A 50854-nucleotide genomic window follows, 5' to 3' on the forward strand; every position below is an offset into this window, starting at 1 on the left:
CCCGCGCGGGGGGCGCCCCCCCCCCCCGGCGGGGGGGGCGCCCCCCCCACGCCCGTGCTCAGGTGCTGCGAGAGCAGCCGGTGCCTACTGCGCGGCGTTCAGGATCTCGCGCGCCAGCTTCGCCGTCTCGGTCGGCGTCTTGCCGACCTTGACGCCGGCGGCCTCGAGGGCCTCCTTCTTGGCCTGCGCGGTGCCGGAGGAGCCGGAGACGATGGCGCCGGCGTGACCCATGGTCTTGCCCTCGGGGGCGGTGAAGCCCGCGACGTAGCCGACGACCGGCTTGGTGACGTTCTTCGCGATGAAGTCCGCCGCACGCTCCTCGGCGTCGCCGCCGATCTCACCGATCATGACGATCAGCTCGGTGTCCGGGTCGGCCTCGAAGGCCTCCAGGGCGTCGATGTGCGTGGTGCCGATGACCGGGTCGCCACCGATGCCGACGGCGGAGGTGAAGCCGATGTCGCGCAGCTCGTACATCATCTGGTAGGTCAGCGTGCCGGACTTCGACACGAGACCGATCTTGCCGGGCTTGGTGATGTCGCCCGGGATGATGCCGGCGTTGGACTGGCCGGGGGTGATCAGACCCGGGCAGTTCGGGCCGATGATGCGGGTCTTGTTGCCCTTGGCGGTCGCGTACGCCCAGAAGGCGGCGGAGTCGTGCACCGCGATGCCCTCGGTGATGACGACGGCCAGCGGGATCTCGGCGTCGATGGCCTCGACGACGGCGGCCTTGGCGAAGGCCGGCGGGACGAAGAGGACGGAGACGTTGGCGCCCGTCTTCTCCATCGCCTCGGCGACCGAGCCGAAGACCGGGACCTCGGTGCCGTCGAAGTCGACGGACGTGCCGGCCTTGCGCGGGTTCACGCCACCGACGATGTTCGTGCCGTCGGCCAGCATCAGCTTGGTGTGCTTCATGCCCGTGGCACCGGTCATGCCCTGGACGATGACCTTGCTGTCCTTGTTGAGGAAGATAGCCATGTGAGTCTGTGACCTCGTCCCTTTACTTCGCAGCCGCAGCGAGCTCGGCGGCCTTGTCGGCCGCGCCGTCCATGGTGTCCACGCGCTGCACCAGCGGGTGGTTGGCGTCCGAGAGGATCTTGCGACCCAGCTCGGCGTTGTTGCCGTCGAGGCGGACGACGAGCGGCTTGGTGACCTCTTCGCCCTTGTCCTTGAGCAGCTGCAGGGCCTGGACGATGCCGTTGGCGACCTCGTCGCAGGCGGTGATGCCGCCGAAGACGTTGACGAAGACGGACTTGACGTCCGGGTCGCCGAGGATGATCTCGAGACCGTTGGCCATGACGGCGGCGGAGGCGCCACCGCCGATGTCGAGGAAGTTGGCGGGCTTGACGCCGCCGTGGTTCTCACCGGCGTACGCGACGACGTCCAGGGTGCTCATGACGAGACCCGCGCCGTTGCCGATGATGCCGACCTCACCGTCGAGCTTGACGTAGTTGAGGTTCTTCTCCTTGGCGGCGGCCTCCAGCGGGTTCGCGGCCGCGTGGTCCACGAACTCCTCGTGGCCCGGCTGGCGGAACTCCGCGTTCTCGTCGAGGGAGACCTTGCCGTCGAGGGCGATGACCTCGCCGGAGGCGACCTTCGCGAGCGGGTTGACCTCGACGAGGAGGGCGTCCTCGGCGATGAAGGTCTTCCACAGGGTGACCAGGACCTCGGCGACCTTCTCGGCGACCTCGGCCGGGAACTGCGCCAGGGCGACGATCTCGCGGGCCTTCTCGATCGTCACGCCCTCGTTGGCGTTGACCGGGACCTTCGCGAGCTTCTCGGGGGTCTCCTCGGCGACCTGCTCGATGTCCATGCCGCCCGCGACCGAGGCCATGGCCAGGAAGGTGCGGTTGGTGCGGTCCAGCAGGTAGGAGACGTAGTACTCCTCGACGATCTCCGGAGCGGTCTCCGCGATCATCACCTTGTGGACCGTGTGGCCCTTGATGTCCATGCCCAGGATGTCCGTCGCGCGGGCGACGGCCTCGTCCGGGGTGGCGGCCAGCTTGACGCCGCCGGCCTTGCCGCGGCCACCGACCTTCACCTGCGCCTTGACGACCGACTTGCCGCCCAGCCGCTCGGTGGCCTCGCGAGCCGCCTCAGGCGTGTCGATGACTTCACCGGCCAGCACCGGTACACCGTGCTTGGCGAAGAGGTCCCTCGCCTGGTACTCGAACAGGTCCACGCGCGTCCGTCCCTTGTCTTCAAAGATTCGCAGTGATTCGCGGTTGTCTGCGTGGGCGTGCCGCGGAGGGCAACGTGACGGCTCTGTCACTAGGGAGGCGCACACGGTGACCGCGGCGCGGCATGTCCGTCCCGCAGGTTATCCCCGGGACACGTGGGTCCCTAAATCGCAGATCACACCTGAGCGGTGATACCTGTCACAGATCCGCTCAGGGCGGAACGGGAAATTCGTGCGATCCGCCGATGTACGGAGGCGGCCGGCCCGCACCCGCGGGAGGGGCTCGGGGCACGGCCCGGGGCACGGCTCAGGGCACGGCTCAGGGCACCGGCAGGGGCCGCTTCTCGAGCGCCGCCGCCATCACCTCCGGGAACAGGTCGGGCGTGCAGGCGAAGGCCGGGACGCCCAGTGCGGCGAGGGCCGCGGCGTGTTCCCGGTCGTACGCGGGGGCGCCCTCGTCGGACAGGGCGAGCAGGGCCACGAACTCGGTCCCCGCCGCCTTCATCGCGGCGACCCGCCGCAGCATCTCGTTGCGTATGCCGCCCTCGTAGAGATCACTGATCAGGACCACGACGGTCTCGGCAGGGCGGGTGATCCTCGACTGGCAGTAGGCCAGGGCGCGGTTGATGTCGGTGCCGCCGCCGAGCTGGGTTCCGAACAGGACGTCCACCGGATCGTCGAGCTGATCCGTCAGGTCGGCGACGGCGGTGTCGAAGACGACCAGGCGCGTCGCGATCGAACGCATCGAGGCCAGCACCGCCCCGAAGACGGAGGCGTAGACGACCGAGGCGGCCATCGAACCCGACTGGTCGATGCAGAGGACGACCTCCTTCCTGACCGACTGCGCCGCCCGGCCGTACCCGATCAGCCGTTCGGGGACGACCGTGCGGTGCTCGGGCAGGTAGTGCTTCAGGTTCGCCCGGATGGTCCGGTTCCAGTCGATGTCGGCGTGGCGGGGGCGGGCCGTGCGGGCGGAGCGGTCGAGGGCGCCGGTGAGGGTGGCGCGGGTGCGGGAGGCGAGCCGCTGCTCCAGCCGGTCGACGACCTTGCGGACCACGGCCCGGGCCGTCTCCCGGGTGGTCTCGGGCATGGCCTTGTTCAGGGAGAGCAGGGTGCCGACGAGGTGCACGTCCGGCTCGACCGCCTCCAGCATCTCCGGCTCCAGCAGCAGCGAGTCCAGGCCGAGCCGCTCGATGGCGTCGCGCTGCATGACCTGGACCACCGGGGCGGGGAAGTACGTACGGATGTCCCCGAGCCAGCGTGCGACGCGGGGCGCGGACCCGCCCAGCCCGCCGGCCCTCCGGCTCCCGCCGGAAACGCCGCCCGGGGTGCCCCCGCCGCCGTACAGCGCCCCGAGCGCGGCGTCCATGGCCGCGTCCCGGCCGCCGAGCGCGCAGCCGGTCCCGTCCGACTCCCCGCCGAGCACCATCCGCCAGCGGCGCAGCCGCTCCCCGCCGTTCCCCATGACGTCCCCCGTCCCGCTCATCCGTCCGACCCCTGTCCTGTCCGTCCTCGTCACCGCCGACGCCCCCTCGACGCCGGCCTTCGCAGCCACCGCCCCGTCCCGCTGCGCGGAGCCACTCCCCCACCCCGCCCCTTCCCGAAACCGTGGCCTGCGGCCCCGGCCCCCGCCCGCCTCAATCGCAGGCGCGGCTCAAAGATCGGGGGCTCCGCCCCGGACCCCGCGCCTCAAACGCCGGCGAGGCTGAAGGGTGCCGGCGGCGCTGGATTGTGCCGGTGGGGCTGGATGGTGCTGGCGGCGCTGTGTGCCGGCGGGGTGCCGGCGGCGCTGTACGCCGGCGGGCTGGAATTGCCGCGCAGCGGCACAATCCACGCACAGCGGCGCTATCCAGCCCGCGCGGCGTTTGAGCGCACCGGGCGCGGAGCGCCCGGGTCTTTCAGCCCCGCCAGGTCCGTCTCAGCCCCGCCGGGTCCATCCCAGCCCCGCCAGATCCGTCCCAGCCCCGCCGGGGCCATCCCCAACCCCGCCGGCGTTTGAGGCGGGCGGGGTCCGGGGCCGCAGGCCACGGTTTCGGGAAGGGGCGGGGTGGGGGAACGGCTCCGCGCAGCGGCACAACCCGCGACCCGGCCCGGCCCGCGTCACGGCGCCGCGCCCGCGGCCCCCGCACCGGCGAGGAGCAGGCGGACCAGGGGGACGACCGCGGCCGCGCGGGCCGGGTCCAGGTCGGGGGCGAAGCCCTCGGGGGCGGTGCCCGCGGCGGGCGCGGCGCCCGGGCCGCGGCGGACCAGCTCGCCCAAGGTCCGCTTCACACCCGCCTCGTACGCCCCGAACGTCCGCCGCAGCAGCGGCAGCACGTCGATGAACGACTGCTCCGGCACGGAGACGAGCCAGGCGTCGATCAGCCCGAGCAGCCGGTCGTCGTGGACCAGCAGCGTGCCGCCGCCCGCGCCGCCGCCGGCGAAGCCGTCGATCCAGCCGGCCGCGTCCGCCGGGGCGGCGGCCGGGGACAGGGCGAGGCCCATCAGCCGCGCCGTCTCCCCGGCCGGCAGCCGCCCCTCGTCGAGGAGGAGGCGCGCGGCCCGGCCGCGTATCAGCCCGGGGACCGTCTCGCGGCCGGCCAGGCCCCGCAGCACCGCCGACCAGCGCTCGCGCAGCCCCTCGGCCTCCAGCAGCCCGACCGCCCCGTGCACGGCGTCCACGTGGCCGCGCAGCTCCGCCGCGGCGTCGGCGTCCAGCCCGGCGGCGCAGGCCGGCGGCAGCGCCACGCAGATCCGCTCGGCGAGCCCGGACGCCACCGCGCCCAGGGCCGACGCGTCGGTGCCCCGCACGTCCCCGTACCGCAGGGCGCAGGCCAGCGCGGGCAGGGCCTTGGCGAGCCGCGCCACGTCGGTGTCGAGGGCGGCGAGGTCCGCGAGGGCCCGCAGCACGGCGGGCAGCGCCTCGGCCAGCCCCGCGAGCAGGCACCGCTCGGCCAGCGCGGTGACCTCGCCGAGCTCCCGCGCGCCGGCCGCATCCGCCTCGGCCCTGGCGGTGGCGGCCGCCAGGACGGTGGTGCCCCAGATCCCGGCCTCGGCGACCCTCACCGACAGTTCCGGCTCCCAGCGCAGCCGCCAGGTCTCGCGGAAGGTCCCGGTGCCGGCCCGCGAGGCCGCGGGCACGCCCCAGTCGATGCCGAGGAGCCGCAGCCGGTGCAGCAGCAGCGACTTGGCGGCGTCGGTGTCCTTGCGCAGGTCGAGCTCGACCTCGCGCTCCTGGGCCTCGGCCTTGAGCCGCAGCGAGCGCTGCTGCCGGGTCAGGTCCCGCTGCAGCGGCACGGCGGGCGCCCCGTCGGGGACCGCGCCGAGCACATCGCCGACGACCAGGCGGTCCTCGACGAGCGCGAGCGGTACGTCGGAGCCGTCGCACATCACCGCCCGGACCGCCTCCAGCGTCTCGGCCAGGCCGGGCAGCGGCCGCCCGCGCACCGCGGCCAGGGTGTCGGCCAGCCGGACCGCCTCGATGACGTGCGACGGGGAGACCTGCCGGTCCTCCTCCCGCAGCAGTCCGGCGACCTTGGTCAGCCAGCGCTCCACCGGCCGGTCGGGGGCCGCGAAGAGATGGGCGTACCAGCCGGGCGAGGCGATGCCCGCCCCGTACCCTCCGGCGCGGGCGAGCCGCCGGTGGGTCCAGGGCACCCAGGTGGTCTCCGCCTTGACCCTGGGCAGCCCGGTCAGCAGCTTCCGGTCGGCGGCGGCGGTGGTCCGCGCGCGCAGCGCCGGCACGTGCCAGGCCCCGCACACCACCGCGTAGTCGTCGCCGAACTCCCGGCGGGCGGCCCGCATCTTCTGCCGCATGTACGCCTCGCGCACCAGGTCGCGGGAGCCCGCGCCCGCGCCCTTGTCCCCGTACGTCTCGCGCAGTGCGGCCATGGCCTCGCCGAGCGCCTCGAAGGCCGCCTCCGGGTCCCGGACGGTCCCGGAGCCGCGGTGCTCGACGACGTCCTCCCACCAGTGCTCCGGGTCGTCGTACCCGGCCGTCCGCGCCAGGGCGGCGAGCGGATCGGGCCGTACGCCACCGGGCTCCTCCCCGCCGTCCTGCCGGGCGAGGGTGTGGGCGGCCGGCAGATCGATGAACCGCACCGGGACCGGGGTGTCCTGCTCCTGGGCCCAGCGCAGGGCGACCCACTCCGGCGAGAACTCGGCCAGCGGCCAGAACGCGGCCCGGCCCGGGTCGTCCGCGGCATGCGCGAGCAGGGCCACGGGGGGCCGCATCCCAGGGTCCGCGGCGAGCGGCAGCAGCGCGTCCCCCTCGGGCGGGCCCTCGATCAGCACGGCCGCAGGCCGGGCCGCCTCCAGGGCGGCGCGCACCGCGCGGGCGGAGCCGGGCCCGTGGTGGCGCACGCCCAGCAGCAGCGGCCCCGGCCGGGCCGCCGCCCGGCTCATGCCGTCACCTCCCGGCAGGCGCGGTAGAAGTCCTTCCAGCCGTCCCGCTCGCGCACCACGGTCTCCAGGTACTCCTGCCAGACGACCCGGTCCGCGGCCGGGTCCCGCACGACGGCGCCGAGGATGCCCGCGGCGACGTCGGACGGGCGCAGCACTCCGTCCCCGAAGTGGGCGGCGAGCGCGAGGCCGTGGGTGACGACGGAGATGGCCTCGGCCGTGGACAGGGTGCCGCTGGGCGACTTGACCTTGGTGCGGCCGTCGGCGGTGACCCCGTCGCGCAGCTCGCGGAAGACGGTGACGACGCGGCGGATCTCCTCCAGCCCCTCGGGCGGCTCGGGCAGCTCCAGGGCGCGGCCGAGCTGGTCGACGCGGCGGGCCACGATGTCGACCTCGGCATCGGCGGTGGCGGGCAGCGGCAGCACGACGGTGTTGAAGCGGCGGCGCAGCGCGCTGGAGAGCTCGTTGACCCCGCGGTCGCGGTCGTTGGCGGTGGCGATGAGGTTGAAGCCGCGCACGGCCTGCACCTCCTGGCCGAGCTCCGGTATCGGGAGCGTCTTCTCGGACAGGATGGTGATGAGGGTGTCCTGGACGTCGGCGGGGATGCGGGTGAGCTCCTCGACGCGCGCGGTCGAGCCCTCGGCCATGGCCCGCATGACGGGGCTGGGCACGAGGGCCTCGCGGCTGGGGCCGTGGGCGAGGAGGCGGGCGTAGTCCCAGCCGTAGCGGATGGCCTCCTCGGGGGTGCCGGCGGTGCCCTGGACGAGGAGGGTGGAGTCGCCGCTGACGGCGGCGGCCAGGTGCTCGGAGACCCAGGTCTTGGCAGTGCCGGGGACGCCGAGCAGGAGCAGCGCGCGGTCGGTGGCGAGGGTGGTGACGGCCACCTCGACGATGCGCCGCGGGCCGACGTACTTGGGCGTGATGACGGTCCCGTCCTCGAGGGCGCCGCCCAGGAGGTACGTCGCGACCGCCCACGGGGAGAGCCTCCAGCGGGCCGGACGAGGCCGGTCGTCGGCCGCTTCCAGGGCTTTCAGTTCGTGCGCGAAGGCGTCCTCGGCGTGCGGTCGCAGCGCCTGCGCGCCGGTGCCGTTCCCCTGCGTGGTCATGGTCCCCCTCCAAGGCTCGACAGCCGTTCCCGACTGCTGCACCCACCGTGCACCACACCACTGACAACGACCCCTGCCCATACCGTTGTTGCAGGTCAGGGCGATTGTCAGTGGGGGTCTCTACGGTGGTTGGCATGACTGAGCAGCAGGTCCGCTGGACGGCGGAACAGGTAATGGCCCTGGCTCCTGACGCGGCGTCACGCAAGGCGGGAGCCGCGCTGGGCGGGGCAGGCCCGTGGTCCCAGACCGGAGGTTCCGCTTCCGGTGCGGTGTGGGGATGCTGCAAGGGCAGCGGCGCCACCCCGTACCGGACGGTGGTGGACCTGTCGGGCCCGGCGTACAAGTGCTCCTGCCCGAGCCGGAAGTTCCCGTGCAAGCACGCGCTCGGGCTCCTGCTGCTCTGGTCCGCCGAGGGGTTCGGCGAGGCGGCCGAGGCACCCGACTGGGCCGGCGAGTGGCTGGCGGGACGGGCGGCGAAGGCAGCGCCCGCGGCCGTCGGGGCGGGCGCGGCGGCCGGCCCGGCGGATCCGGAGGCGGCGCGGCGCCGGGCCGAGCGCAGGGCGGCCCGGATCGGCGCCGGCGTCGCCGAGCTGGAGCAGCGGCTCGCCGACCTGGTGCGGGCAGGGCTCGCCGGCCAGGAGCAGGCGGGGTACGCGTCGTGGGAGGAGACCGCGGCGCGGATGGTCGACGCCCAGGCGCCGGGTCTGGCCGCCCGCGTCCGGGAGTTGGGGACGATACCCGGTTGCGGCCCCGGCTGGCCCGCCCGGATGCTGGAGGAGGGCGCGCTGCTGCACCTGCTGAACCGGGGCTGGCTCGGGGTGGCAGGGCTGCCGCAGCCGCTCGCCGCGACGGTGCGGAGCAGGGTGGGACTGCCCGGCACCGGTGCGGAGGGGGAGGGCGTACGGGACCGCTGGCTGGTCCTGGCCCAGTACGACTCGGTGTCGCCGGACGGCCGGCTGACCACCCGCCGGATATGGCTGCGCGGGCTGGACAGCGGGCGCCCGGCCCTGGTGCTGGACTTCGGGCCGCCCGGGCGGCCGCCGGGGCTGGCGCTGCCGGTCGGGCTGGTGCTGGAGGCGGAGGCCCGCTTCCGGCCCGGTTCGGCGGGGCTGCGGGCGGACCTCGGGGAGAGGTACGCGCCGGCCGCGCCGTGCGACCGGGTGCCGGCCGGGGTCGGGACCGGGGCCGCACTGGAGGCGTACGGGGCGGCGCTGCGGGAGGATCCGTGGCTCGACTCCTGGCCCGTGGTGCTCGGTCCGGTGATCCCGGTACCAGGGGAACTCGGCTGGCAACTGGCGGATGCGGAGGGTGGCTGTGCGCTGCCCGTGGCCTCCGGCGGGGGCCGGCCGCGGTCCGGGCTGTGGCAGCTGGCCGCGCTGTCGGGCGGGGGCCCGGTCACGGTCTTCGGCGAATGCGGCCATCGGGGCTTCACGCCGCTGACCGCGTGGCAGCCGGGCTGCCCGGAACCGGTCGCCTTGGGGTGACGTGAGAGGGGCCGGGGGGCCGGGGGGCCTCGCAGGGGAGGGAGCACCGGCGCGGGGGCGCCGGTGTGCAAGACGAGTGAGCCGGGGGGCTTTTGTGAGCGACAACCACGCCAGCTGAAGGGCCGGCGACAGGGGGAAACAGGGACGGCTGCGGTCCCGCGGAGGGGGCGGGACCGCAGCCCGGAACACCGAGAGGGAGGGGGCCCGATGGCCGTGACGGCTGAGGTCGGTGAGCAGGGATACGGGGCGAGGGGACACGGGGAGATGGAGCGGGGCGAAGAGACGGGCCGGGAAGACGCGCAGTGGGAGGAGTTGGTTGCCGTTGCGCTGCTCGGGACCGAGCGGCGGCGGGGCAGCCCTGAGGCGCTGCTCGACGCGGCGGCCGTGCAGACCGTACGGCGGCGGGCCGGGCTGCGGCCCGCCGCGGCGGCTGCACTGCCGCAGCCCGCACCCGCGGACCCGCGCCCGCAGCCGCCCGAGCCGGCCCGGCGGCGGCTCGCACAGCTGCTGGCCGGCCGGACCGGCGCTGGCAGCGGCAGCGGGCGGCGGGGCGCCGCCCCGGATCTGACGGAGCTGCTGCCCCAGTGGCTGGCGGCCGCCGGCCGGCACGGCTACCGGGCTCCGGACGCCCTGCTGCCGGCGCTGCTGGACGCGGCCCGGGCCCGTACCGACCTGCGCCCGCAGGCACTCGCCCTGGCCGGGTCGCGGGGACTGTGGCTGGCCGGCCTCAACCCGGACTGGCGGTTCGCCCTGCGCGGCGGGGCCGGCGGCGGGATCCTGCCCGACCCCGAGGACCGGGCCGGGGTGGAACGGCTGTGGCAGGAGGGCCTGTTCGCGGAGCGCGTCGCCCTGCTCGGTGCCGTACGGGGCCACGAGGCGGCCGCGGCGATACGGCTGCTGTCGTCCACCTGGGCCACCGAGCGGGCCGAGGACCGGCTGATGTTCCTGGACTCGCTGCGGGTGGGCCTGTCGGAGGAGGACGAGCCGTTCCTGGAGGCGGCGCTCGGCGACCGCAGCCGCAACGTCCGGGCGACGGCGGCGGAGCTGCTGTCGGCGCTGCCCGGATCGGCGCTCGCCGCGCGGATGGCCGCGCGGGCACTGGCCTGCGTGGGGCCGGAGGGGGTGGTCCCGCCGGCCGAGTGCGATGCCGGGATGCTGCGCGACGGGGTGGTGGAGCGGCCGCCCGCCGGGCGCGGGGAGCGGTCCTGGTGGCTGGGCCAGTTGGTGGAGGCGGCGCCGCTGTCCTGCTGGCGGGAGCGGTTCGGGGGGCTGGATGCGGCCGGGATCGTCGCGCTGCCGATCGCCGACGGCGAGAGCTGGGCGGAGGAACTGCACGCCGCGTGGTGCCGGGCCGCCGTGCGGCAGCGGGATCCGGAGTGGTCCAAGGCACTGCTCGGCTCGGCTTCGGCGCCGACCGCGACGGCCCCGGGCACGGCGTCGCTCGCGGAGCGGGCGAAGCTGCTGGGGGTCTTGGCGGAGGGGGAACGGGCCGAGTGGGTCGCCGAGTTCGTACGGGCGCACGGGCTCTCGGAGGCGTTCCAGCTGCTGGGTGTGTGCGTGGTGCCGTGGGCGGGGGCGCTGGGGCGGGCCGTCGTCGATGCGTTGGACGCGGCGCGGGAGGCGGGGAGCTACCCGTGGAGTTTCAGCGGGGTGATGGGGCTGGCCGAGCGGTGCCTGGATCCTGCGGAGGCCGGGCGGTTGGAGGGGCTTGCCGCGGGGGCCGGGGGGCCGGTGGATGCCGAGGCGGGGGCCGCGGGGTATTGGGATGAGGCGTTCCAGCGGCTCGCGGCCACGCTGCGGCTGCGGGCCGCGATGCTGGCCGAACTCGGCCCGGCCACCTGACCGCGCCGCGGGTCCGCCGCCGCCGCTGCCGCTGCGCGGGGCCGTTCCCCTACCCGCCCCTTCTCCCCCCAGCTACCGCTGGGAGGTGCCCCCAGAAACCGGGCTCCGCCCGGACCCGGACCCGGGCGCTCCGCGCCCGGTGCGCTCAAACGCCGCGCGGCTGGATTTTCCAGCCCCGCCGGCGTTTGAGGCGGGGGTCCGGGCGGAGCCCCGGTTTCTGGGGGCACCTCCCAGCGGTAGCTGGGGGAGAAGGGGCGGGGTGGGGAAAAGCTCCGCGCAGCGGCGGCAACGGGCAACCGGCAGCGCCGCGTCAGCCGGTCAGCGGGTGATGTTGGTGCGGACCCAGTCCACGATGGACGTCGTCGTCGCGCCCGGGGTGAAGATTTCGGCCACGCCCTTCTCCTTCAGGGGGGCGATGTCGTCGTCCGGGATGATGCCGCCGCCGAAGACCTTGATGTCCTCCGCGTCGCGCTCCTTCAAGAGCTCCAGGACCCGGACGAACAGCGTGTTGTGGGCGCCCGACAGGATGGACAGGCCGATCGCGTCGGCGTCCTCCTGGATGGCGGTGTCCACGATCTGCTCGGGGGTCTGGTGCAGGCCCGTGTAGATGACCTCCATGCCCGCGTCCCGCAGGGCGCGCGCGATCACCTTCGCGCCGCGGTCGTGGCCGTCGAGACCCGGCTTGGCCACCACCACACGGATCGGACCGGTCACACCCATCGCACTGCCTCCCGAGTGAACGAACGTTAAGTACAGCATCGCGCACACCGCCGTTTCGCGGTCAACCACGAGGGGGAAATCACACGTGGGTCGGCGCTGATTCACCGCCAGGGGAGCCGCACCGGGAGCGCCGCGCCACCGTACCGGCAGCCGCACGGCACGGCGGCGCGGCCCGGCGGCACCGCGGGGCCGCGCGGTCCACATGTCCGGGGGGAGGCTTCCATGGGGCTTGCCGTGCCCGTTTCCGGGGCTGCGGTACGGGCCGGGGTGCTCGAGGCGGTGCTGTTCGGGGTGCACCTGCTGCACTATCCGACCGGGGTCCGGCAGGAGAGGCCCCCGGCTGTGGGCGGGGGTGCGCGGCCGCCCGTGCTGCTGCTGCACGGGTTCACCGACAACCGGTCCGTCTTCGTCGTGCTGCGCCGCACCCTGGCCGCGGGCGGCCTGCGGCAGGTGGAGGCGTACAACTACTCGCCCTTCACCCGCGACGTGCGCAGCGCCGCCCGCCATCTGGCCCGCCGGGTCGAGGAACTCTGCGAGCGCACCGGGCGGGAGCAGGTCGACCTGGTCGGCCACAGCCTGGGCGGGCTGGTCGGGCGGTACTACGTCCAGCGCCTCGGCGGCGACGCCCGCATCCGCACCCTCGTCACCCTGGGCACTCCGCATTCCGGTACGCGCGTCGCCCCCTTCATGGACGCCCACCCCCTCGTCCGGCAGGTCCGCCCGGATTCCGAGGTGATGGCGGAGCTGCGCGCGCCCGCGCCCGGCTGCCGGACCCGGTGCGTGGCGTTCTGGAGCGAGTTCGACGAGCTGATGGACCCGACCGGCACCGCCCGCCTCGAACATCCGGACCTGCGGGCGGAGAACATCCTGGTCACGGGCATCGGACACCTCGCGCTGGCCGCCCATCCCGCCGTCACGGCGGCGGTCCGGCGGGCCCTCGACGGGCCCGGGCCGAGCGCCGTCGAACCGCCGTCGGACACCGCTTCCGTCGCCTGAACTCCAACCGGCCGCCAGTCGAACGAATTTCGAACTCAAGGCCAAGGCTGGGCATCGTGCCGACCGAAAGACGGCCGAATGCCCGGTTCCGCTCAGGCTGAAGCCGTCCGAAGATTGTCGTCGCCTGTGACCGCCGGGTACAGTCACGCCACTGCTCTCCCCAGGGAACCCCCCTCACCCTGGCCACCCAGGCCCCCACTGCCGAGGCGAAAGAGAAGTTGGTGAACGACCGCCCCTCGTCGGGCCTGTACCCCGATTCCGGGTACGACGGCCTTTCCACCACCACTTTCGCTGGTGATTCCACCTACGTTTCCTATGAAACGCAGGGACAGGGGTACAACTACGCTGCGCATGGTTCGTACGAGGCCTACGGTGCCTACGAGCCTTATGGGACCGGCACTTACGACGCCACCGCCTGGAACACGGTTCCGCAGGAGAGCTACCCGCAGGACGGCTACCTCTCGACCGTTCCCGCCCAGGGCGTCCCCGAGGACACCGGCTCCTGGACCGTGCAGAGCACCGACTTCCAGGCCACGGCCACCGGCTTCGGCTACGACCAGGGCACCGGCCAGTGGGCGATGCCGGGGTACGGCACCACCGGCACCGAGACGGGCGCCTACGACGCCACCGCCTGGAACACCGTCCCGCAGGAGCAGTTCAGCCAGGAGCAGTTCACCCAGGAGCAGGTGCTCCAGGCGCAGGTGCCCCTGGAGCAGGTTCCGCAGGATCAGCAGCAGACCCAGGCCTTCTCGTTCGAGTACGAGAACGAGTACGACGCCGCCCCCTACGGCTCCGACGCCGACTCCTACACCGAGACGGCCGTCTTCCAGTCCCTCGGCGACGAGGACGTCGAGGACGTCGAGGCGGAGGACGACGCCCCCGTCGTGCACGACCTGCCCACGCAGGCCATGCCCGTCACGTCCTCGGCCGACGTCCCCGCCGCCCCGCGGGCCTCGCGCCGGGCCGGGAGCAAGGGTGCGCCGCCTGCTGCCGGAAGCCGCCGCAGGTCCCCGGCGAAGCGTTCCGCCCTGCTGACCGTGGCCGTTCCCTCGGCCTGCGTGATGGGCGTGGCCGGTGTCGCGGCCGCCTCCGTCGGCGGGCTCACGGGCGCCGACAAGCCGGCCGAGGGCACGACGACGATGGCCGCGCCCGACCCGGCCTCCGTCAAGCCCGTCGCGGCCAACAACAAGCTCGACACCCAGCTCCAGGCGCTCAGCGCCGACGCGGGCGACTTCGCGGACCGCGCGAGCCGCACCCAGGAGCGCATCGACCTGCGCCAGCGCCAGGACGAGGAGCGCAAGCGCAAGGCGGAGGAGGAGGCGGCCAAGGAGGCGGCCCGCCCCAAGTTCGCCGTGCCCGTGTCCCAGCACGGCCTCAGCGCCAGCTTCGGCCAGGCCGGCGGCATGTGGATGTCGGTGCACACCGGCATCGACTTCCCCGTCGGCTACGGAACCCCCGTCATGGCGGCCACCGACGGCACCGTGCGCACCCAGTGGAACAGCGCCTACGGCAACATGGCCATAGTGACCTCCCCCGACGGCACCGAGACCTGGTACTGCCACCTGAGCAGCACCAAGATCCGGTCCGGGAAGGTCAAGGCCGGCGACGTCATCGCGTACTCCGGCAACTCGGGCAACTCCACCGGCCCGCACCTGCACTTCGAGGTCCACCCCGGCGGCGGCTCCGCGGTCGACCCCGTGCCGTGGCTGCGCAGCCACGGCCTGGACCCGACCTGATCCCTGCGCTCCTCCCCCGCCTACGACGAAGCCCGGGCCGCCACGGCCCGGGCTTCGTCGTAGGTGCAGCTCCAGCCCTGCACCGGGCCGCCGGCTACGGCTACGGCTACGGCTACGGCTACGGCTACGGCTACGGCTACGGCTACGGCTACGGCTACAGCTTCTGCACCGGCGCGTAGCGCAGCAGCAGGCGCTTGGGCTTGTCGTCGCCGAAGTCGATGGTGGCCTGGGCGTCCGCGCCGGCGCCCCTGACCTCCATGACCGTGCCCAGACCGAACTGGTCGTGCGTGACCCGGTCCCCCACCGTCAGGGCGACGACCGGCTTGTCGGCGGCCCGGCGCGTCGCGAACCCGGACGGGCCCGAGCGCGTACGGGAGGAGGACAGGAAGGCCTCCGGCGAGGTGCCGAACGAGGCCTTGCCCGAGCCGTACCCCGAGCCGGATCCGGAGCGCATCGGGCCCGCCGGCTTCTGCGCCGCGCCCGTGCGCTTCCACTCCAGGTACTGCGCCGGGATCTCCTCCAGGAACCGCGACGGCGGGTTGTACGAGGGGGTGCCCCACGCACTGCGCATCGCGGAGCGGGTGAGGTACAGCCGCTCGCGCGCACGCGTGATGCCGACGTACGCGAGGCGCCGCTCCTCCTCCAGCTCCTTGGTCTGGCCCAGCGCCCGCATGTGCGGGAAGACCCCGTCCTCCATGCCGGTCAGGAAGACCACGGGGAACTCCAGGCCCTTGGCGGTGTGCAGGGTCATCAGCGTGATGACGCCGGTTCCCTCGGTGTCCTCGTCCGGGATCTGGTCGGAGTCGGCGACGAGTGCGACCTGCTCGAGGAACTCGGCGAGGGAGCCCCCCGCAGCGCCGGGCGCAGCTGCCGCGGCGTCCTCGCCCGCGCGCGCCTGCTCGAATTCGAGCGCGACCGCCGCGAGCTCCTGGAGGTTCTCGATCCGGGTCTCGTCCTGCGGGTCGGTGGAGGCCTGGAGCTCGGCGAGGTAGCCGGTGCGCTCCAGGACCGCTTCGAGGACCACGGCGGGCCCGGCGCCCGATTCGGCGATCGTGCGCAGCTCGTCCATCAGCACGTTGAACCGCTTCACCGCGTTGGTGGAGCGCGCGGCCATCCCGTACGCCTCGTCCACGCGCCGCAGCGCCTGCGGGAAGGTGATCTTCTCGCGCAGGGCGAGGGCGTCGATCATCGCCTCGGCGCGCTCGCCGATGCCGCGCTTGGGCACGTTCAGGATGCGGCGCAGCGGCACGTTGTCCTCGGGGTTCGCCAGGACGCGCAGGTACGCGAGGATGTCACGGACCTCCTTGCGCTCGTAGAAGCGGACCCCGCCGACGACCTTGTAGGGCAGGCCGACCCGGATGAAGACCTCCTCGAACACGCGGGACTGCGCGTTCGTCCGGTAGAAGATCGCGACGTCGCCGGCCTTGGCGTCGCCCGCGTCCGTGAGCCGGTCGATCTCGTCGGCGACGAACTGCGCCTCGTCGTGCTCGGTGTCGGCCACGTAGCCGGTGATGACGGCGCCGGAGCCGGCCTCGGTCCACAGGTTCTTGGCGCGGCGGTTCTCGTTGCGCTCGATGACGGCGTTGGCGGCGGAGAGGATGGTCTGCGTGGAGCGGTAGTTCTGCTCCAGCAGGATCGTCGTCGCGTCCGTGTAGTCCTCCTCGAACTGGAGGATGTTGCGGATCGTCGCTCCGCGGAAGGCGTAGATCGACTGGTCGGCGTCGCCGACCACGCACAGCTCGGCCGGCGGCAGGTCCGGGTAGCCGGCGCCCACGAGCTCGCGCACGAGCGTGTACTGGGCGTGGTTGGTGTCCTGGTACTCGTCGACGAGGACGTGCCGGAAGCGCCGCCGGTAGTGCTCGGCGACGTCCGGGAACGCCTGGAGCAGGTGGACGGTGGTCATGATGATGTCGTCGAAGTCGAGCGCGTTGGCCTCGCGCAGCCGCCCCTGGTACATCGCGTACGCCTGGGCGAGGGTCTTCTCGAAGCCGTCGGCGGCCTGCGCGGCGAAGGCGTCCTCGTCGATGAGCTCGTTCTTGAGGTTCGAGATCTTGGCGTTGAAGGACTTGGGCGGGAACTTCTTCGGGTCCAGGTCCAGGTCGCGGCAGACGAGGGCCATGAGGCGCTTGGAGTCGGCCGCGTCGTAGATCGAGAACGACGAGGTGAAGCCGAGGCGCTTGGACTCGCGGCGCAGGATGCGCACGCACGCGCTGTGGAAGGTGGACACCCACATCGCGTTCGCGCGGGGGCCGACCAGGCCCTCGACGCGCTCCTTCATCTCGGCGGCGGCCTTGTTGGTGAAGGTGATCGCCAGGATCTGGCCGGGGTGGACGCCGCGGGCGGCGAGGAGGTGGCCGATGCGGTGGGTCAGCACGCGGGTCTTGCCGGAGCCGGCGCCGGCCACGATCAGCAGCGGGGAGCCGGCGTGGACGACGGCGGCGCGCTGCTGCTCGTTCAGCCCGTCCAGCAGGGCCGCGGGGTCGATGACCGGCTTCGGGCTGCCGTCGCGGTAGTACGCGTCGCCGCTCATGGGCAGGTCGAAGTGGCCCTCGAAGAGGTCGTCCGCGCCCGACTCCGGGGCGTGCTCGTCCTCGTACTCCTCGGGCGGCGGCGGGACCTCGTCGGAGGGGGTGAGGTCTGCCAGGAAGCTGTCGTCAAAGAGGCTGCTCATCGCCTTCCGAGTCTAGGGGGCCGGACGGACACCCGGCCCCGGACCGGAAGAACTTGGGTCGCATCACACATCCCGCGCCCCGCAGGACGGGCCCGCCCGACCGGCCCCGCCCGCCACGGGCGTCAGGCGAGGACGAGCTCCAGCAGGCCCGGGAAGCGCCGCTCCAGGTCCTCGCGGCGCAGGGTGAGGTAGAGCTTGCGGCCCTGGGGGCGCTGGCAGATCACGCCGCTCTCGCGGAGCGTCTTCAGGTGGTGGGTGACGCTCGAGCGGGGCAGGTCGGGGACCACCTCGCCGCAGGAGGCCTCGGCGCCGGAGGCGAGCCTGCGGACGATCTCCAGCCGGACGGGGTGCCCGAGGGCCGCGAGCACCTCGGCCAGTTCGAGGCGGTCGGCGTCGGGGTGGGTCAGCTCAGCAGCGGCGGCCATGCCCTCACTGTACTGAGGCCGGGCCGCCCCCTTGCCTGACCATTCGAAGATCTCGTACAGTCAAAAATCGTACGAGATCTTCGAACGATCAGCCGCGCGCCGACAGCCCCGGCGCCGCCCCACGGGAGGACACCCCCATGCCCGAGACCCCCACGCCCGCGACCCCCACGCCCGAGACCCCCACGCCCGAGACCCCCCTCGACGACGCGGCCCTCGCCGCCTCCCTCGACGGCGGCTTCACCAGCCGCCACGCCCAGCTCGACGGCGTCCGCCTGCACTACGTCGAGGGAGGCAGCGGCGAGCCCCTGGTCCTGCTCGGCGGCTGGCCGCAGACCTGGTGGCAGTGGCGCAAGGTGCTGCCCGCCCTCGCCGCCCACTACCGCGTGATCGCCGTCGACCTGCGCGGCATGGGCGGCTCCGGCAAGCCCGCCGGCGGCTACGACAAGAAGACCCTGGCCGGCGACGTCCACCGGCTGCTCGGCCGGCTCGGCATCGAGTCCGCGCACGTCGTCGGCCACGACATCGGCGCGATGGTGGCATACGCCTTCGCCGCCAACCACCCGCGGGCCACCCGCAAGATCGCCCTCCTCGACGTCTCGCACCCGGAGCCGGGCTGGGCCGAGCTGCCGCTGATCCCCCGCGAGGGGATACGGCACCTGTGGTGGTTCGCCTTCAACCAGGTGGAGGGCCTGCCCGAGCAGCTGCTCGCCGGGCGCTCCCGGCTCCTGCTGGACTGGCTCTTCGGCGCGATGGCCCCCGACGGGGACGACATCGACGACCACGCCCGCCGGGTGTACGCCCGCGCCTACGACGAGCCGGACGCGATCCGGGCCGGCAACGCCTGGTACCGGGCCTTCGCCCAGGACATCGCGGACCTCGCCGGCTACGCCCCGGTGACGGCCCCGATCCTGGCCCTCGGCGGCGAGCGCAGCAACTACGAGCGCCTGGTGACGGCCGTGCCGCAGCTCGGCACGGACACCCGCGTCGTCCGCGTCGACGGCGCCGGCCACTACCTCCCCGAGGAGCGGCCGGAGGCGGTCGTGGAGGAGCTGACCCGCTTCCTGGGCTGAGCGGCGGCCCCCGTACGCTCGACGGCATGGACGCACTCATCAACGCCTTCGTCGCCCTGCACATCATCGGGATCGCCTCGCTCCTCGGCGGCTTCCTCACCCAGATGAAGGCGATGGGCGCAGGCACCGCCCGCTTCGTGCCGGCGATGCTGCACGGTGCGCTGACGATGCTCGTCACCGGCGTCCTGCTGGTCGGCTTCCGCGAGATGGACGGCGGCAGCCTGAACCACATCAAGATCGGCGTGAAACTCGCCGTCCTCTTCGTGGTCCTCGCCCTCGTCTACGTCAAGCGCGACGAGGAGCGGGTGGAGAAGGCGGCGTTCGGCGCGGTCGGCGGACTGACCGTGGTCAATATCTTCATCGCCACTCTCTGGCACTGATCCGGAACCAACACATCCGGTCACGTCGGGGCACTTCCGATCATTTCGTCATCCGGCCGTTACCCCGCGGTCTAGCGTCCTCCTCCGTACCCGCCCCGACGGAGGAAGGACGTGAGGCCCTCGTGGCCAGTCATCGAAAGCCCCGGCAGCGCCCGCTCCGCGGCGGCACCGTACGCACCGCCGCCACCACCCTCGCCCTGGCGGGCGCTGCCACCGCCACCGCGTTCGAAGGCACCTCCCAGGCCGACCCGCAGCAGACGCCCGCCCAGGTCAAGGCGGAGGTCGACCGGCTCTACGAGGAGGCCGAGGCCGCGACCGAGCGGTACAACGGGGCGAAGGAGAAGGCCGACGAGGCCCAGCGCGCGCTGAACGGGCTGCGCGACGAGAGCGCCCGCAGGACCGACCGCCTCAACACCGCCCGCAGGGTCCTCGGCTCCCTCGCGGCCGGCCAGTACCGCAGCGGCGGCCTCGGGCCCGCCACCGCCCTCGCGCTCGCCGACGACCCGCAGGACTACCTGGACCGGGCCTCCTTCCTGACCCGGACCGGCGACCGCAACGCCGCCGAGATCGCCTCCGTACGCCGCCAGCTCGAGGAGGTCGGCAAGCTGCGGGACGCGGCGGCCGGACGCCTCGCCGACCTGCGCGAGCGGGAGGGCGAGCTCGCCTCGTACAAGGCCGCCGTCGAGGGCAAGCTCGCGACCGCCAAGCAGCTGCTGGCCAAGCTCACCGCCGAGGAGCGCGCCGCGTACGAGGCGCAGTCGGGCGGCGGCGCCGCCCCGTCGGCCGCCACCGGTCCGCGTGGCGCTGCCCCCGCGGCCCCGGCCCCGGACGGCTCGCGCGCCTCGCGCGCCGTCGCCTTCGCGTACGGGGCGATCGGCAAACCGTACGTCTGGGGAGCGACCGGCCCGAACGCCTTCGACTGCTCCGGACTGACCCAGGCGGCCTGGCGCTCGGCCGGGATCTCCCTGCCCCGCACCACCTACACCCAGATCAACGCCGGGCAGCGCGTCTCCCGCGACCAGCTGGCCCCCGGCGACCTGGTGTTCTTCTACTCCGGGGTCACGCACGTCGGGCTGTACATCGGCAACGGCCAGATGGTCCACGCCCCGCACCCGGGCTCGACGGTCCGCGTGGCGCCGATCGACTCCATGCCGTGGGCGGGCGCGGCCCGGCCGGCGTAGCGCCGCCGTGCCGCGGGCCGCCCGCGAACACCGGCTACGGCGTCTTCACCACCGAGGTCAGCCAGCCGAAGGTCTGCGGCAGCTGCTTCGACCAGGATTCGAGGTTGTGGCCGCCGACGACCTTCTCCGCGTGCACCGTGGTCGGGTTCTTCGCGAGGGCCTTGAGGTCCATGCCGGACAGGTAGCCGTCCTGCTCGGCGCCCGACATCCACAGCGCGACCGCGGGCGGTGCGGGCTGGGTCTGCAGCACGCTCTTGAGGTTGTGGGTGCGGCGCAGCTCCGGGTCCTGGGCGACCAGCGAGGAGGGCTCCTGGCCCGGGTCGTTGTAGCCGGAGAGGGAGACGGCCGCGCTGTAGCGGTCGGGGTGGGCGATCGCCAGCTTGGCGGCGCAGTACGCGCCCGCCGAGTACCCGGCGACGCCCCAGGTGCGGGCCTCGTCGGAGACGCGGAAGTTGTCCGTGACCATCTTGCGGACGTCGACGCTGAACCAGCTGTCCGCGTTGACCTTGCCGGGGATGTTGGCGCAGCCGGTGTCGGCGTTGCCGAGCAGCATGGCGCGCGGCGAGACCAGGATGAACGGCGCCACCTTGCCGCTCTTCATCAGCGGCTCCAGCACCTCGTGGGCGTGCAGGCCCTGGAACCAGGACTTGCCCGTGCCGGGGATGCCCGGGATCAGCTCGACGACGGGGAACTTCTTGTCCTTGAAGGCCGGGTCGTCGTACTGCGGCGGAGTCCACACCATGACGTCGCCCTTGACCCCGGAGATCTTGCCGTCGAGCTCGGTCTTCCGCACCCGGCCGCCGACGCCCTCCACCGGGTGGAACTCCTGGAGCACCTTCGGCGCCGCCTCGACCTTCTTGCCGCCCTTGCCGTCGGGGCCGAGGTCGGGGGCGGCGGTGACGTACTTGCCGGTGCCCATCAGGTCGCCCCAGGAGGCGTAGAAGTTCATGTCCCGGTTCACCGCGATGAACACCAGGGCGACGGCCGTGACCTGGGCGAAGACCACCATCAGGCCGCGCAGCAGGACGCGCACGGCCCGGGGGCCGCGCAGCCTGGTCCACACGGCCAGCGGCAGCACCACGGCGATCACCGCGAGGGCGATCGCCGTCACGAACAGGGGGGTCCCGGTCAAGCTCATCACGCCCCCCTAGAGGGCGGCGCGGCCCGCCGGGGTTCCCCCGCGGCCCTGCGGCGTGGATCACAACCGGCCGGGCGGCCGGACGATCAGACCAGGCGGCGCGCCGTCGCCCAGCGGGTCAGCTCGTGCCGGTTCGACAGCTGGAGCTTGCGCAGGACCGCCGAGACGTGCGACTCGACCGTCTTCACGGAGATGAACAGCTGCTTGGCGATCTCCTTGTACGCGTAGCCGCGCGCGATCAGCCGCAGCACCTCGCGCTCGCGCTGGGTCAGCCGGTCCAGGTCCTCGTCGACCGGCGGCGCATCGGTCGAGGCGAACGCGTCGAGGACGAAGCCGGCCAGGCGCGGCGAGAACACCGCGTCGCCGTCCTGCACCCGGAAGACCGAGTCCACCAGGTCGGCGCCGGTGATGGTCTTGGTGACGTACCCGCGGGCGCCACCGCGGATGACCCCGATGACGTCCTCGGCGGCGTCCGACACCGACAGGGCGAGGAAGCGCACCGGGCGCTCGGCCGCCGCCATCAGCGGGGCGCAGCGCCGCAGCACCTCGACCCCGCCGCCGCCGGGCAGGTGCACGTCGAGCAGGACCACCTCGGGGCGGGTCGCGGTGATGACGGTGACGGCCTGGTCGACGTCGGCCGCCTCGCCGACGACCTCGACGCCGGTCCGGGCGGTCTCGCCGATCTCGGCCTGCACGCCCGCGCGGAACATCCGGTGGTCGTCGACGAGGACCACGCGGACCCGCCGCTCCGGCTGTGCCTGCCCCTGCCCCTGCGCGTCTGCGTTCTGCTCCGTCATGCCGCCCTCGCCGCCCTCTCCATCTCCAGCTCGACTTCCGTGCCGCCGTCGGGCGCGGACCGCAGCCGTGCGGTCCCGCCGTTGCGCTGCATCCGGCCGATGATCGATTCTCGTACGCCCATGCGGTCGTCCGGTACCGCGTCGATGTCGAAGCCCGGCCCCCGGTCCCGTACGGACACGAAGACCGTGGCCCCCTCCACCTCGGCGTACACCTGCACCGGGCCTCCCTCGCCACCGTACTTGGCGGCGTTGACCATCGCCTCGCGCGCGGCCTGCATCTGTGCGCCCAGCTTCTCGTCGAGGGGGCAGTCGCCGACCACGACGACCTCGATCGGGACCCCGTGGTGGTCCTCCACCTCGGCGGCGGCCTTCTTGACGGCCTCGGCGAGGGTGGCGGGCTCCTCGGCCTCGTCCTTGCCGGTGCCCTCGGGCTTGTACAGCCAGTTGCGCAGCTCGCGCTCCTGGGCGCGGGCCAGGCGCCGGACCTCGCCGACGTCCTCGGCGTTGCGCTGGATCAGGGTGAGGGTGTGCAGGACGGAGTCGTGGACGTGGGCGGCGACCTCGGCGCGCTCCTGGGCGCGGATGCGCATCAGGCGCTCCTCGGAGAGGTCCTGGGTCATCCGGATCAGCCAGGGTCCGGCGAGCAGGGCGATGCCGACGAGGACGGCGAGGGCCGCGGTGAGGACGTTGCCGAGCTGGGCGGCGGAGCCGCGCACGACCATGAAGACGGTCAGGCCGACGCCGACGAGCGCCACACCGGCCAGGGAGCGGGCCAGCTGGAACATGCGCCGGTTGCCGTCGGCGGTGGCGCCCCAGTGGGCGCGGCGGGCGTTGTCGGCCTGCCGCCACACGAGGACGACGCCGGCGCCGACGAGCAGGGTGGGCCACACGTACCGGCCGGAGGCGCCGCCCGCCTGGACCTTGGCGATGAAGATCCCGGCGCCGATGCACAGCGCGACGAGCGCGGTGATCTGGCCCTTGGCGGGTTTGCGCAGGCGGCGGCTGCCGTCGGGGAGGGTCTCGAAGAAGGAGCGGTCGGAGGTGCGGCCGCCGACGCCGAGCGGTACGAAGACCCAGAACGCGGCGTAGAGCAGGACGCCGAGCCCGTCGCCCCACATGAACAGGCCGAGGAAGGCGAGCCGGACCCAGATGACCGGGAGCCCGAGGTGCCCGGCGAGGCCGCGCGCCACTCCGCCGAGCATGCGGCCGTCGGCGCTGCGGTAGAGCTTGCGCGGCGGGGCCTCGTCGGGGTCCTGGGCGTGCGGGGTGCGCGGGGCGGCGGGAACGGGCATGTCACTGATGGTCACACGGGCGGCGGGCGCCGGGCATCAGGGCATCCCCCCAGATCGGGGCGGGGGATATCAGGGTTGTCCCAGGGTAGGGCCCGGTGCCGCGGGGCCCCACGGCCCGCCACCATGGACCCATGACCAAGCACGACTCCCCGCCGCAGGCCGCCCGGGACGGGCGGGCCACCGATCGCGGTACCGACCGGACGGCCGACCGCGCCGGCGACCGCGGCGCCGACCGGCCGCCCCTGCGCCGCAGCAAGCGCGACAAGGTCCTCGCCGGCGTGTGCGGGGGCCTGGGCCGGTACTTCGACCTGGACCCGGTGGTCTTCCGGATCGTGCTCGGCGTCCTCGCCGTCACCGGCGGCGTCGGCCTGATCTTCTACGGCTTCGCCTGGCTGCTGCTGCCCGTGGAGGGCGAGGACGACAGCGAGGCGAAGAAGATGCTGACCGGCCGGGTCGAAGGGGCCACGCTGGCCGCCGTGTTCGCGGCGCTGGTCGGGTGCGCGCTGTTCCTGTCGATGCTGGACAACGGGGGGCTGGCGGCCTTCTCCGTCCTGGTGATCCTCGCTCTGGGCGGGGCCGCGTACTGGTCGCAGCGCCACCGGCACGCCCCGGCGCCCGAGGCGGAGCCCCAGGCGGGCGGCGGCAGCCCCAGCCCGGCGCCGCCGGAGACGAAGGCCCCGCCGGCGCCCGGCAGCCCGTCGTGGTGGCGGGACCCGCTGGTCAAGGACGGCACCACGGGCCCGGTCGGGGCGAGCGGCTACCTGTGGGGGCCGGACGACGCCGCCGACGCCGCGGCCGCGGCGGACCCGGCGGGCGGGCGGGACGCGGGCGCGTCCGTCCCCGGCCGGGGACCGGGGTCCCTGCGGAGGCCGGACGGCTCCGGGATCGGCGGCCGGGTGTTCGTGCTGGCGGTGCTGGCCGGGGCAGCCGCGACCGCGTCGGTCTGGCAGGGCAGCACGCTCTCGCACGCGCTCCAGATCGGGCTGGCCTCGGCGCTGGCGGTCTTCGGTCTGGGCCTGGCGGTCAGCTCGGTCAAGGGCCGCACCGGCTTCGGGACGGTACTGCTGGCGATGATCACGGCCGGGCTGCTGGCCGGGGCCTCCGCACTGCCCCGCGAGGTCGGCACGGACTGGCACCGCGTGGAGTGGCGGCCGGCCGCGGTGGCCGACGTCAAGCCGCGCTACGCGTCCGGTACGGGGCTCGCCACCCTCGACCTGAGCCGCCTGGACGTCCCCAAGGGCACCACCTTGACCGTGCACGCCGAGATCGAGGCGGGCCGCCTGAAGGTGGTCGTGCCCCGCGAGGTCACCGCGCAGGCGGACGTCTCCGTCAAGCTCGGCGACATCAAGCTGCCCGGCGACGACAGCCGGGACGTACGCATCAAGAGCGGCGGCGAAACCCAGCAGGAGACGCTGAAGCCGCCCGCCGGCACCGAGGCCGGCGGAACGATCGATCTGCACCTGCACGCGGGTGTGGGACAGGTGGAGGTGGCCCGTGCGGCGTCATGAGTTCCAGCCGGGACGGCTGATCGCGGGCCTGGTCCTGACGGCCGCGGGCGTGCTGTACCTGCTCGACGCGACCGGCGAGGCCGACCTGCCCTGGTTCCTCGTCGTCCCCGTGGCGGCGGGCGGGCTGGTCCTGGCCTCGTTCGTCGGGATGGTGACCTACGCGGTGCGGCGCGACCGCCGGAGCCTGTCGGACCCCGCCTACGGAGCCGACCGTTCGGACCGCTCCGAGCGGCGGGCCCGGATGAGCGAGTCCAGCGAGTAGTCGGGGGCGCCGGCGAGGACCAGCGGGAGCCAGGCCATCAGGTAGGCCAGGTCGTTGCCGTAGTAGTACGGGGACACCTGCCAGGACACCGTGAGCCACAGGCTGAGCGAGATCAGCGCCCCGCCGGCGGCGGCGAGCCGGGTCAGCAGCCCGGCGAGGACGCCCAGTCCCACCGCGATCTCCCCGATGGCCAGCAGGACGGCGAAGCCGACGGGCGAGAGCAGGGCCAGGTCCACCAGGGCGGGGACGGCGGAGGTGTCGCGGACCCCGTGCATGAGCTCGCCGATCGAGCCGTTGCCGGTGGCGGACAGGAACGCGGGGTCGGTCAGCTTGTCCAGGCCCGCGTAGACGAAGGTCACGCCCAGGAAGATCCGCAGCGGCAGGAGCGCGTGCCGGGCGGCCTTCTCCCGCAGGGTGGGGGGCGCGGCCGGGGGCGCTTCGGGAACGTCGGTTCGGGTCACACCCCCATGTCTACCCGCTTCATTCGGCCACGTCGACGGTGCAGCGGTTCGATTCCACTCCGGCTGCCGTGACCACTTGGATCTCCACGCGCCCCGGTTCCACTTCCGCGGGGACCGGTACGGTCAGCACCGCGTCCGAGGGGTTGGTGAACCCGCCCGCCACCGGGACCAGCGGCACGTGCACGTGTACCGTCCCGATCCGCACCACCAGCCGCGCGAGCATCTCCGGCGTCTGCGCCCCGGGCGGGACGAATCCGACCCCCCGGACCTCGATGTCGTCGCCCGGCCGGATCGCCGCGTCGAGGTCCCCGGGCTCGCGTCTGCGGACCACCGACAGCACCAGCGGACGGGTCACCTCCGCGTACTTCGCCGCCAGGTACACCGCCGCCGACAGCGCCACCAGCATCGCCAGCGCCCACGGCAGCCGCGGCAGCCGGTCGGGGAACCGGGCCAGCGTCACCGCCGCGTAGGCCAGCACCACCGTGGAGACCAGCACGTACTGCGCGTCGGGGAAGCTGCCGCGGCCCGCGTCGTCGGTGAGCAGGTCCGCCCCGCGCGGCCGGTCCGCCGGCAGCTTCTGCAGCCGCTGGCCCAGGATCCGCACCGTGACCACCCGGCGCACCAGCACCGCCACCGCCGAGGTGAGGGCCACCACCGCCAGCAGCGGCAGGGCCCGGTCCAGCGCGAGCCCCTCGTGCAGCGCGCGCCGCTCGGGCCCGGGCGGCGAGGCCGCCAGCCGCAGCGCGGGCAGCAGCGCGGCGAACGCGGTCAGCAGCAGCCAGGCGCTCGGCACCGTCTTCGAGGTGGACAGCCGGTTGTCCTCCCCGACCAGCGGGGCCAGCAGCCCGCCGCGCACCGGCTGGGCGCGGGCGGCGACGGTGAGCAGCCCGGCCAGGACCACGGCCGCGAGCAGCCCGGCGGTGCGGGCCGCGGACCAGCCGGTGCCGAGCGCGGTGCCGACCTGCGCCAGGAGCAGCACCCCCGCCGCGACCCACACGGCGAGCACCGCCCGCCGGGAGAACAGGTACAGCCAGGAATTGCCGGCCTCGCGGCCGCGGTCGGCGACGGTGCGGGCCGAGAGGGTCAGCTCGTCGGAGACCCACTGCCGGGACGCGCCGACGGAGCGGGCCACCGCGGCCGGCAGCCCCTGCCCCGCGGCGAACTCGTCCCGCTTCTCCAGGAACGCGGCGACGGCGCGCCGGTGCCCCTCCTGCGCGCCGTGCGGGCAGTCGTCGCAGGTGCAGGCGCCGCCGTGGGTGCTTCGGGGGATCTGTTGGACAGCCACGTGCCTGCCGCCTCTCTGAACTACGGTGCAATGCCAGCGAATTGTGCACCACTGCGGCAGTGCTCCGGATTGCGCACGATGTCAGAGCAGGTGATTGTCCGTTCATGATGTTGACGTCACCCGCACGGCCCACCCGCCGGACGTCCTGCCGGACGTCCTATGCGACGGACTGCCACAGGGGCTGGTAGCTGACCCACGCCGCGAGGTCCGTGCCGAACCGCTCCCGGGCGGCGAGCGCGCTGCGGTGGTCGACGGGCACCGGCTTGCCGGCGGCCCGGGCGATCAGCTGCACCTGAGCGGCCCGCTCCGCCGCGACGAACCACCAGGCCGCCGCGTCCACGGAGCCCCCGACCGTCAGCAGCCCGTGGTGGCGCAGGATCAGCGCCTTGTACGGGCCGAGCGCGAGGGCGATCATGCGGCACTCCCCCGCGTCGCCCGCGCCGTGCGTGTACACGTTGAGGAGGGCGTGGTCCTCGTAGAAGGCACAGGCCTCCTGGGTGATCGGGGCGAGGAGTTCGCCGAGCGCGGCGAGCGCCCTGCCGTACGGGGCGTAGGCACGGACCACGGCCACGGCCTCGGGCCGGGCCCGGTGCACGGCCGCGTGCACGGCGAAGGCCAGCTCGTTGACCCGCCGCTCCCCTTGCAGGACCCGCCCGTCGCCGTCGACGAGCAGCAGGTCGTCGGCGGTCAGCGCGCCCGGCGCCCGGCCGAAGGGGTTCACCCAGTAGCAGTCGTCGTACTCGGGGTCCCGGGCGGTGACGTGACCGGCGACGCCCTCCTCGTACCCGAGCCGGGCGAACAGCCGCAGCGCCCCGGCGAGCCGCTCCTTGCGGTGCGCCCGCTCCTGCGCCGGGTCGTCGTGGACGGGCGGCAGCTCGAAGCGCAGCCGGTCCACGGGCACTGGGCCGGGGCGCACCGGGCCGGGGCGCACGGATTCGGGCCGGTCCGGCTGCATGGGCGGTCCCCTCCTCGGTCGGTTCGCGGCGCAAGGTACCCGCGGGGCGCGCAACTGGCCAGAGGAACGGCGAAGCCGCCGCCCGGCGGGGCCGGGACGGCGGCTTCGTCACGTACGGGCGGGGACTACTCCCACTCGATCGTGCCCGGGGGCTTGCTCGTGCAGTCCAGGACGACGCGGTTGACGTCCTTGACCTCGTTGGTGATGCGGGTCGAGATCCGGGCGAGGACCTCGTACGGCATGCGCGTCCAGTCCGCGGTCATGGCGTCCTCGGAGGAGACGGGGCGCAGCACGATCGGGTGGCCGTAGGTGCGGCCGTCGCCCTGGACGCCGACGCTGCGGACGTCCGCGAGCAGGACGACCGGGCACTGCCAGATCTCGCGGTCCAGGCCGGCCGCGGTCAGCTCGTGGCGGGCGATGGCGTCGGCCTCGCGCAGCAGGTCCAGGCGCTCCTTGGTGACCTCGCCGACGATGCGGATGCCGAGGCCGGGGCCGGGGAACGGCTGGCGCTGGACGATCTCCTCGGGCAGGCCGAGCTCCTGGCCGACCATGCGGACCTCGTCCTTGAACAGCTGGCGCAGCGGCTCGACGAGCTCGAACTCGATGTCCTCGGGGAGGCCGCCCACGTTGTGGTGGGACTTGATGTTGGCGGTGCCGGTGCCGCCGCCGGACTCGACGACGTCCGGGTACAGGGTGCCCTGGACCAGGAAGGCCACGTCCGGGCCGCCCTCGGCCTCGGCGATGATCTCGGCCTGGGCCTGCTCGAAGACGCGGATGAACTCGCGGCCGATGATCTTCCGCTTGGTCTCCGGGTCGGAGACGCCGGCCAGCGCCTTCAGGAAGCGCTCCTGGGCGTCGACGACCTTCAGCTGCACGCCGGTGGCCGCGACGAAGTCCTTCTCGACCTGCTCGGTCTCGCCCTTGCGCATGAGGCCGTGGTCGACGTAGACGCAGGTCAGCTGGGAGCCGATGGCCTTCTGGACGAGGGCCGCGGCGACCGCGGAGTCCACGCCGCCGGACAGGCCGCAGATGGCGCGCTTGTCGCCGACCTGCTGGCGGATCGACTCGATCTGCTCCTCGACGATGTTGCCGGTGGTCCAGGTGGGCTGCAGGCCCGCACCGCGGTAGAGGAAGTGCTCCAGGACCTGCTGGCCGTGCGTGGAGTGCATCACCTCGGGGTGGTACTGCACGCCGTACAGGCTCTTCTCGTCGTTCTCGAAGGCCGCGACCGGGACGACGTTCGTCGACGCGGTGACGGTGAAGCCCTCGGGGGCGGCGGAGCAGGCGTCGCCGTGGGACATCCACACCGACTGGTGCTCGGGGGTGCCCTCGAAGAGGGTGGAGCCGGTCTTGGTGACGGCCAGCGGGGTGCGGCCGTACTCGCGGGCGCCGGTGTTGTCGACGGTGCCGCCGAGGGTGGTCGCCATCAGCTGGAAGCCGTAGCACATGCCGAACACCGGAACGCCGGACTCGAACAGGCCGAGGGCGTCGTCCAGGCGCGGGGCACCCTCCTCGTACACGGAGGACGGGCCGCCGGAGAGGATGACCGCCTTGGGGTTCTTGGCCAGCATCTCGGCGACGGGCATCGTGCTGGGCACGATCTCGCTGTAGACCCGTGCTTCGCGGACACGACGGGCGATGAGCTGGGCGTACTGGGCGCCGAAGTCGACGACGAGAACCGTGTCCGGGGCGCTGTCGTGGGCGGCGGAGGGTGCTTCTGGCACGGGGCGGCCTTCCGGCGGAAGAGGGTGGCTGTTTTGTCAATTCTAACGGGGGACACGCGGACCGATTCGTCTCACCGTCCGAGGCCGGGATCACGCGGTCCTGGGTGATGCGCCAAGGTCCGCCGCGTCTCAGCATCCGGGCCGGGTTGGCCCGCGCCCGAGCGGCCGGTCATAATCCGTTTCATGCGCAAGCACATGGGCTTCCTCTTTACCTATGGCACCGGACGGTCCGGCCGCCATGGGTCCTCGTGATGCTCGCTTGAGCCACTGACTTCCCGAAGCGCCCCGGTCCGATCAGGACCGGGGCGCTTCTCGTTTCCCACCGGTCCTGCGGACTCCCCGCCCCACACCGACAGGAGACCCCCGCCATGAGCAGCACCGCCACCGCCACCGCCGCCCCCGAGCAGCTGATCGCCGACTCCCGCGAGCGCATCGACGCCATCGACGACCGGATCATCGGCCTGATCCAGGAGCGGATGGCCGTCTCCGCGGTCATCCAGGACGCCCGGATCGCCTCCGGCGGGCGCCGGGTGCACCTCTCCCGCGAGATGGAGGTGCTCGCGCACTGGAGCGACGCCCTCGGCAAGCCCGGCACCGGCCTGGCCATGACCCTGCTGGAGCTGTGCCGCGGCCGCGTCTGACGCCTGTTCGCCGTCTGACGCCCGTTCGCCGTCTGACGCCTGTTCGTCACTCGTCCGGCCCGTGACCGGGCCCGGACGCCGTCGTTGGTGGGGGTGGCCGCGTCAGCCAGGCGCGACCGCCGCACCACGCGTGGCTCCGCCGGAGCGATGAGGCGCACGACCCGTGGGACGTGCGTCGTGGGACCTCGCTCCTTCGCGTGACCGGACGGCAGGGGACAGCAGCCCGGTCACCCCGGAAGGGACGGCCGGCTCGGGGGACGCCCCGGGCCGGCCGTCTTTTTGCGTGGCCGTCTTTTTGCGTGGCCGTCTTTTTGCGTGCACGGCCCCGTTGCGGGGCGGCGCCCCTCCCCCTCCGCGGCCCGGGCCCTGCGCACCGCCACCCAGTGTGACCGACACCACACGGAAGCGGCCCCTGTCCGGGTACAACCTTCAGAGGCGAACACCTGTCACCTATGTACCGCGGCGGGTACCGCGCTCGGAGGGGGAGCGCGGTACCCGCCGCGTGTCAGGGGTCGGCCCCCGCGCACGCCGCGGGCCCGTGTCAGGCGCCGGCCGGCCGCGGCGGCACCTCCGGGACCGGCAGGAGCGGCAGCCGCAGCGCGCCGAAGGCCTCCTTCGGCACCGCCGGGCGCACCGGCTCCACCGCGGCGACGCGGACGTAGGCCCCGCCCTGCTCGGGGCGCGGGTCCTGCTCGCCCTTGTTCGGCCAGTACGACATCGCCCGCTCGGCCTGCGCCGTGATCGTCAGCGATGGGTTGACCCCGAGGTTCGCGGAGACCGCCGAGCCGTCCACCACGGAGATGCCGGGGTGCCCGTACAGCCGGTGGTACGGGTCCACCACGCCCTCGGCGGGCGAGGCGCCGATCGGGCAGCCGCCGAGGAAGTGCGCGGTCAGCGGCGTGCCCATCAGCTCGCCCACGTTGCTGCCGGGGAAGCCGTTGATCTCCTCGGCGAGCAGGGTCGCGGCCCGGGTGGCCTCCTCGATCTGCACCGGATTGGGGGCTCCGTGCCCCTGGCGGGCGGTGAGCAGGCCCTTGCCCGGGCCGCCGGGCCGGCGGTAGGTGGTCAGCGAGTTGTCCAGCGACTGCATGACCAGGCCGATGATCGTCCGCTCCGACCAGCGCCGGTTCGACAGCGAGCGCAGCAGCTGCACCGGGTGCTTCGCGGTCCGGGCGAACCAGGCCCGCACCCGGTGCCGGCTGTAGGGCACCTGCAGGACGGTCAGGAAGCCCATCGCGTTGGAGCCGCGGCCGTAGCGGACGGGCTCGATGTGGGTGTCGGCGTCGGGGTGCACGGAGGAGGTGATCGCCACGCCGCGGGTGAAGTCGGCGCGCTGCTCCTTGCCGGCGGCCCCGCCGCGGCGCCTGCGGTAGCGGCGGTCGTCGGTCTGTGCGCCGACCAGCCCCTCCGAGTTGGTGCGGGTCAGCTCGCCGAGGCGGTCGGAGATCCGCGGGAGCAGCCCGTTGTCCTTCATGGTGTGCAGCAGCGTCTGCGTGCCGTACGTGCCGGCCGCGACCACCACGTACCGGGCGCGCAGCTCCTTGGCGATGCCGCGGCGGCGGGCGTCGGTCGGGACGGTGCGGACGTGGTAGCCGCCCTGCGGGTGCTCGGAGAGGGCGGTGACCGTGGTCATCGGGTGGATCACGGCGCCGGCGCGCTCGGCGAGGTGCAGGTAGTTCTCGTTCAGGGTGTTCTTCGCGCCGTGCCGGCAGCCGGTCATGCACTCGCCGCACTCGGTGCAGGCCCGGCGGGCGGGGCCGGCTCCGCCGAAGTACGGGTCGGCCACCTCCTGGCCCGGTTTGGCCACGGCCCCGCCCTCGGCGTCCGCGCCGTCGCCGAAGAACACGCCGACCGGGGCCATGTGGAAGGTGTCCCCGACGCCCATCTTCTCGGCGACCGCCTTGAGGTGGACGTCGGAGGGGGTCGTGGTCGGGTTGAGGCGCACCCCGAGCATCCGCTTGGCCTGCTCGTAGTACGGGGCGAGCTCCTCGCGCCAGTCGGTGATCGAGGCCCACTGCCGGTCCTCGAAGAACGCGGTCGGGGGGACGTAGAGGGTGTTGGCGTAGTTGAGGGAGCCGCCGCCCACGCCGGCGCCCGCGAGCACCATCACGTTGCCGAGCAGGTGGATCCGCTGGATCCCGTACAGCCCGAGGGCCGGGGCCCAGAGGTAGTTGCGCAGGTCCCAGCTGTTCTTGGGCAGGCCCTCTCGGGTGAACCGGCGCCCGGCCTCCAGGACGCCGACGCGGTAGCCCTTCTCGGTCAGCCGCAGCGCCGAAACCGCTCCTCCGAAGCCCGATCCGATGACGATGACGTCGTAGTCGTAGTCGTGGTCGTGGTCGTACGACACTGCTGTGCCTCCTCGGCGGTCGGCGGTTCAGCGCAGGCGGAGGGCCTTCATCACCTTCAGGCTGCGGGTCATGAACGCCGCGTACTTCTCGTCGTCCATGCCCAGCGCGGGCGCCATCGGCAGCACCCGCTGGTGGGCGACGGTCTGGGCCTCGGTGTACTTGAGGATGCCCTCGGAGCCGTGCCGGCGGCCGAGGCCGGAGTCCTTCATGCCGCCCATGGGCGCCTGGGCGCTGCCGTAGGCCGGGGCGTAGCCCTCGTTGATGTTGACGGTGCCGGTGCGCAGGCGGGCGGCGACGGCGTGGCCGCGGCGGGCGTCCTTGGTCCAGACGCTGGAGTTGAGTCCGTACGCGGTGGCGTTGGCCTCGGCGATGACCTCGTCCTCGTCGGTGAAGCGGTAGACGGAGACCACCGGGCCGAACGTTTCCTCGCTGCAGACCGCCATCGGCGCCTCCACGCCGTCGAGGATGGTGGGCTCGTAGAACAGCGGGCCGATGTCGGGCCGGGCGGTGCCGCCCGCGACCAGGGTGGCGCCCTTGGCGACGGCCTCGTCCACGTGCCGGGACACGGTCTCGAGCTGGCGCTCGCCGACCAGCGAGCCCATGTCCGCGCCGTACGCGAGGGAGCTGCCGAGCCGCATCGCCTTGGTGCGGGCGGCGAAGCGCTCGAGGAACGCATCGGCGATCGAGGCGTGGACGTAGAGCCGCTCGATGGAGATGCAGAGCTGGCCGGCGGAGGAGAAGCAGGCGCGGACGGCGCCGGCGGCGGCCTTCTCCACGTCGGCGTCGTGCAGGACGAGCATGGCGTTCTTGCCGCCGAGTTCGAGGGAGACCCCGACGAGGCGGGCAGCCGCGCCTTGGGCGACCTCGCGGCCGGTACGGGTGGAGCCGGTGAAGGAGACGTAGTCGGCGTGCCGGACCACCTCGGGGCCGACGACGGGGCCCTCGCCGAGGACGATCTGGAACACCTCGGCGGGCAGCCCGGCCTCGACAGCCAAGTCGCGGGCCCACAGGGCGGTGAGCGCGGTCTCGGTGTCGGGCTTCATCACGACGGCGTTGCCGGAGACGAAGGCGGGCAGGGCGTCGCCGACGGAGAGTTCGAGCGGGTAGTTCCAGGGGGCGATCTGGCCCACGACCCCGCGCGGCTGGCGCAGCTCGGTGACCTTGGTCAGGGTCGGCATCGCACCCGTGTGGCTCTTGGGGCGCAGGTACGCGGGCGCCTTGCGGCCGTAGTGGCGGGCGGCGACGGCCACGGCCTGGACCTCTTCGTGGGCGTGCAGGCGGGCCTTGCCGGTCTCCAGCTGGATCAGGTCCAGCACCTCGGCCTGGCGGGCCAGGACCAGGTCGTGGAAGCGGAGCAGGACGGCGGCCCGGCGGCGGACGGGCACCGCGGCCCAGGCGGTCTGCGCGGCGCGGGCCCGGCCGAAGGCCTCGGCGACGTCCTCGGCAGTGGCCTCGGGGAGGTCGGCGAGCTTGTCCCCGGTGAAGGGGGTGTGGTTCGCGGTCCGGCCGGAGCCGATCACTCCGCGGGTGAGCCGGGAGACCAGGCCGGGGGTGACCACGTCGGCTGCGGTGCGGGCACCGGCCGGCGCGGGGGCGACCGGGTTGGTGGGCTGCGGTGCGGTGCGGAGGGGGGCCGCCGGGGCCTGCGAGTCCGTCATGGCGGTGAGCGTATTGCGCGCGGGGGGCTTTGGGTACCCGTCGGTAACCGGATTTTGCCACATCCGCCAGTAATCGCTGGCAGGATGCGGTCCCGCCGGGCCGGCTCCGCGCGCGGCCCCGCCGGGGTCAGCCCTTCTTGGCGGGAGGCGCCCAGCCGCTGAGCACCGTGTCGAACTGCTCGCGGGTGGTGGCCCAGTCGGCGGCCGGGCCCGACATGTACACCGCGTACTCGGTGCCGTCCGGGGCGATGTACATCTGCTCGATGGCCCGGCGTGGCCCCGCCTGCGTGCCCTTCTCGGTCCAGGTGAACTCCCACAGGGCCGAGCGGGTGCTGTCCTGGAAGGTGTTCTGGTTCAGCTTCTGCCGCTTGTAGTCCGAGCGCTGCTTCACCTGCTTCTCCAGGTCGAGCAGGTGCGCGTACGGGGTGTCGTAGTCCGGCGTGGTGTCCGTCGCGATCCGGATGAAGTGCTTCCCGTTGTCGGCGGTGTAGTCGATCTGGTTGCCGTCCATCTGGCGCTTCCAACCCTCCGGTACGAAGAGGGTGAAGCCGACCGGGTCGGTGACCTCGGTGTAGCCCGACGGCGGGCCGGCGTCCTCCTCGCCGTCCTGGGAGTCGGGCGCGCCCGCGTTCTTGTCGGAGCCGCGGTCCTCGTCGGAGTCCCCGGTGAGCTTCAGCGCCCCGAACACGGCGCCGCCGCCGAGCAGCGCCGCCACCAGGGCGACGGCCGCGGCCCGCTTGATCCGGCCGGCGCTGCGGTCCGACGGCGCGGGGGCGGCGGGCTGTTCGGGCAGGGCCGCCGTGCGTACGGGCTCGGTCGCCGTGACGGCGTCCGGGGCGGGGGCGGCGGTGGTGGGGGGATGTGCGGAAGCGGAGGCGGAGGCCGCGGCCGGTTCGGGGGCGTGCGCGCCGGCGAGTTCCTCCGGGGTCACCGCGCGGGTCGGCACGTACGCCTGCGCCGCCTTCGGCTCGCGGCCCTCCATCGCCTCCAGCAGCATCCGCTCCGTCTCCTGCGCGGAGGGCCGCTCCTCGGGGTCCTTGCGCAGCAGCGCGGTGATGACCGGGCCGAGCGGGCCGGACTGCCGCAGCGCGGGCGGCTCGTCGTTGACCACGGCCTGGAGGCTGGAGATGGGCGAGGTGCGGCGGAACGGCGAGCGGGCCTCGACCGCCGTGTACAGGGTGGCGCCCAGCGACCACAGGTCGGAGGCGGTTCCGGGAGTGGCGCCGGTGACCCGCTCGGGGGCCAGGTAGTCGATGGAGCCGACGATCTCGCCGGTGCGGGTGATGGACGAATCGCCCTCGATCGCGGCGATCCCGAAGTCGGTGAGCAGCACCCGCCCGTCCTTGGCGAGCAGCACGTTGCCGGGTTTGACGTCGCGGTGCAGGACGCCGACCGCGTGCGCGGCGCGCAGCGCGCCCAGCACGTGCAGCCCGATGCGGGCCGCCTCGCGGGGCTCGATCCGGCCTGCCGCCTTGGCCGCCTCGGCGAGGGAGGGGCCGTCGATGTGCTCCATGACGATCCACGGCCGGTCGTCGTGCTCGAGCACGTCGTGGACGGTCACCACCGCCGGGTGCTGGATCCGGGCCGCGGCCCGGGCCTCCTTCTGCGTCCGGGCGTGCAGCACCTCCCGGTCGGCTTGGGCCACGTACAGACCCGCCGTCAGTTCCTTGACCGCGACGGTCCTGTTCAGGAGCTCGTCATGGGCGCGCCAGACCTTGCCCATGCCGCCGCTGCCGATGGGCTCCACGAGCCGGTACCGGCCGGCGAGCACTGCGCCCACACCTGTCTGCTGTTCCACGAAACCCCGCCACTCTGTGCACTCCTGGCCAGATTACGAACGCGGCGGCCCGGCCGATACACGGAGGGCACGGTTCCGGCACCACTGTGACGCAATTGCCGTACTGATTCTCCATCAGCCACCCGATTTGTAACTGCTCGTGGCCTTCTCGAAGACCTCGGTGACCTTGCCCTCGCCGTCCTGCGGGCCCGTCACCATGACGACGTGATAGCTGCCGCCGAGGGCCACGACGAAGTTGCGGGCCACGACGTTGCGGCCGGCGCCGTCGATCCAGGTGTAGCGGCCGGTGACGCGCAGCTGCTGGCCCACCTTGGTGGTCTTCACGTCGCCGCCGCTGGCCCAGGTGGACGAGCGGTACGGGGCCAGCTCGGGCTCCTTGTCCTTCTGGTAGGTCGCCGGGTCCGGGTTGCCGCCCTCGACCTTGTCCCGGCCCGGTACGACGGTCAGGACGTACTGGCCGTCGGTGTAGCGGACCTGGCCGGCCTCGTTCATCCCGCGGCGCTCCCAGCCGTCGGGCACGGCGATCTCGAAGTGCTCCGGATCCTGCTGGGTGGTGTAGCCCGGCGGGGCGGGGGCCGGGGTCTGGAGCTGGGTCGGGGCCGGGGTCCGGTCCGGCGACGGGCTCTTCGGGCCGGCCGCGGGCGAGGAGGTCCGCGTATCGGCCACGGGCGCGGGCGCATCGGCCTTCTCGGCCTCCTCCTCCGCCCGGGGGAGGAACAGCATCGCGTACGCCACGGCCCCGGCCATCAGGGCGAGCACGCCCAGCAGCAGGGTCCGGCCGAGGTGGCGCGGCCTGCGGGAGGGTGCCGGGTTGCGGTGCCGGCCGTGCAGGTCGCCGCGGCGGCGTACGACGGGCAGCCGGGCCGGATCCGGCTCCGGCGCCGGGAGCGCACCGGGGCCCGCGGCATCCGGCTCGGGCGCGGACCGCACGAGGGAGCGCAGCCAGCCGCGGAGCTCCTCGAAGTCGGGGCGCTCGGTGGGGTCCTGACGCAGCAGCGACTCCACGACGGGGCGCAGTGGACCGCACTCCTCCGCGAAGGCGGGCGGCTCGGCGCAGACCATCTCGACGAGCTCGGCGACGCTGTCCTCGGGGTACGGGGCGTGGCCCTGCACGGCCCGGTAGAGCAGCGCGCCGAGCGCCCACAGGTCGGTGGCCGGCCCGACGGGGGCCGCCAGCTGCCAGGGGCCGCTGACGGCCTCGGCCGCCTGCTCGGGGGCCCAGCGCTCGGTGACGGCCCCGACCACGGCCATCCGCGTCTGCCGGGCCCGCTCCGCGTCCAGGCCGGTACGGGGGCCGCCCCCGGCCCCGCCCCAGGCCCCGCCGCCGGGACGCGGAGCCGCCGGGGCCGCGGCGTACCCGTCCTGCCCGCCGTACCCGCCGGCCTCCGGCCCGGGCGCGGGGCGCGACGCGGCCGCGGGGTGCGGGCCTTGCGGGCCTTGCGGGCCGTGGGGGCCGTGGGGGTCTCCGCCCGCGCCCAGTGCCGGGGCCGCGGCCTGCGGCTCCGCTCCGGCGGGTGTGCGTGCCGGGGCCCCGGGGTACGGGGCGCCTCCGGCGGCGGGAGCGGAACCCGCCCCCGGGGACACCGCGCCCTCGGCAGTGGCGTACGGACCGGGTGCGGCGCCCGGGCCCCGTGGCGCCGGCCCACCGGCGGGGTGCGGAGCCCCCGCCTGGTCAGCGGGCCGCTGCACGGGCGGGGGCGCGGCGTGGGCGCCGGTCGGCCGGGCCGGGATCGGCAGGTTCGGCCGGGGCTGGCCGGGCTGGCCGGGGCGCAGGTAGGCCGTCGGATCCTCGGCCTGGTGGTAGCCCTGGGGCAGCGCGAGTCGGGCCGGGAGGGCGGGCCGGACCGGGCCGGCCGGGCCGGCCTCCGGCCGCTCCTGCGGCGCGCTCCCGCCTCCCGCTTCGGACGTCGAAGGCACGCCCTGCCGACGCGGCGCCGCCCCGTGCCAGGGCACCGCCGCGCCTTCGGCCCCGTCGGCGACGGCCCCGCCCGTGCCGTGGACGGCATCCCTGCCCGCGGTGGCCTCCGTACCGGTGGCGGCTCCCGGGCCGGAGGCCATTCCGGGGCCGGTGCCCGTGCCCGTGCCTGTGTCGGCCTCCGCGCCGGAGGCCGCCTCCGTACCGGCCCTCGTACCAAGGGCAGTCCCGCTGCCGGAGCCGCTGCTGCCGGCCGTTCCTGCGCCCGTCCCCGGGCCGGGGGCGGTGCCCAGGCCGGGGGCGGTGCCCAGGCCGGGGGCGGTGCCCAGGCCGGAGGCGGTGCCCAGGCCGGAGGCGGCGCCCGCGCCGGAGTCGCCGTGCTCACCCGGCTCCGGGGAGGCACCCGTACCGGAGGACGGGCCGGGGACGGTGCCCTGGCCGGTTCCGGTGCCGGTCGGGGTGGCCGGGGCCGGGGCGGGGCCGCCGTAGGGGTACTCGTAGCCCTGCGGGAGGTTCGAGCCCTGCGGGCGCGGGCCCGCGGGCGGCGCAGGGACGGCCTTGCGCTGCTCGGTGACGCGGGCCGTCGCGGCCTGCGCGCCCGCCCGGTACGCGGCGATGGCCCCGGCCCGGGCGGCGGCCTTCAGCTCGGGCCGGTCCGCGTCCCGGGCTCCGGGGGTGATGCGGTCCGTGTAGCGGGGCCCGGTGTCGTAGCCGGGCGCCACCAGTGGGGCATAACCGCCCTCGCCCGCCCGGGAGTCCGGCGCCGACGGCGGCGCCTCGTCGCCCCGGCCGGCGCCACCGGGCCCCGTCACACCGCGCCCCTGCGAACCGGACGCGGCGTACGGCCCCGGGCCGGTGTGCGGCAGTACGGGGCTGCCGCCCGTCGAAATCGGTTCGCCGGGCCGGGGTCGGGCCGACAGCGTGCCCGGGCCGGTCGGAGCAGGCCCGGTCTGCGGGGCTGCGTGACCGGGCCGGGTCGGCACCACGTCGTGGCCGGGCGTGGTGGGCGCGACCGGGTGGCCGGGCAGTGGCGGGGTGTTGCCGGCCGGCGGAGTCGGGGCCGCGCCGGGGCCGGCCGGGACCGGGTCGTAGCCGCAGAGGGCGTCCTCCGCGGCGCCGGCCGCCAGGCCGGTCAGCACGACGCGCCCGTCATCGCATATCAACACGGTCCGGACCGTGATGTTCCGGTGGGTCCAGCCGTGCGCGTGCAGCGCCCGCAGCGCGGTCAGCAGGTCCGCGGCGACCTCCGCCGCCCGGTACGGGGTCAGCGGCTCGTCGGCGAGCAGCGCGGCCAGCGGCCGGGCCGGCACCAACTCGCTCACTATCCACAGCGACCCGCCCTCGGCGAACACGTCGAAGACCTGGTCCAGCCGCGGATGGTCCGGTACGGACGCGGCCGCCTGGGCCGCGGCGATGGCCCTGCGCACGGCCGGCAGTTCTCCGGCCTGCGGAGCGCTCCGGGGGGCACGACCGGGTCCCGGTCCGGGTCCGGCGGCGGGCCCGGTTAAGCCGTCGGCCTCGCCGTCCAGCAGCTCCGCGTCCACGATCTCCGGCAACGGCACCTGCCGTACCAGGACTTCCTGCCCGCTCCGCGTGTCGAACGCCCGGGTCTCGACCAGTTCGTACTCGTCCGACGGCGGCAGCGGCAGACGGTAGCGGCCGGCCAGGATCCGGCCCGCGTAGTCCTCCACTCCGCCTCCCCCGAGTACGTGCCGGGCGGCCGGTTCCCCACGGCCCCCGCTGACACGATACGTCGCCCGGGGCGCCCGCGTCCCCGGCCTTGGGAGGCTCGTCAGCCGAGCGGCTGGAAGGTCTGGAACGCCACGTTGCGCATCTGCGTGCACTCCGCCCCGTCCCACTGGTCCGCGGCGCAGCTGATCATGATGGCGTAGCCGTGGGTCGAGTCGATCTTGAAGCCGCGGTCGAGCACCCGGACCCGGATGCCCTTCTGGTCGCGCTCGAACTCCCAGTCCGCGACGGTCGGGTAGTTCCGGTACGAGACCAGGTCGAGCCGGATCTGCCGGTAGTTCTGGCTGCTGCCCGCCACCGCGGGGGCCAGCGCGGCCCAGGCGGCGCGGGCGTCGTTGCCGGGGTGGTCGGTGTAGTCGACCTGGATGCGCGGGAACCCGCCGTCGCGGCTGTATATCGCGCCGGACTTGTCGCCGGCGGTGTCCGTCTGCCGGAAGCCCTGGGGCATCGCCATCGAGAAGTGGTAGCCGGGGTCCGTCACCAGGGAGAAGCCCGCCGGGATCCCGCCGGCCGCCGGGCCGCCGGGGACGGCGCCCTGACCCTGGCCCTGCCCCTGGCTCTGGCCCTGCGTGGCCGTCTGGCCCTGGCTCTGCCCGCCGCTCGGGCTCTGGGCCTGGCCGGGCTCGCCGGTGCCGCCGCCGGTCTTGCCGGCGGTGGCGGCGGTCTCGCCGGCCTTGCCGGAGCCGCCCGGGGCGGGGGTGCCGGAGATCGTGGTGCCGCCCTGGCCGCCCTTGCCCTGGTTCTTCTTGTCCGCCGCGTCGTCGCCGCTGAACATGTACACCAGCAGCGAGCCGATGGCGGCGAGCGCGACGACCACGCCGGCGATGGCGAGCCCGATGGTGCGGCGGGACATGACGTCGGTGAGCGGGGCCGGCGCGACCTGCCCGGCCGGGGTCCGGCCGCCGCCCGGCGGCGGGACCGGGGGCTGGGCCGCCGCGGCAGTGGCCGTCGCGGGGGCAGCGGCCGCCGTCGCCGCGGCCTTGCGGGCCGCCTTCAGTGCGGCGCGGGCCCGCTCGCGCTGTTCGCGCTCGCGGCGCTCGCGCTCCTTCTTCTCCGCCTTCTCGGCCGCCTTCTCGGCGGCGGCCCTGGCCATGGCCTCCTTGGCGTCCGCCAGCGATATCTGCCGGGTCTCCTCGACCGCGGAGGTCAGGCCCGCGGCGGCGGGCGCCGGCTCGGGGGCGTTGACGACGGCCGTCAGCATGGCCCGCGCGCGGGGCTCGTCGAGGCGGCGGGCGGGGTCCTTGGCGAGCAGGCCGTAGATGACCTCGGTGAGCGGGCCGGCGTTCTTGGGCGGGTCCACCTGCTCGGTCATCACCGCCGTGAGGGTGGCGAGGGCGGAGCCCTTGTCGTACGGGGGCACGCCCTCGACGGCGGCGTACAGCAGGCCGCCCAGGGACCACATGTCGGCCGGCGGGCCGGGCTTCTGGCCGCGGGCGCGCTCGGGCGAGATGTACGAGGGCGCGCCGACGAGCATGCCGGTGGAGGTGATGGAGGGGTCGCCCTCCACCTGCGCGATGCCGAAGTCGGTGAGGACGACACGGCCGTTGGCGGCGATGAGCACGTTGGACGGCTTCACGTCGCGGTGCAGGATGCCCTGGTTGTGGGCGGCGCGCAGCACGTCGAGGACGGCGAGGCCGACCTCGGCGGCGCGGTGGGGCGTCAGGGGGCCCTGCTCGCGGATGAACTCGGCGAGGGAGGGGCCCTCGATGAGCTCCATGACGATCCAGGGGCGGCCGTCCTCGTCGACGACGTCGAAGACGGTGACGGCGCCGCCGCTGCGGATGCGGGCGATGGCCTTGGCCTCGCGGAGGGTGCGGGTGATGAGGCGGCGCTTTTCGTCCTCGTCGACGCCGTTGCCGAAGCGGAGTTCCTTGACGGCGACGGTGCGGCCGAGGGTTTCGTCCTCGGCGCGCCAGACGGTGCCCATGCCGCCCTTGCCGAGCACTTCGCCGAGGCGGTAGCGGCCCGCGAGCAGCCGGCCCTCGGTGCCGGCGTCCGCGGCGGCCTTGGCGGCCGCGGCCTTGACGGCTGCCGCCACGGCATCGGCCTTGTCGATCACGGGATTCCCGGACGTGGTCCGAACCGCCTCGGCCGCATCACCGGACACCCCGGCCCCTCGGGCCCCCGCCGCAGGCTTCGCCGAACCCGCGCCGGATCCCGGCACGGCGTCCTGCGGCCCGACCGCAGCGGCGCGCTTCGACAGGTCCGGCTTCGCCGACCCCTCCGCGTCCGCGGACCGGACGATCCCCGCAGCCCCGGACCCGGCGTCAGCCGACGCAGGCTTCGCGGCCGCAGCCGCCGACTTGGCGGGCGCCGACGCAGCGGCGCCCTTCGACAGGTCGGGCTTCGCCGGTGCCTCCGCGGACGCGTCCGCAGACCCGGCGTCAGCCGACGCAGCCGCACGCTTCGCGAAGTCCGGCTTCGCCGGCGCGTCCGCGGACCGGACGCTCGCCCCGGACCCGGCGTCAGCCGACACCGGCTTCGCGGGCGCCGACGCAGCGGCGCCCTTCGACAGGTCCGGCTTCGCCGGTGCCTCGGCGGACGTGCCCCCGGCCCCGGCATCAGTCGGCGCAGCCGCGGGCTTCGGGGCCGTGGGCTCGGCGGTTGCCGCGGAGTCGGGCGCAGCCGGACGCTTCGAGAGGTTCGGCTTCGGCTGTGCGGCGTCGGTTGTGGGACGGGGGTTCGGAACGGTCGAGGGCGCGGCGGTGGCGGGTTCGGCGGGCGGCTTCGGCCCGGCCGACCCCGACTTCGCCCGGTCCTGCTTCGCCGCAGGCGAATCGGTGTGCTCCGGCTTCGACATGCGTCCCCTCTGCGATCGTGCCGCCTGCTCCGGCTGCCCCGGCATCCGCCGGGATGCCCGGTGGCCCGCCCCGGGAGAACCCGCGCGATAACCCGCCCCGGCAGAACCCTTATTCTTCCTCACTCCGCAACGGACGGGAGCCCCGGGTCCGCGGTTCCCCCCTCTGTATCCCGGAGTTACAACGGAACGATGTCGGGCGCCCCCAGCCGGGCCGCGTCGGCCGTCTGGTCGTCGGGCTGGCGCTGGGATTCCCGTTCCGCCTGCACCCGCTTCTCGTAGTGCTCGACTTCCTTCTCGATCTGCTGCTCGTCCCACCCCAGCACCGGAGCCATCAGCTCCGCGCACTCCCGCGCCGACCGGGTCCCGCGGTCGAAGGTCTCGATCGAGATCCGCGTCCGCCGCGTCAGTACGTCGTCCAGGTGCCGTGCCCCCTCGTGCGAGGCCGCGTACGCCACCTCGGCCCGCAGGTAGTCCTCCGCCCCGCCCAGCGGGGCGCCCAGCGAGCGGTCGGCCGCGACGAGGTCGAGGAGTTCGTCCGTCAGAGACCCGTACCGGTTCAACAGGTGTTCCACCCGGGCCACGTGAAGCCCCGTCCGGGCGGCGATCCGGGCCCGCCCGTTCCACAGGGCCTTGTACCCCTCGGCCCCCACCAGCGGCACCTCCTCCGTCACGCAGTCCGCGACCCGCATGTCCAGCCCGTGCACCGCCTTGTCCACGGCGTCCTTCGCCATGACCCGGTACGTGGTGTACTTGCCGCCCGCCACGACCACCAGCCCCGGCACCGGATGGGCCACGGTGTGCTCGCGCGAGAGCTTGCTCGTCGCATCCGACTCCCCGGCCAGCAGCGGCCGCAGGCCCGCGTACACCCCCTGCACGTCGTCGCGGGTCAGCGGCACCGCCAGCACCGAGTTCACGTGCTCCAGCAGGTAGTCGATGTCGGCGCTGGAGGCCGCCGGGTGGGCCTTGTCGAGGTCCCAGTCGGTGTCCGTGGTCCCCACGATCCAGTGCCGGCCCCACGGAATGACGAACAGCACCGACTTCTCGGTGCGCAGGATCAGGCCGGTGCTCGAATGGATGCGGTCCTTGGGGACGACCAGGTGGATGCCCTTGGACGCCCGGACGTGGAACTGCCCGCGCTCCCCGATGAGGGCCTGCGTGTCGTCCGTCCACACCCCGGTCGCATTGACCACCTGCCGGGCGCGGATCTCGTACTCCGTGCCGCCCTCCACGTCCTGCACGCGCGCGCCGACGACCCGTTCGCCCTCGCGCAGGAAGCCGACGACCCTCGCCCGGTTGGCGCAGTGCGCCCCGTACGCGGCGGCCGTGCGGACGAGCGTGGTGACGTACCGCGCGTCGTCCATTTGGGCGTCGTAGTACTGCAGGGCGCCGACGAGGGCGTCCTTGCGCAGGGCCGGTGCCACGCGCAGGGCGCGCCGGCGCGACAGGTGCCGGTGGACCGGCAGGCCGCGGCCGTGCCCGCTGGAGACGGACATCGCGTCGTACAGGGCGACGCCCGATCCGGCGTAGAGCCGCTCCCAGCCCTTGTGCTGGAGGGGGTAGAGGAAGGGCACGGGCTTGACCAGGTGCGGGGCGAGCCGCTCCAGCAGCAGGCCGCGCTCCTTCAGCGCCTCGCGGACGAGGGCGAAGTCGAGCATCTCCAGGTACCTCAGGCCGCCGTGGATCAGCTTGCTGGACCGGCTGGAGGTGCCGGAGGCCCAGTCCCGCGCCTCGACGAGCCCCGTGGCCAGGCCCCTGGTCACGGCGTCGAGCGCGGTGCCCGCGCCGACGACGCCCGCGCCGACCACCAGCACGTCCAGTTCCCGCTCGGCCATCCGGGTGAGCGCTTCCGCGCGCTGCGCCGGCCCCAGTGTCGCTGTCCTCACGGCTGCCTCCCGTCGGTGCGGGCCGTCCCCGCTCGGTGCGGGCCCGGTCCTGCTCGTGTGCGGGCCGTCCCCGCTCGGTGTGCGGGCCGCACCTGCGCGGCGCAGGTGATCCCGCTCACATCCCCCGTCCTCGATTCTGACCCGGCGTACCCGCTTCAGCCACCGCCTGTGGACAACACAACGCGACCATCACCCCGTAATACGACAGATCGGTCATATATACGCCTAGTCTGACATCGTGCCAGCCGATTCGACCCCAGTGGTCCACAGGACTTGCGCACGCAGCCCCCTCATGCATGCCAGGGAAGGGACGGCCTCCATGCCCGCAGACCTCGCCGTCATCGGACTCGGCCACCTCGGCCTCCCGCTGGCCCAGGCCGCCGTCGCCGCCGGGATCGAGACGGTCGGCTACGACAGCGGCCCGGCCACCGACTCCACCCTCACCGCCGCCGAGGTCCGCCGCATGTCGGCCGCCGGCTTCCGGATCGCCACCGACCCCGCCGAGCTCGGCCGCGTCCGCACCGCCGTCATCTGCGCCCCCACCCAGCTGGGCGCCGACCGCGCCCTGGACCTCTCGGCCGTCGGCGCCGCCGGCCGCACCCTCGCCGCCCGGCTGCGCCCGCACACCACCGTCATCCTGGAATCCGCCGCCCACCCCGGGGTCACCGAGGACTACCTCCGCCCGATCCTGGAGTCCGGCTCCGGGCTGCGCGCCGGCCGCGACTTCCACCTGGCCTACTCCCCCAGCCGCCACGACCCCGGCAACCGCACCCACACCATCGCCAACACCCCCAAGGTGATCGGCGGCCTCACCCCGGCCTGCACCGAGTCCGCGCACGCCTTCTACGCCCGCATCGCCGAGAAGGTGGTCCGCGCCCGCGGCCTGCGCGAGGCCGAGACCGTCCAGCTCCTGGAGACCAACTACCGGCACGTCAACATCGCCCTGATGAACGAGATGGCCGTGCTCTGCCACGACCTCGGCGTCGACCTGTGGGACGTCATCCGCTGCGCCGAGACCAAGCCGTACGGCTTCCAGGCCTTCCGACCCGGCCCCGGCGTCGGCGGCCACAGCGTGCCCCTGGACCCCAACTACCTCCCCCACACCACCCGCACCCCGGGCCACCCCCTGCGCATGGTGGGCCTGGCCCAGGAGATCAACAGCCGGATGCCCCAGTACGTCATCCAGCGCTGCGCCACCCTGCTGAACGAGCACGGCAAGTCCGCCCGCGGGGCCCGCGTCCTGCTCCTCGGCGTCACCTACAAACCGGACCTCGCCGACCAGGAGGGCTCCCCCGCGCGCGAGATCGCCAGCCGCCTCCTCGACCTCGGGGCGCTGATCAGCTACCACGACCCGTACGTCGCCGGCTGGCGGGTCCGCGACCAGCCGGTCCCCCGCGCCGAGTCCCTCTACGAGGCGGCCGCCACCGCCGACCTGACGATCCTGCTCCAGCACCACCGCACGTACGACCTCCAAGGTCTCGCGGTGAAGGCCCAGTTGCTCCTGGACACGCGCGGCGCGAGCCCGGCGGGGGCGGCCCACCGGCTCTGAGCCGCACAAATCCCCGCTGCGGATGTCACAGCGGACTGCTAGCCTGCGGCGACTTATCTCGCGCATACATCCCGTGAGCCCCGACCAGGGCACACGTGCGTCCGAATCCCGGGGGGGATTTCCCATGAGCCAGCAGTTCCAGCCGCCCGCGCCCGACTCCCTGACCCCGGCCGCGCCGGCCGCGCCGTACGCGTCCGGGCCCGCCCGCAGCGGCAACGTCGGCCTGGGCATCGTCGCGGGCGTGGTCGCCGCCCTCGTCGCGGCCGGCGTGTACGGCGCGATCATGAGCGCCATCGACCGCCAGATCGGCTACGCCGCGGTCGGCGTCGGCATCGTCATCGGCCTCGCCGCGGGCCGCGTCGGCGGCCGGAACCTCGTCCTGCCCGTGGTCAGCGCCGTCCTCGCCCTCGGCGCCGTCTACCTGGGCCAGCTGGTCTATGTCGCGCTCGAGCTCGCCGACTACGCCGGCACGGGGGTGGCCGACGTCCTCCTCGACAAGCCCGGCATCACCGGCATCGCCGACATCTGGAAGGAAGGCGCCGAGGCCATGGACTACGTCTTCCTCGCCATCGGCGGCGCGGTCGCCTTCAGCGCCGCCAAGCGCACCGGCGACTGACGACACGCCCCTGAGCAGGGACGACCGGCCGAGAGTCGGCCGGGAACCCCTGTCGGCACCGGGGCGGCCGAGCCTATGATCCGCGCGTGTCCGATCATTCTCCGGCCGGCCGTCCCGTCTTCGACCCGGCCGACCGCAACCCCGAACTCGCCGCCCTCCGCGACGCCGTCCGCCGCAAGGACTGGGACGCCGTCACCGCGGGCTTCGATGCCCAGCCCGACGAGGACCACCGCGCCCTCGCCTCCGACGTCGTCTCCCGCCAACGCGGCGCCGAACTCATGCTCCGGCCCGTCATCGAGCGCAGTCCGAGCGACCTGCTCGCCCGGACCCTGCTCGCCGACCGGCTGATCAAGATCGGCTGGGAGATCCGCTCCGGTGCCCGGGCGCAGTACGTCTCGCAGCACCAGTTCGACGAGTTCCACGCGTACCTGCGGCGCGCCGAGCTACTGCTGATCGACGTCTGCGCCGAGGATCCGGGGTACGCGCTCGCCTGGTGCCTGCGCGTGACCACCTCGCGCGGGCTGGAGTTGGGGCTGAGCGAGACCCGGCGCCGCTACGACCGGCTCGCCGAGCACCACCCCCACCACTTCGCGGCGCAGCAGCAGAGCCTCCAGCAGCTCTGCCCGAAGTGGGGCGGGAGCTGGGAGGCCGCGCACGGTTTCGCGGACGCGTGCGTCAAGGCCGCTCCCGAGGGCCTGCCGAACGGCGCCCTGGTGGCGATCGCCCAGATGGAGCAGTACCTGGATGTGTCGCAGAAGAGCGGCACCCGCGTCGCAGAAACGTATCTGCGCGAGCCGGGCAACCAGACCCGGCTCCTCGAAGCCGCCGCCCGCTCCGTCCTCCACCCCGCCTTCGCTTCCGCCTTCCGGCCCGACTCGCCCGTGGCCGTGGCCGCACACAGCGCCTTCGCCGCCGCGCACTGCGCCGCCGGCCGGCACGCCGAGGCGGCCCCGCACTTCCGCGCCCTCGGCGACAGGGCCACCGAGTTCCCGTGGCACTACATCGGCAGCTACGACCACGAGGCGGAGTTCGTCCGCCACCGCAAGACCGCCCTGAGAAAGGGCTGAGGAGCCATGGACACCCGCGCCCCGGGCGCCGTCGCCGATCCCGGCGCCGGCCCCGACACCGAATCCGCATCCGAATCCGCATCCGACGGCCACGCCGCCGACGGCATCACGACCACCACCGTCAACGGCATCCGCACGGTCCTCGCCCCCTGCCCGGGCCCCCTCTCCGCCGGCCTGCTCTTCCGGGTCGGCCGCGCCGACGAGACCCTGGCCACCAGCGGCATCACCCACCTGGTCGAGCACCTGGCCCTGCACCGGCACGGCATGGGCGACCTGCACTACAACGGGGCCACCGCCGCCGCGTACACCCACTTCCACGTCACCGGCACCCCCGCCGACGTCGCCGAATACCTGGGCGGCGTCTGCGCCGCCCTGCGCGACCTGCCGATGGACCGGCTGGAGACCGAGAAGGAGATCCTGCGCACCGAGGCCGCCGGCCGCAGCCACGGCCCGGGCCGCGCCGCGGCGCTCTGGCGCTACGGCTCCCGCTCCTACGGACTCACCGGCTACGCCGAGGCCGGGCCCTACCACCTCACGGCCGACCAGGTCCGCGACTGGGCGCGGGATTGGTTCACCACCGAGAACGCCGTGCTGTGGATCACCGGCGACACCGTGCCCGAGGGCCTCGACCTCACCCTGCCCGCCGGTGAGTGGCGGCCGGCCCCGCAGGCCACCTCGGCCCTGCCCGTCACCCCGGCCTACTTCCACGGCGACGAGGGCGCAGCGGTCCTCACCTCGGTCCTGCCCCGCTCGACCGCAGCCGCCCTGTTCGCCGAGGTCCTGGGCAAGGAGCTCTTCCGGGAGCTGCGCCAGAAGGGCGGCTACTCCTACACCGCGGCAGCCGACTACCAGCCCCGCGACGCCGACTCCGCGACCGTGGTCGCATACGCCGACGCCCTCCCGCAGAAACAGGACGCCATGGTCGGCGCCTTCGTCGACGTCCTCGCGAAGCTGCGCGCGGGCCGGATCGAGCAGGCCGACCTGGAGGCCGTCCGGGCCTCCGCGCTGTCCCGGTTCGACCTGCCGGACCTCGCCGCGGCCCTGCTGCCCGGCCACGCCATGAACCTGCTGCTGCGCCACCGCAACCTCACCCGGGCCGAGGCCCGGGCCGAGATCGAAGCCGTCACCGTCGCCGACCTGCACCGGGTCGCCCGGGCGGTGTGGGCCGACGCGCTGATGCAGGTGCCACACCGCGGCGTGGACTGGGCCGGGTTCACCGCCGCCCCCGACCGGTCCCCGGAGATCGTCACCGGACGGCGCCACTCCGCCGTGGCGGACCCCTCCGTCGCGCTCCTCGTGGGGAAGGAGGGCATCAGCCTGGTGGCGCGGGGCAACCAGGTCACCGTCCGCTACGCCGAGTGCTCCATGATGCAGGTCTACCCGGACGGCGCCCGCCACCTCGTCGGCCACGACGGCTTCACGCTGACGATCGAGCCGACCCTGTACGAGATCACCGCGGCCGACCTCGCCCCGCTCGACGCGGCCGTGCCCGCCGCCGCCGTGGTCACCATGCCGCCGCGCGATCCGGCCCGCATCCCGCAGCCGCCCCCGCCGCCGAAGGCCCCGGTCCGGCACGCCTGGTTCACCGCCCTGCTGTGGGTCCTCGGCGTCCCCGCCCTGCTCATGGGCGGCGCCACGGCGCTGATGGCCCTCGCCGTGACCAACCGCGGCAGGCAGACCGAGATCCCGCAGGACGACGCGCGCTTCCTGCTCGCGTGCTTGATCGTCTCCGCGGTCTTCCTGATCCCCTGGGGCATCTGCCTGCGCCGCCGCAAACAGGGGCTCAGCTGACGGCGGGGCCCGACCGACGCGCCGAAGGGCCGGCCCCCGGGTGGGGGCCGGCCCTTCTGCGTGCGTGCCTGCGGTGTCGTGCCGTGCGGGTCAGCGGCTGTGCTGGGAGTCCGCGACCGTGACCTCGACCCGCTGGAACTCCTTGAGCTCGCTGTAGCCGGTGGTGGCCATCGAGCGGCGCAGGGCGCCGAACAGGTTCATCGAGCCGTCCGGGGTGTGCGACGGGCCGGTGAGGATCTCCTCGGTGGTGCCGACGGTGCCGAGGTCGACCTTCTTGCCGCGCGGCACGTCCTCGTGGACGGCCTCCATGCCCCAGTGGTGGCCCTTGCCGGGCGCGTCGGTGGCGCGGGCCAGCGGGGAGCCCATCATCACGGCGTCGGCGCCGCAGGCGATGGCCTTGGGCAGGTCGCCGGACCAGCCCACGCCGCCGTCGGCGATGACGTGGACGTACCGGCCGCCGGACTCGTCCATGTAGTCGCGGCGGGCCGCGGCCACGTCGGCGACGGCGGTGGCCATCGGGACCTGGATGCCGAGCACGTTGCGCGTGGTGTGGGCCGCGCCGCCGCCGAAGCCGACGAGGACGCCCGCGGCGCCGGTGCGCATCAGGTGCAGGGCCGCGGTGTACGTGGCGCAGCCGCCGACGATGACCGGGACGTCGAGCTCGTAGATGAACTGCTTGAGGTTCAGCGGCTCGGCGGCGCCGGAGACGTGCTCGGCGGAGACGGTGGTGCCGCGGATGACGAAGATGTCGACCCCGGCGTCCACGACGGCCTTGGAGAACTGGGCCGTGCGCTGCGGGGAGAGCGCGGCGGCGGTGACCACGCCGGAGTCGCGCACCTCCTTGATGCGCTGGCCGATCAGGTCGGCCTGGATCGGGGCGGAGTAGATCTCCTGCAGGCGGCGGGTGGCGGCCTCCTCCGACAGCTCGGCGATCTCGTCGAGCAGCGGCTGCGGGTCCTCGTAGCGGGTCCACAGGCCCTCGAGGTTCAGGACGCCGAGGCCGCCGAGCTCGCCGATGCGGATGGCGGTCTGCGGGGAGACGACGGAGTCCATCGGGGCGGCCAGGAACGGGAGCTCGAAGCGGTACGCGTCGATCTGCCAGGCGATGGAGACCTCCTTCGGGTCCCGGGTGCGCCGGCTCGGGACGATGGCGATGTCGTCGAACGCGTACGCCCTGCGGCCGCGCTTGCCGCGCCCGATCTCGATCTCAGTCACGTGTGGTGGCCTTTCCTCTGGGTCTGCCCGTCCAGTATCCCCGAAGGGCGGGCCCGCGCGTTTCCGTGCCCGCCGTCCGGACACCGCTCCGCCGCTGCGCGGGGCCATCCCCTCCCCGCCCCTTCCCGAAACCGGGCTCTGCCCGGACCCGTCAAAGATCGGGGGCTCCGCCCCCGGACCCCGCGCCTCAAACGCCGGCGAGGCTGGATGAATCCAGCCCGCGCGGCGTTTGAGC

At 74.2% G+C, this 50854-nt stretch carries 38 protein-coding genes; 16 read left to right on the forward strand and 22 right to left on the reverse strand.

Features of this window, described 5'->3' with window-relative positions; genetic code table 11:
* Nucleotides 1-84 precede the first annotated feature (84 nt).
* The 5 genes from sucD to ABZ924_RS23160 form a co-directional block, all read right to left on the reverse strand.
* Nucleotides 85-975, reverse strand: a complete 891-nt coding sequence (sucD, locus tag ABZ924_RS23140; RefSeq protein WP_361912866.1) for a succinate--CoA ligase subunit alpha — start codon at nucleotides 973-975, stop codon at nucleotides 85-87.
* Nucleotides 976-997: 22 nt separating this feature from the next.
* Nucleotides 998-2179 (reverse strand): ADP-forming succinate--CoA ligase subunit beta, encoded by a 1182-nt coding sequence (gene sucC, locus ABZ924_RS23145; RefSeq protein ID WP_361912869.1) that lies wholly within the window; start codon nucleotides 2177-2179, stop codon nucleotides 998-1000.
* 316 nt (nucleotides 2180-2495) lie between these two features.
* Nucleotides 2496-3662: a VWA domain-containing protein gene (locus ABZ924_RS23150; protein WP_361912872.1), complete on the reverse strand. Its 1167-nt coding sequence runs from the start codon at nucleotides 3660-3662 to the stop codon at nucleotides 2496-2498.
* A gap of 614 nt (nucleotides 3663-4276) precedes the next feature.
* The gene (locus ABZ924_RS23155) at nucleotides 4277-6559 is read right to left on the reverse strand and encodes a DUF5682 family protein (protein ID WP_361912875.1); all 2283 of its coding nucleotides are present in this window, start codon (nucleotides 6557-6559) and stop codon (nucleotides 4277-4279) included.
* Complete coding sequence (locus ABZ924_RS23160) at nucleotides 6556-7662, reverse strand: AAA family ATPase (RefSeq protein WP_361912878.1); 1107 nt, start codon at nucleotides 7660-7662, stop codon at nucleotides 6556-6558. The genes ABZ924_RS23155 and ABZ924_RS23160 overlap by 4 nt, the downstream gene beginning before the upstream one ends.
* 134 nt (nucleotides 7663-7796) lie before the next feature.
* Here ABZ924_RS23160 and ABZ924_RS23165 point away from each other — a divergent pair, with 134 nt between their 5' ends.
* Together ABZ924_RS23165 and ABZ924_RS23170 are read left to right on the forward strand one after the other, a co-directional pair.
* Complete coding sequence (locus ABZ924_RS23165) at nucleotides 7797-9146, forward strand: SWIM zinc finger family protein (RefSeq protein WP_361912880.1); 1350 nt, start codon at nucleotides 7797-7799, stop codon at nucleotides 9144-9146.
* 264 nt (nucleotides 9147-9410) lie between these two features.
* On the forward strand, nucleotides 9411-10988 hold the full coding sequence (locus ABZ924_RS23170; protein WP_361912966.1) for a DUF5691 domain-containing protein: 1578 nt from the start codon (nucleotides 9411-9413) through the stop codon (nucleotides 10986-10988).
* A 318-nt stretch (nucleotides 10989-11306) separates the two neighbouring features.
* Here the strand turns inward: ABZ924_RS23170 and ABZ924_RS23175 are convergent, their stop codons facing one another.
* Nucleotides 11307-11708 carry a cobalamin B12-binding domain-containing protein gene (locus ABZ924_RS23175; protein WP_361912883.1) on the reverse strand — a complete coding sequence of 134 codons (402 nt, stop codon included), beginning with the start codon at nucleotides 11706-11708 and terminating at the stop codon, nucleotides 11307-11309.
* 222 nt (nucleotides 11709-11930) lie between these two features.
* On the opposite strand from ABZ924_RS23175, the gene ABZ924_RS23180 reads away from it, so the two are divergent.
* From ABZ924_RS23180 to ABZ924_RS23190, 3 genes are all read left to right on the forward strand, one after another.
* Nucleotides 11931-12704 carry an alpha/beta fold hydrolase gene (locus ABZ924_RS23180; RefSeq protein WP_361912885.1) on the forward strand — a complete coding sequence of 258 codons (774 nt, stop codon included), beginning with the start codon at nucleotides 11931-11933 and terminating at the stop codon, nucleotides 12702-12704.
* Between the two features lie 221 nt (nucleotides 12705-12925).
* Nucleotides 12926-14440 (forward strand): peptidoglycan DD-metalloendopeptidase family protein, encoded by a 1515-nt coding sequence (locus ABZ924_RS23185; RefSeq protein ID WP_361912888.1) that lies wholly within the window; start codon nucleotides 12926-12928, stop codon nucleotides 14438-14440.
* A complete protein-coding gene (locus tag ABZ924_RS23190; protein ID WP_361912891.1) occupies nucleotides 14407-14619 on the forward strand; it encodes a hypothetical protein in 213 nt (70 codons plus the stop codon). The genes ABZ924_RS23185 and ABZ924_RS23190 overlap by 34 nt, the downstream gene beginning before the upstream one ends.
* On the opposite strand, the gene pcrA is transcribed toward ABZ924_RS23190, so the two are convergent.
* Nucleotides 14595-17111 (reverse strand): DNA helicase PcrA, encoded by a 2517-nt coding sequence (pcrA, locus tag ABZ924_RS23195; RefSeq protein ID WP_361912894.1) that lies wholly within the window; start codon nucleotides 17109-17111, stop codon nucleotides 14595-14597. The genes ABZ924_RS23190 and pcrA overlap by 25 nt on opposite strands.
* Before the next feature lie 122 nt (nucleotides 17112-17233).
* Nucleotides 17234-17536, reverse strand: a complete 303-nt coding sequence (locus ABZ924_RS23200; protein ID WP_361912897.1) for a helix-turn-helix domain-containing protein — start codon at nucleotides 17534-17536, stop codon at nucleotides 17234-17236.
* Between the two features lie 137 nt (nucleotides 17537-17673).
* Between ABZ924_RS23200 and ABZ924_RS23205 the strand changes: the two genes are divergently transcribed.
* The 3 genes from ABZ924_RS23205 (at nucleotide 17674) to ABZ924_RS23215 (ending at nucleotide 20167) form a co-directional block, all read left to right on the forward strand.
* Entirely contained in the window at nucleotides 17674-18606 is a 933-nt protein-coding gene (locus ABZ924_RS23205) for an alpha/beta hydrolase (RefSeq protein ID WP_361912899.1), read from the forward strand.
* 26 nt (nucleotides 18607-18632) lie between these two features.
* Nucleotides 18633-18986, forward strand: coding sequence for a hypothetical protein (locus tag ABZ924_RS23210; protein ID WP_361912902.1), 354 nt, complete (start codon nucleotides 18633-18635; stop codon nucleotides 18984-18986).
* A 122-nt stretch (nucleotides 18987-19108) separates the two neighbouring features.
* Nucleotides 19109-20167, forward strand: coding sequence for an NlpC/P60 family protein (locus ABZ924_RS23215; RefSeq protein WP_361912905.1), 1059 nt, complete (start codon nucleotides 19109-19111; stop codon nucleotides 20165-20167).
* 34 nt (nucleotides 20168-20201) lie between these two features.
* Here the strand turns inward: ABZ924_RS23215 and ABZ924_RS23220 are convergent, their stop codons facing one another.
* From ABZ924_RS23220 to ABZ924_RS23230, 3 genes are all read right to left on the reverse strand, one after another.
* Nucleotides 20202-21305, reverse strand: a complete 1104-nt coding sequence (locus ABZ924_RS23220) for an alpha/beta hydrolase-fold protein (RefSeq protein WP_361912908.1) — start codon at nucleotides 21303-21305, stop codon at nucleotides 20202-20204.
* An 86-nt stretch (nucleotides 21306-21391) separates the two neighbouring features.
* A complete protein-coding gene (locus ABZ924_RS23225) occupies nucleotides 21392-22102 on the reverse strand; it encodes a response regulator transcription factor (protein WP_361912911.1) in 711 nt (236 codons plus the stop codon).
* Entirely contained in the window at nucleotides 22099-23394 is a 1296-nt protein-coding gene (locus tag ABZ924_RS23230) for a PspC domain-containing protein (RefSeq protein WP_361912914.1), read from the reverse strand. Before ABZ924_RS23230 ends, ABZ924_RS23225 begins: the two co-directional genes overlap by 4 nt.
* A 131-nt stretch (nucleotides 23395-23525) precedes the next feature.
* Here ABZ924_RS23230 and ABZ924_RS23235 point away from each other — a divergent pair, with 131 nt between their 5' ends.
* Entirely contained in the window at nucleotides 23526-24902 is a 1377-nt protein-coding gene (locus tag ABZ924_RS23235) for a PspC domain-containing protein (protein ID WP_361912917.1), read from the forward strand.
* Nucleotides 24889-25164: a hypothetical protein gene (locus tag ABZ924_RS23240; protein ID WP_361912920.1), complete on the forward strand. Its 276-nt coding sequence runs from the start codon at nucleotides 24889-24891 to the stop codon at nucleotides 25162-25164. Before ABZ924_RS23235 ends, ABZ924_RS23240 begins: the two co-directional genes overlap by 14 nt.
* Here the strand turns inward: ABZ924_RS23240 and ABZ924_RS23245 are convergent.
* The 4 genes from ABZ924_RS23245 to guaA all read right to left on the reverse strand — a co-directional run bounded on the left by ABZ924_RS23245 (nucleotide 25101) and on the right by guaA (nucleotide 29589).
* Nucleotides 25101-25625 carry a TQO small subunit DoxD gene (locus ABZ924_RS23245; RefSeq protein ID WP_361912923.1) on the reverse strand — a complete coding sequence of 175 codons (525 nt, stop codon included), beginning with the start codon at nucleotides 25623-25625 and terminating at the stop codon, nucleotides 25101-25103. The two genes, ABZ924_RS23240 and ABZ924_RS23245, sit on opposite strands and share 64 nt — an antisense overlap.
* Nucleotides 25626-25644: 19 nt before the next feature.
* Nucleotides 25645-26910 (reverse strand): hypothetical protein, encoded by a 1266-nt coding sequence (locus ABZ924_RS23250; protein WP_361912926.1) that lies wholly within the window; start codon nucleotides 26908-26910, stop codon nucleotides 25645-25647.
* Nucleotides 26911-27067: 157 nt separating this feature from the next.
* Nucleotides 27068-27865 (reverse strand): class II aldolase/adducin family protein, encoded by a 798-nt coding sequence (locus ABZ924_RS23255; RefSeq protein ID WP_361912928.1) that lies wholly within the window; start codon nucleotides 27863-27865, stop codon nucleotides 27068-27070.
* A gap of 125 nt (nucleotides 27866-27990) precedes the next feature.
* Nucleotides 27991-29589, reverse strand: a complete 1599-nt coding sequence (gene guaA, locus ABZ924_RS23260) for a glutamine-hydrolyzing GMP synthase (protein ID WP_361912931.1) — start codon at nucleotides 29587-29589, stop codon at nucleotides 27991-27993.
* 293 nt (nucleotides 29590-29882) lie between these two features.
* On the opposite strand from guaA, the gene ABZ924_RS23265 reads away from it, so the two are divergent.
* A complete protein-coding gene (locus ABZ924_RS23265) occupies nucleotides 29883-30230 on the forward strand; it encodes a chorismate mutase (RefSeq protein WP_361912968.1) in 348 nt (115 codons plus the stop codon).
* Between the two features lie 541 nt (nucleotides 30231-30771).
* On the opposite strand, the gene ABZ924_RS23270 is transcribed toward ABZ924_RS23265, so the two are convergent.
* The 5 genes from ABZ924_RS23270 to ABZ924_RS23290 form a co-directional block, all read right to left on the reverse strand.
* Nucleotides 30772-32577: a GMC family oxidoreductase gene (locus tag ABZ924_RS23270; RefSeq protein ID WP_361912934.1), complete on the reverse strand. Its 1806-nt coding sequence runs from the start codon at nucleotides 32575-32577 to the stop codon at nucleotides 30772-30774.
* A gap of 27 nt (nucleotides 32578-32604) precedes the next feature.
* Complete coding sequence (locus tag ABZ924_RS23275) at nucleotides 32605-34236, reverse strand: succinic semialdehyde dehydrogenase (RefSeq protein ID WP_361912937.1); 1632 nt, start codon at nucleotides 34234-34236, stop codon at nucleotides 32605-32607.
* A gap of 127 nt (nucleotides 34237-34363) precedes the next feature.
* Nucleotides 34364-36034 (reverse strand): serine/threonine-protein kinase, encoded by a 1671-nt coding sequence (locus ABZ924_RS23280; RefSeq protein WP_361912939.1) that lies wholly within the window; start codon nucleotides 36032-36034, stop codon nucleotides 34364-34366.
* 114 nt (nucleotides 36035-36148) lie between these two features.
* On the reverse strand, nucleotides 36149-39640 hold the full coding sequence (locus ABZ924_RS23285; protein ID WP_361912941.1) for a hypothetical protein: 3492 nt from the start codon (nucleotides 39638-39640) through the stop codon (nucleotides 36149-36151).
* Nucleotides 39641-39741: 101 nt separating this feature from the next.
* The gene (locus ABZ924_RS23290) at nucleotides 39742-41757 is read right to left on the reverse strand and encodes a serine/threonine-protein kinase (protein ID WP_361912943.1); all 2016 of its coding nucleotides are present in this window, start codon (nucleotides 41755-41757) and stop codon (nucleotides 39742-39744) included.
* On the opposite strand from ABZ924_RS23290, the gene ABZ924_RS23295 reads away from it, so the two are divergent.
* On the forward strand, nucleotides 41747-42589 hold the full coding sequence (locus tag ABZ924_RS23295) for a hypothetical protein (RefSeq protein ID WP_361912946.1): 843 nt from the start codon (nucleotides 41747-41749) through the stop codon (nucleotides 42587-42589). The genes ABZ924_RS23290 and ABZ924_RS23295 overlap by 11 nt on opposite strands.
* 85 nt (nucleotides 42590-42674) lie before the next feature.
* Here the strand turns inward: ABZ924_RS23295 and ABZ924_RS23300 are convergent, their stop codons facing one another.
* Nucleotides 42675-44381, reverse strand: coding sequence for a glycerol-3-phosphate dehydrogenase/oxidase (locus ABZ924_RS23300; protein WP_361912949.1), 1707 nt, complete (start codon nucleotides 44379-44381; stop codon nucleotides 42675-42677).
* A gap of 319 nt (nucleotides 44382-44700) precedes the next feature.
* On the opposite strand from ABZ924_RS23300, the gene ABZ924_RS23305 reads away from it, so the two are divergent.
* From ABZ924_RS23305 to ABZ924_RS23320, 4 genes are all read left to right on the forward strand, one after another.
* Nucleotides 44701-45930: a nucleotide sugar dehydrogenase gene (locus tag ABZ924_RS23305; RefSeq protein WP_361912951.1), complete on the forward strand. Its 1230-nt coding sequence runs from the start codon at nucleotides 44701-44703 to the stop codon at nucleotides 45928-45930.
* A 124-nt stretch (nucleotides 45931-46054) separates the two neighbouring features.
* Entirely contained in the window at nucleotides 46055-46546 is a 492-nt protein-coding gene (locus ABZ924_RS23310; protein ID WP_361912954.1) for a hypothetical protein, read from the forward strand.
* Between the two features lie 86 nt (nucleotides 46547-46632).
* A complete protein-coding gene (locus tag ABZ924_RS23315) occupies nucleotides 46633-47613 on the forward strand; it encodes a hypothetical protein (RefSeq protein WP_361912957.1) in 981 nt (326 codons plus the stop codon).
* A gap of 6 nt (nucleotides 47614-47619) precedes the next feature.
* Nucleotides 47620-49404, forward strand: a complete 1785-nt coding sequence (locus ABZ924_RS23320; protein ID WP_361912960.1) for an insulinase family protein — start codon at nucleotides 47620-47622, stop codon at nucleotides 49402-49404.
* A 90-nt stretch (nucleotides 49405-49494) separates the two neighbouring features.
* On the opposite strand, the gene ABZ924_RS23325 is transcribed toward ABZ924_RS23320, so the two are convergent.
* Nucleotides 49495-50619 carry a GuaB3 family IMP dehydrogenase-related protein gene (locus tag ABZ924_RS23325; protein ID WP_361912963.1) on the reverse strand — a complete coding sequence of 375 codons (1125 nt, stop codon included), beginning with the start codon at nucleotides 50617-50619 and terminating at the stop codon, nucleotides 49495-49497.
* Nucleotides 50620-50854 lie beyond the last annotated feature (235 nt).

The organism is Streptomyces sp. NPDC046876 (genome assembly GCF_040645035.1).
Taxonomy (GTDB): domain Bacteria; phylum Actinomycetota; class Actinomycetes; order Streptomycetales; family Streptomycetaceae; genus Streptomyces.

Bases quoted from the DNA above. Each gene is read 5' to 3' on its own strand.
- ABZ924_RS23320 (WP_361912960.1), top strand. From the start codon at position 47,620: ATGGACACCCGCGCCCCGGGCGCCGTCGCCGATCCCGGCGCCGGCCCC.
- ABZ924_RS23310 (WP_361912954.1), top strand. From the start codon at position 46,055: ATGAGCCAGCAGTTCCAGCCGCCCGCGCCCGACTCCCTGACCCCGGCC.
- sucD (WP_361912866.1), bottom strand. From the start codon at position 975: ATGGCTATCTTCCTCAACAAGGACAGCAAGGTCATCGTCCAGGGCATG.
- ABZ924_RS23165 (WP_361912880.1), top strand. From the start codon at position 7,797: ATGACTGAGCAGCAGGTCCGCTGGACGGCGGAACAGGTAATGGCCCTG.
- ABZ924_RS23205 (WP_361912899.1), top strand. From the start codon at position 17,674: ATGCCCGAGACCCCCACGCCCGCGACCCCCACGCCCGAGACCCCCACG.
- ABZ924_RS23255 (WP_361912928.1), bottom strand. From the start codon at position 27,865: ATGCAGCCGGACCGGCCCGAATCCGTGCGCCCCGGCCCGGTGCGCCCC.
- ABZ924_RS23305 (WP_361912951.1), top strand. From the start codon at position 44,701: ATGCCCGCAGACCTCGCCGTCATCGGACTCGGCCACCTCGGCCTCCCG.
- ABZ924_RS23275 (WP_361912937.1), bottom strand. From the start codon at position 34,236: ATGACGGACTCGCAGGCCCCGGCGGCCCCCCTCCGCACCGCACCGCAG.
- ABZ924_RS23170 (WP_361912966.1), top strand. From the start codon at position 9,411: ATGGAGCGGGGCGAAGAGACGGGCCGGGAAGACGCGCAGTGGGAGGAG.
- ABZ924_RS23230 (WP_361912914.1), bottom strand. From the start codon at position 23,394: ATGCCCGTTCCCGCCGCCCCGCGCACCCCGCACGCCCAGGACCCCGAC.
- ABZ924_RS23180 (WP_361912885.1), top strand. From the start codon at position 11,931: ATGGGGCTTGCCGTGCCCGTTTCCGGGGCTGCGGTACGGGCCGGGGTG.
- ABZ924_RS23220 (WP_361912908.1), bottom strand. From the start codon at position 21,305: ATGAGCTTGACCGGGACCCCCCTGTTCGTGACGGCGATCGCCCTCGCG.
- ABZ924_RS23235 (WP_361912917.1), top strand. From the start codon at position 23,526: ATGACCAAGCACGACTCCCCGCCGCAGGCCGCCCGGGACGGGCGGGCC.
- ABZ924_RS23155 (WP_361912875.1), bottom strand. From the start codon at position 6,559: ATGAGCCGGGCGGCGGCCCGGCCGGGGCCGCTGCTGCTGGGCGTGCGC.
- pcrA (WP_361912894.1), bottom strand. From the start codon at position 17,111: ATGAGCAGCCTCTTTGACGACAGCTTCCTGGCAGACCTCACCCCCTCC.
- ABZ924_RS23150 (WP_361912872.1), bottom strand. From the start codon at position 3,662: ATGAGCGGGACGGGGGACGTCATGGGGAACGGCGGGGAGCGGCTGCGC.
- ABZ924_RS23225 (WP_361912911.1), bottom strand. From the start codon at position 22,102: ATGACGGAGCAGAACGCAGACGCGCAGGGGCAGGGGCAGGCACAGCCG.
- ABZ924_RS23160 (WP_361912878.1), bottom strand. From the start codon at position 7,662: ATGACCACGCAGGGGAACGGCACCGGCGCGCAGGCGCTGCGACCGCAC.
- ABZ924_RS23200 (WP_361912897.1), bottom strand. From the start codon at position 17,536: ATGGCCGCCGCTGCTGAGCTGACCCACCCCGACGCCGACCGCCTCGAA.
- ABZ924_RS23175 (WP_361912883.1), bottom strand. From the start codon at position 11,708: ATGGGTGTGACCGGTCCGATCCGTGTGGTGGTGGCCAAGCCGGGTCTC.
- ABZ924_RS23210 (WP_361912902.1), top strand. From the start codon at position 18,633: ATGGACGCACTCATCAACGCCTTCGTCGCCCTGCACATCATCGGGATC.